The 56263-nt window shown below is 69.0% G+C and carries 58 protein-coding genes and 1 tRNA gene (1 of these 59 cut by a window edge); 10 read left to right on the forward strand and 49 right to left on the reverse strand.

The features are described from left to right. Positions 1-143 precede the first annotated feature (143 nt). From ACFVH5_RS05335 to ACFVH5_RS05350, 4 genes are all read right to left on the reverse strand, one after another. On the reverse strand, positions 144-2792 hold the full coding sequence (locus ACFVH5_RS05335) for an ATP-binding protein (RefSeq protein WP_385832228.1): 2649 nt from the start codon (positions 2790-2792) through the stop codon (positions 144-146). Between the two features lie 261 nt (positions 2793-3053). Then, on the reverse strand, positions 3054-3377 hold the full coding sequence (locus ACFVH5_RS05340) for an STAS domain-containing protein (RefSeq protein ID WP_107021287.1): 324 nt from the start codon (positions 3375-3377) through the stop codon (positions 3054-3056). Between the two features lie 184 nt (positions 3378-3561). Continuing rightward, the gene (locus ACFVH5_RS05345) at positions 3562-4410 is read right to left on the reverse strand and encodes a 3-hydroxyacyl-CoA dehydrogenase family protein (protein ID WP_384803118.1); all 849 of its coding nucleotides are present in this window, start codon (positions 4408-4410) and stop codon (positions 3562-3564) included. Between the two features lie 239 nt (positions 4411-4649). Then, a complete protein-coding gene (locus tag ACFVH5_RS05350; RefSeq protein WP_385832231.1) occupies positions 4650-5291 on the reverse strand; it encodes a TetR/AcrR family transcriptional regulator in 642 nt (213 codons plus the stop codon). 90 nt (positions 5292-5381) lie between these two features. On the opposite strand from ACFVH5_RS05350, the gene ACFVH5_RS05355 reads away from it, so the two are divergent. Genes ACFVH5_RS05355 through ACFVH5_RS05365 form a run of 3 tightly spaced genes read left to right on the forward strand, consistent with a single transcriptional unit; the run spans position 5382 to position 7537 of the window. Beyond that, a complete protein-coding gene (locus ACFVH5_RS05355; protein WP_385832232.1) occupies positions 5382-6164 on the forward strand; it encodes an ABC transporter ATP-binding protein in 783 nt (260 codons plus the stop codon). 37 nt (positions 6165-6201) lie between these two features. Then, on the forward strand, positions 6202-6951 hold the full coding sequence (locus tag ACFVH5_RS05360) for an ABC transporter permease (protein WP_385832233.1): 750 nt from the start codon (positions 6202-6204) through the stop codon (positions 6949-6951). 13 nt (positions 6952-6964) lie between these two features. Next, positions 6965-7537, forward strand: coding sequence for a cob(I)yrinic acid a,c-diamide adenosyltransferase (locus ACFVH5_RS05365; RefSeq protein ID WP_385832234.1), 573 nt, complete (start codon positions 6965-6967; stop codon positions 7535-7537). A gap of 281 nt (positions 7538-7818) precedes the next feature. On the opposite strand, the gene ACFVH5_RS05370 is transcribed toward ACFVH5_RS05365, so the two are convergent. Further along, on the reverse strand, positions 7819-8382 hold the full coding sequence (locus ACFVH5_RS05370; RefSeq protein WP_385832236.1) for a hypothetical protein: 564 nt from the start codon (positions 8380-8382) through the stop codon (positions 7819-7821). A 152-nt stretch (positions 8383-8534) separates the two neighbouring features. Here ACFVH5_RS05370 and ACFVH5_RS05375 point away from each other — a divergent pair, with 152 nt between their 5' ends. From ACFVH5_RS05375 to ACFVH5_RS05385, 3 genes are all read left to right on the forward strand, one after another. Further along, positions 8535-9752: a sensor histidine kinase gene (locus ACFVH5_RS05375; protein ID WP_385832238.1), complete on the forward strand. Its 1218-nt coding sequence runs from the start codon at positions 8535-8537 to the stop codon at positions 9750-9752. Further along, on the forward strand, positions 9749-10390 hold the full coding sequence (locus tag ACFVH5_RS05380; RefSeq protein WP_385832239.1) for a response regulator: 642 nt from the start codon (positions 9749-9751) through the stop codon (positions 10388-10390). The genes ACFVH5_RS05375 and ACFVH5_RS05380 overlap by 4 nt, the downstream gene beginning before the upstream one ends. Positions 10391-10495: 105 nt before the next feature. After that, the gene (locus ACFVH5_RS05385; protein ID WP_385832240.1) at positions 10496-12334 is read left to right on the forward strand and encodes a glycosyl hydrolase family 18 protein; all 1839 of its coding nucleotides are present in this window, start codon (positions 10496-10498) and stop codon (positions 12332-12334) included. Between the two features lie 123 nt (positions 12335-12457). On the opposite strand, the gene ACFVH5_RS05390 is transcribed toward ACFVH5_RS05385, so the two are convergent. The 25 genes from ACFVH5_RS05390 to ACFVH5_RS05510 form a co-directional block, all read right to left on the reverse strand. Further along, on the reverse strand, positions 12458-12904 hold the full coding sequence (locus ACFVH5_RS05390) for a DUF2550 domain-containing protein (RefSeq protein WP_189773465.1): 447 nt from the start codon (positions 12902-12904) through the stop codon (positions 12458-12460). A 128-nt stretch (positions 12905-13032) separates the two neighbouring features. Then, on the reverse strand, positions 13033-13407 hold the full coding sequence (locus ACFVH5_RS05395) for a F0F1 ATP synthase subunit epsilon (protein ID WP_107021294.1): 375 nt from the start codon (positions 13405-13407) through the stop codon (positions 13033-13035). Positions 13408-13536: 129 nt separating this feature from the next. Beyond that, entirely contained in the window at positions 13537-14973 is a 1437-nt protein-coding gene (gene atpD / locus ACFVH5_RS05400; RefSeq protein ID WP_107021295.1) for a F0F1 ATP synthase subunit beta, read from the reverse strand. Then, entirely contained in the window at positions 14973-15890 is a 918-nt protein-coding gene (locus ACFVH5_RS05405; protein ID WP_385832241.1) for a F0F1 ATP synthase subunit gamma, read from the reverse strand. The genes atpD and ACFVH5_RS05405 overlap by 1 nt, the downstream gene beginning before the upstream one ends. Before the next feature lie 20 nt (positions 15891-15910). Next, positions 15911-17503: a F0F1 ATP synthase subunit alpha gene (atpA, locus tag ACFVH5_RS05410; protein WP_107021297.1), complete on the reverse strand. Its 1593-nt coding sequence runs from the start codon at positions 17501-17503 to the stop codon at positions 15911-15913. 176 nt (positions 17504-17679) lie between these two features. Further along, positions 17680-18495: a F0F1 ATP synthase subunit delta gene (locus tag ACFVH5_RS05415; protein ID WP_385832242.1), complete on the reverse strand. Its 816-nt coding sequence runs from the start codon at positions 18493-18495 to the stop codon at positions 17680-17682. Further along, positions 18492-19046 carry a F0F1 ATP synthase subunit B gene (locus tag ACFVH5_RS05420; protein ID WP_107021299.1) on the reverse strand — a complete coding sequence of 185 codons (555 nt, stop codon included), beginning with the start codon at positions 19044-19046 and terminating at the stop codon, positions 18492-18494. The genes ACFVH5_RS05415 and ACFVH5_RS05420 overlap by 4 nt, the downstream gene beginning before the upstream one ends. Before the next feature lie 44 nt (positions 19047-19090). After that, a complete protein-coding gene (locus tag ACFVH5_RS05425; RefSeq protein ID WP_067273352.1) occupies positions 19091-19327 on the reverse strand; it encodes a F0F1 ATP synthase subunit C in 237 nt (78 codons plus the stop codon). A gap of 74 nt (positions 19328-19401) precedes the next feature. Then, positions 19402-20223 carry a F0F1 ATP synthase subunit A gene (atpB, locus tag ACFVH5_RS05430; protein ID WP_210889789.1) on the reverse strand — a complete coding sequence of 274 codons (822 nt, stop codon included), beginning with the start codon at positions 20221-20223 and terminating at the stop codon, positions 19402-19404. Between the two features lie 225 nt (positions 20224-20448). Further along, positions 20449-20886, reverse strand: coding sequence for a hypothetical protein (locus ACFVH5_RS05435; RefSeq protein WP_384803448.1), 438 nt, complete (start codon positions 20884-20886; stop codon positions 20449-20451). A 297-nt stretch (positions 20887-21183) separates the two neighbouring features. Then, on the reverse strand, positions 21184-22569 hold the full coding sequence (locus ACFVH5_RS05440) for an MraY family glycosyltransferase (RefSeq protein ID WP_385832244.1): 1386 nt from the start codon (positions 22567-22569) through the stop codon (positions 21184-21186). Between the two features lie 130 nt (positions 22570-22699). Next, positions 22700-23950 carry a serine hydroxymethyltransferase gene (gene glyA / locus ACFVH5_RS05445; RefSeq protein ID WP_385832245.1) on the reverse strand — a complete coding sequence of 417 codons (1251 nt, stop codon included), beginning with the start codon at positions 23948-23950 and terminating at the stop codon, positions 22700-22702. Positions 23951-24268: 318 nt separating this feature from the next. Beyond that, on the reverse strand, positions 24269-24949 hold the full coding sequence (locus ACFVH5_RS05450; RefSeq protein ID WP_282566196.1) for a protein-tyrosine-phosphatase: 681 nt from the start codon (positions 24947-24949) through the stop codon (positions 24269-24271). Then, on the reverse strand, positions 24946-25593 hold the full coding sequence (locus ACFVH5_RS05455) for an L-threonylcarbamoyladenylate synthase (protein ID WP_385832247.1): 648 nt from the start codon (positions 25591-25593) through the stop codon (positions 24946-24948). The genes ACFVH5_RS05450 and ACFVH5_RS05455 overlap by 4 nt, the downstream gene beginning before the upstream one ends. 82 nt (positions 25594-25675) lie before the next feature. Continuing rightward, a complete protein-coding gene (gene prmC / locus ACFVH5_RS05460) occupies positions 25676-26521 on the reverse strand; it encodes a peptide chain release factor N(5)-glutamine methyltransferase (RefSeq protein ID WP_384803155.1) in 846 nt (281 codons plus the stop codon). 78 nt (positions 26522-26599) lie between these two features. Further along, positions 26600-27676, reverse strand: coding sequence for a peptide chain release factor 1 (gene prfA / locus ACFVH5_RS05465; RefSeq protein ID WP_384803158.1), 1077 nt, complete (start codon positions 27674-27676; stop codon positions 26600-26602). Positions 27677-27882: 206 nt separating this feature from the next. Continuing rightward, on the reverse strand, positions 27883-28110 hold the full coding sequence (rpmE, locus tag ACFVH5_RS05470; RefSeq protein WP_189837654.1) for a 50S ribosomal protein L31: 228 nt from the start codon (positions 28108-28110) through the stop codon (positions 27883-27885). A 240-nt stretch (positions 28111-28350) separates the two neighbouring features. After that, entirely contained in the window at positions 28351-29436 is a 1086-nt protein-coding gene (locus tag ACFVH5_RS05475; protein ID WP_385832249.1) for an LCP family protein, read from the reverse strand. Positions 29437-29794: 358 nt separating this feature from the next. Next, positions 29795-31906: a transcription termination factor Rho gene (gene rho, locus ACFVH5_RS05480; protein WP_385832250.1), complete on the reverse strand. Its 2112-nt coding sequence runs from the start codon at positions 31904-31906 to the stop codon at positions 29795-29797. A gap of 385 nt (positions 31907-32291) precedes the next feature. Further along, the gene (thrB, locus tag ACFVH5_RS05485) at positions 32292-33209 is read right to left on the reverse strand and encodes a homoserine kinase (RefSeq protein ID WP_385832252.1); all 918 of its coding nucleotides are present in this window, start codon (positions 33207-33209) and stop codon (positions 32292-32294) included. Positions 33210-33476: 267 nt separating this feature from the next. Continuing rightward, positions 33477-34535: a threonine synthase gene (thrC, locus tag ACFVH5_RS05490; protein WP_107021309.1), complete on the reverse strand. Its 1059-nt coding sequence runs from the start codon at positions 34533-34535 to the stop codon at positions 33477-33479. 6 nt (positions 34536-34541) lie between these two features. Continuing rightward, positions 34542-35840 carry a homoserine dehydrogenase gene (locus ACFVH5_RS05495; RefSeq protein WP_384803451.1) on the reverse strand — a complete coding sequence of 433 codons (1299 nt, stop codon included), beginning with the start codon at positions 35838-35840 and terminating at the stop codon, positions 34542-34544. Between the two features lie 166 nt (positions 35841-36006). Continuing rightward, positions 36007-37398 (reverse strand): diaminopimelate decarboxylase, encoded by a 1392-nt coding sequence (gene lysA / locus ACFVH5_RS05500; protein ID WP_384803171.1) that lies wholly within the window; start codon positions 37396-37398, stop codon positions 36007-36009. A gap of 116 nt (positions 37399-37514) precedes the next feature. Continuing rightward, positions 37515-38609, reverse strand: coding sequence for an ArgS-related anticodon-binding protein NrtL (gene nrtL, locus ACFVH5_RS05505; protein WP_385832254.1), 1095 nt, complete (start codon positions 38607-38609; stop codon positions 37515-37517). 90 nt (positions 38610-38699) lie between these two features. Continuing rightward, the gene (locus ACFVH5_RS05510) at positions 38700-39179 is read right to left on the reverse strand and encodes a response regulator (protein ID WP_385832256.1); all 480 of its coding nucleotides are present in this window, start codon (positions 39177-39179) and stop codon (positions 38700-38702) included. A gap of 242 nt (positions 39180-39421) precedes the next feature. Here ACFVH5_RS05510 and ACFVH5_RS05515 point away from each other — a divergent pair. Beyond that, a tRNA-Arg gene (locus ACFVH5_RS05515) sits at positions 39422-39493 on the forward strand. A 322-nt stretch (positions 39494-39815) separates the two neighbouring features. Here the strand turns inward: ACFVH5_RS05515 and ACFVH5_RS05520 are convergent. The 17 genes from ACFVH5_RS05520 to ACFVH5_RS05600 all read right to left on the reverse strand — a co-directional run bounded on the left by ACFVH5_RS05520 (position 39816) and on the right by ACFVH5_RS05600 (position 52961). Continuing rightward, complete coding sequence (locus ACFVH5_RS05520) at positions 39816-40892, reverse strand: IS110 family transposase (RefSeq protein WP_385832258.1); 1077 nt, start codon at positions 40890-40892, stop codon at positions 39816-39818. 326 nt (positions 40893-41218) lie between these two features. Next, positions 41219-42679, reverse strand: a complete 1461-nt coding sequence (locus ACFVH5_RS05525) for a tyrosine-type recombinase/integrase (RefSeq protein ID WP_385832260.1) — start codon at positions 42677-42679, stop codon at positions 41219-41221. Next, positions 42676-42870, reverse strand: a complete 195-nt coding sequence (locus ACFVH5_RS05530) for a helix-turn-helix transcriptional regulator (protein WP_385731842.1) — start codon at positions 42868-42870, stop codon at positions 42676-42678. The genes ACFVH5_RS05525 and ACFVH5_RS05530 overlap by 4 nt, the downstream gene beginning before the upstream one ends. Next, positions 42867-44024, reverse strand: coding sequence for an AAA family ATPase (locus ACFVH5_RS05535; protein ID WP_385832261.1), 1158 nt, complete (start codon positions 44022-44024; stop codon positions 42867-42869). Before ACFVH5_RS05535 ends, ACFVH5_RS05530 begins: the two co-directional genes overlap by 4 nt. Further along, positions 44021-44842: a bifunctional DNA primase/polymerase gene (locus ACFVH5_RS05540; protein ID WP_385832263.1), complete on the reverse strand. Its 822-nt coding sequence runs from the start codon at positions 44840-44842 to the stop codon at positions 44021-44023. The genes ACFVH5_RS05535 and ACFVH5_RS05540 overlap by 4 nt, the downstream gene beginning before the upstream one ends. 167 nt (positions 44843-45009) lie before the next feature. After that, positions 45010-45696 (reverse strand): hypothetical protein, encoded by a 687-nt coding sequence (locus ACFVH5_RS05545; RefSeq protein WP_385832264.1) that lies wholly within the window; start codon positions 45694-45696, stop codon positions 45010-45012. After that, positions 45693-46019, reverse strand: a complete 327-nt coding sequence (locus ACFVH5_RS05550; protein WP_385832265.1) for a hypothetical protein — start codon at positions 46017-46019, stop codon at positions 45693-45695. The genes ACFVH5_RS05545 and ACFVH5_RS05550 overlap by 4 nt, the downstream gene beginning before the upstream one ends. Further along, positions 46016-46618, reverse strand: coding sequence for a hypothetical protein (locus tag ACFVH5_RS05555; protein WP_385832267.1), 603 nt, complete (start codon positions 46616-46618; stop codon positions 46016-46018). The genes ACFVH5_RS05550 and ACFVH5_RS05555 overlap by 4 nt, the downstream gene beginning before the upstream one ends. Before the next feature lie 9 nt (positions 46619-46627). After that, positions 46628-46816: a hypothetical protein gene (locus tag ACFVH5_RS05560; RefSeq protein WP_385731854.1), complete on the reverse strand. Its 189-nt coding sequence runs from the start codon at positions 46814-46816 to the stop codon at positions 46628-46630. Positions 46817-46836: 20 nt separating this feature from the next. Then, complete coding sequence (locus tag ACFVH5_RS05565; RefSeq protein WP_385832269.1) at positions 46837-47088, reverse strand: hypothetical protein; 252 nt, start codon at positions 47086-47088, stop codon at positions 46837-46839. Between the two features lie 140 nt (positions 47089-47228). Further along, on the reverse strand, positions 47229-49469 hold the full coding sequence (locus ACFVH5_RS05570; RefSeq protein WP_385832270.1) for a cell division protein FtsK: 2241 nt from the start codon (positions 49467-49469) through the stop codon (positions 47229-47231). 149 nt (positions 49470-49618) lie between these two features. Beyond that, positions 49619-50002, reverse strand: coding sequence for an RRQRL motif-containing zinc-binding protein (locus ACFVH5_RS05575; protein WP_385832272.1), 384 nt, complete (start codon positions 50000-50002; stop codon positions 49619-49621). Continuing rightward, positions 50002-50652: a GGDEF domain-containing protein gene (locus tag ACFVH5_RS05580; RefSeq protein WP_385832274.1), complete on the reverse strand. Its 651-nt coding sequence runs from the start codon at positions 50650-50652 to the stop codon at positions 50002-50004. Before ACFVH5_RS05580 ends, ACFVH5_RS05575 begins: the two co-directional genes overlap by 1 nt. Continuing rightward, entirely contained in the window at positions 50649-51635 is a 987-nt protein-coding gene (locus ACFVH5_RS05585; protein WP_385832276.1) for a DUF2637 domain-containing protein, read from the reverse strand. The genes ACFVH5_RS05580 and ACFVH5_RS05585 overlap by 4 nt, the downstream gene beginning before the upstream one ends. After that, positions 51632-52081: a Pycsar system effector family protein gene (locus ACFVH5_RS05590; RefSeq protein ID WP_385832277.1), complete on the reverse strand. Its 450-nt coding sequence runs from the start codon at positions 52079-52081 to the stop codon at positions 51632-51634. The genes ACFVH5_RS05585 and ACFVH5_RS05590 overlap by 4 nt, the downstream gene beginning before the upstream one ends. Continuing rightward, entirely contained in the window at positions 52078-52677 is a 600-nt protein-coding gene (locus ACFVH5_RS05595; RefSeq protein WP_385832279.1) for a hypothetical protein, read from the reverse strand. The genes ACFVH5_RS05590 and ACFVH5_RS05595 overlap by 4 nt, the downstream gene beginning before the upstream one ends. Then, complete coding sequence (locus tag ACFVH5_RS05600; protein ID WP_385832280.1) at positions 52674-52961, reverse strand: hypothetical protein; 288 nt, start codon at positions 52959-52961, stop codon at positions 52674-52676. The genes ACFVH5_RS05595 and ACFVH5_RS05600 overlap by 4 nt, the downstream gene beginning before the upstream one ends. Before the next feature lie 343 nt (positions 52962-53304). On the opposite strand from ACFVH5_RS05600, the gene ACFVH5_RS05605 reads away from it, so the two are divergent. Both ACFVH5_RS05605 and ACFVH5_RS05610 read left to right on the forward strand, forming a co-directional pair. Further along, positions 53305-54072, forward strand: coding sequence for a helix-turn-helix domain-containing protein (locus tag ACFVH5_RS05605; RefSeq protein WP_385832281.1), 768 nt, complete (start codon positions 53305-53307; stop codon positions 54070-54072). After that, a complete protein-coding gene (locus tag ACFVH5_RS05610) occupies positions 54072-54545 on the forward strand; it encodes an NUDIX domain-containing protein (RefSeq protein WP_385832282.1) in 474 nt (157 codons plus the stop codon). Before ACFVH5_RS05605 ends, ACFVH5_RS05610 begins: the two co-directional genes overlap by 1 nt. Here the strand turns inward: ACFVH5_RS05610 and ACFVH5_RS05615 are convergent. Together ACFVH5_RS05615 and ACFVH5_RS05620 are read right to left on the reverse strand one after the other, a co-directional pair. Next, a complete protein-coding gene (locus ACFVH5_RS05615) occupies positions 54542-55102 on the reverse strand; it encodes an HD domain-containing protein (protein WP_385832284.1) in 561 nt (186 codons plus the stop codon). The genes ACFVH5_RS05610 and ACFVH5_RS05615 overlap by 4 nt on opposite strands. A gap of 11 nt (positions 55103-55113) precedes the next feature. Then, complete coding sequence (locus ACFVH5_RS05620; RefSeq protein WP_385832286.1) at positions 55114-55560, reverse strand: GntR family transcriptional regulator; 447 nt, start codon at positions 55558-55560, stop codon at positions 55114-55116. A 428-nt stretch (positions 55561-55988) separates the two neighbouring features. On the opposite strand from ACFVH5_RS05620, the gene ACFVH5_RS05625 reads away from it, so the two are divergent. Beyond that, on the forward strand, positions 55989-56263 hold the beginning of the coding sequence (locus tag ACFVH5_RS05625) for a hypothetical protein (RefSeq protein WP_385832287.1). It continues 1162 nt past the right edge of the window; the window shows 275 of its 1437 coding nt (coding positions 1-275); the start codon lies at positions 55989-55991; its stop codon lies off the right edge, out of view.

The following is a 56263-nucleotide window of genomic DNA, read 5'->3' on the forward strand; positions in this document are numbered from 1 at the left end:
TGGCGGGTCTTCTCGTACTATTCGCTGGGGTTGTTCTGCCCGTGGCCGTAATCTTTTTACCGGAATTCGGGGGCGGCGGTACCTGTGATGGGTCCCGGCCCACCGTCATGCCGTGGCGCCGTCGTACGCGCTCGTGCGGCGCCTCAGATCACCGTCGGCGACCCGGGGGTGCCGCTGCCCGCCGGGTCGCTCGCGGAGCTGCTGGTGGCGGGGGAGGACGCGGGACCGCTGGCCGAGTCGGAGGTCGACGGGGTGGACGGCGGATCCGAGGGCTCGCCACTGGGGTCCGGCGACCCGCTGGGCGGGTCGGTCGAGGGATCGGTGGGCGGATCGGTCGGCGGCTTCGTCGTGTCCGACGGCTTCGGCGAAGTCGGCGGCTTCGTGGACGACGGCGGCTTCGTCGTGGACTTCGTCGGGCTCGGTTCCTTCGACCCGCTCGGGTCGTCCGACGGCTCGCCGGTCGACGTCGGTGTCGGGTCGTCCGAGGTCCCGAGGACGCCGTCCTCGCCCGGGTCGGTCGGCCGGGCGGTCGAGTCGACGTCGCTGCTGCCCTTCTTCGGCCGGTCCGCTCCGAGCCCCTCGCCCTCGTCGTCCGCGCTGGCCGACGGGGTCACGCCGACCTTCTCCGACGGGGTGTTGTCGTCGGGGTTGGAGGTCGCGCCGAGCGTCACCACCGTGCCGAGCACGGCGGCGAGCAGGGCGCCCGCACCGGCGGCCACCAGATTGCGCCGGGTGCCGTTGACCAGGCCCTTCACCCCGCCCGCCTTCACCCCGCCCGCCTTCACTCCGCCGGCCTTCGCCGAGGAGGTGGACCCGGTGCGGTGCGTGATCAGCGTGGCGGGCTCGCCGGGCCCCTGCAGCGAGGGGACCGCCGCGAGCGCGGCCGGTACGCCGCCGGGCGGGGACGCCGACTCCTCGTACCGCGCGTCGGGCACCTCCTCGCCGGACGTCGAGCCGGCCCCCGCGGGCAGCGCCAGGAGTCCCTGTCCCGGCGGAACCGGCAGGCCGGAGAAGCCCGAGCGGTCCGCGACCAGGGCCAGGGCGCGCCGGCCCGCGACGGTGCCGCGCTTGTCGGCGAGGGCGCCGCGCAGGCCTACGGAGGCCTCCAGTTCGGCGCGGGCCCGGTCGAGCTGTCCGCCGCAGAGCGCGAGGATGCCCAACTCGTGGTGGAAATAGGCTTGATCCGAGACCTCGCCGGCGAGCCGGGCGGCCTCGCTCCCGGAGCGCAGCGCGCGCTCCCAGGCGCTCCAGTGCAGTCCCGCGGCGAAGGCGGGCGCGGCCGTCCGGGCCAGCTCCACCGCCGGGGCGTTCTCCTCGTCCTCGGCCGGTGGCACGGTCAGCGGCACCAGGGCGGCCAGGGCGGCGAGCACAGCGTCCGCCTCGGCGCTGACCCGCTCCGGGGTGACGGACGGGTGCCCGGCCCACCAGGCGTAGTGCCGGGCGGCGGCGCGGGCCGTCTCCTCGGCGTCCGCGGCGTAGCCGGCGCTCTCCAGCTGGGTCTGCACACCGGGCGCGAGCCGGTAGTGCGAGCCGACCGGGGTGACGAGCGCGCAGCCGACGAGTTCCGCGAGCGCGGCGTCCGCGTGCGTGTGGCCCACGATGGCGGGCAGATGCGCCTGGTGCGGCACCTCGCCGCTCAGGGCGACGGCGAAGCGCAGGGTGGCGCGGGCCGACTCGCTGAGCCGGGAGGCGAGCAGCGCGGCGGGCGCGGCACCCTCGGCGAGCGAGGGCAGCGGTACCTCGTGGCGGTCCTCGGTGCCGGACGCGTCGGTGGGCACGTCGGTGGACGCGTCCGCGGGTGCGTCCGGGTGGGCGTCCGCGGGCGCGTCGTCGTATTCGCCGGAGTAGCGGCCGAAGTCGTCGAAGGCCTCCGGGTCGGTGCTCAGCTGGTCGCGCTGCCGCAGCAGGGCGCCGGCCTGGACGAAGCGCAGCGGGAGGCCCTCGGACTCGAACCAGAGGTCGCCCGCCCAGTTGGACTCCTCCTCGGTGAGGACGCGGCCGACGGCACGCTCCAGCAGTTCGAGGCCGCCGGCGCGGCCGAGGCCGCCGAGGAAGACCTCTTCGAGGAGCGAGTCGGCGACCGGCGCGGCGATCTCGGGCGTCGCGGAGACGAGGAAGGCGCACTCGGGTGTGGCGTCGAGCAGGTCTTCGAGCGCGTTGCCGCCGAACTCGACGTCGTCCAGGACGACGACCGCGCCGATCTCGTGGACGAGTGCGAGCAGTTCGTCCTGTTCCGGCCGGTGGAGCGGGGCGTCGTAGACGGTGGCGAAGAGTTCGTGCAGCAGATCGTCGGCCGTGCGGCGATGGCCGCTGAGGCGGATCACGCCGTCGGGCGCGAGGTCCGCGCAGTCGTCGGCGACGGCGTCCAGCAGAACGGTGCGGCCCGAGCCCGGGGGCCCGGTGAGCCGTACGGAACGGCCGCGCGCGAGCAGCCGTACGAGCCGCTCACGCTCCTCCTGGCGCTCCAGGAGCGGCAGTCCGGGCCCCGGCGCCCCGGGCGGGACGGGCGGCCGTGCGGCGCGGGTGTGCTCGGTCCGCTCGGCGGCGCTGAACTTCGTGGGCCGCGGCGGCCGCTCGCCCGGCGGGCAGAGCTCGATCTCGCTGCCGTCGACGGGATTGACGGTGAGCAGATGGTCGCCCGCGACGAGCTGGACGGTGCGGGCCGGTGCGGGTGTGTGCTGGACGCCACCCTGCCCCAGCGCGTGCGTCAAAGGCTCGCGCGGTGGGCGCTGTCGTGGCGCCGAGTCGTCGTCGTGACCGTGGTCTTCGGGTCCCCGGTTGGTCGGGTCCATAGGTCCAAGCCCCCCAAAAGCGTCGTGTGCGAGCCCCCTCCGGCCTGCCGCACACTGCGCTGTCGCTTCTGGTCCGGTGCCCACTGACGGGTTCATCAACACGCGGGCACGCGAACCCTAAACCTTCGCACAGTATCTACGAACACACGGGGTACCGCGCCGTCCGAGACGTCACAGCTTCGTGAGGATTGTTCGCGAGGTACGGGTTTCGTACGCCGCTTCCGATCCGATCTTCGCCGTTTGCGGCAGTGACGCGAAGCCTCACACCCGGGGCAGTGATTCGACCCCGATACCGCCCTCGATCGCCAGGATGCGGTGGAGGCGGGTGGCCACCAGCAGGCGCTGCATCTGCGGCTTGACGCCGCGCAGCACAAGCCTCCGGCCGCACCGCCCCGCCCGCCGGTGGGCCCCCATGATGACACCGAGTCCGGTGGCGTCCCAGGAGTCCAGCTCTGACAGGTCGAGCACCAGGTCGCCGACGCCGTCGTCGATGGCCGTGTGCAGGACCGTACGGGCGTCCGCCGCGCTGCGGACGTCGAGGCGGCCCCCGACGACCAGCTCGGCGTGGTCGCCCCTGATGTGCATATGCGCTCCCCGAGAGTGCGTTTTTCGTACTCGGCGTCTTCGTCTGTCCTGTGGTGCGAGGTGTTGCCAGGACTGACTGCCGTACCGGGGCAGAAGTTGCCGTCCGTGAGCGAACCGATACCCAAATCACCCTGACGAGTGACGGTGTGACGGGTCGTGGTCCACCACGGAACCGGTACGTGTGTCAGTACGTGTAGAAGCCCTGCCCGCTCTTGCGTCCGATGTCACCGGCGTCAACCATCCGGCGCATCAGTTCCGGCGGGGCGAACTTCTCGTCCTGGGACTCGGTGTAGATGTTGCCCGCCGCGTGCAGCAGGATGTCGACACCCGTGAGGTCGGCGGTGGCGAGCGGTCCCATGGCGTGACCGAAGCCCAGCTTGCAGGCCAGGTCGATGTCCTCGGCGGTGGCCACGCCCGACTCGTACAGCTTGGCCGCCTCGACGACGAGTGCCGAGATGAGCCGGGTGGTGACGAAGCCGGCCACGTCGCGGTTGACGACGATGCAGGTCTTGCCGACCGACTCGGCGAACTCCCGGGCGGTGGCGAGCGCTTCGTCGCTGGTCTTGTAGCCGCGGACCAGCTCGCAGAGCTGCATCATCGGCACCGGCGAGAAGAAGTGGACGCCGACGACCCGCTCCGGGCGCCCGGTGGCCGCCGCGATCTTGGTGATCGGGATGGCGGAGGTGTTGGAGGCGAGTACGGTCTCGTCCTTCACCAGTTTGTCGAGCGTACGGAAGATCTCGTGCTTGACTTCCAGCTTCTCGAACACGGCCTCGACGACGAGGTCGACGTCGGCGACCGCGTCCAGGTCGGTGGTCGTGGTGATGCGGCCCAGTGCCTCTTCGGCCGCGCCCGCGTCCAGCTTCCCCTTGCTCACGAACTTGTCGTACGAGGCCTTGATGCCGTCGGTGCCACGGGTCAGCGCCGCGTCGGTGACATCCCGCAGGACGACGTCCCAGCCTGCCTGTGCGGCGACCTGGGCGATACCGGACCCCATGAGTCCGGCCCCGATGACGGCGAGCTTCCCTGCCACTGTCCGACTCCCCTGCTGCTTCTTCCCCGGGGCCGCGTCGATGTGCGGCGACCGCCGCGCGACCCCGGACTCCGGCCGGCGAGAGGCCGACCGGGACGACTGGTGCTGACAACGCGAGACAGCCCCGAACAACGCGCCTTCGAGTTGCCTCTCCGGCGGACCATAGCGCTCGTGAGGTGCCGTGTGACCGCTAAGTAATGCGCGTCACGTCTCATCTGACGGACATCACACCGGGCGGCTCATTCCGCCGCTCGTACGGCGTAGTTGAGGACCTTCTCACTCAAAAGGTCCTCCATGCCGTCCAGGAGCGTCAGCACCTCGCGGGAGACCTCGGCCGGATCGCGCCCGGCGATCATCTCGCGGCCGACGGTGCTCATGACCGTCTGGTGGAGCCAGCCGATCTGGCCCGCCATCAGGCCGGGCATCGGATCGCCGGGCGCGGCGCCCGTCTCCTCGCGCAGGGTGTCCGCCAGGTGGTCGTGCACCTCCTGCTGAAGACTCCACAGCCGGGAGCGCAGGGCCGGCGCGTCGTGGATGACGCGCATGAACCGGTCGTACCCGTCCATCAGGCCGACCCGCGGCGAGACCGCCTCGACCTCCTCGCGCAGTTCGCGCAGGACGGCGGCGGCGGCCGACTCGCCGGGGTCCCGGCCGCGCACCCAGCGCGAGAGCCGGTCGATCACGCCCTTGCTGCGGTCGAAGAAGAGGTCTTCCTTGGCGGGGAAGTAGTTGTACACGGTGTTCACGGACACATCGGCGGCGTCCGCGACGTCGACCATCGTCACGGTGACGAATCCGTGCTCCAGGAACAGTCCCGTGGCGATGTCCGAGATGCGCTGCCTGGTCTCGCGCTTCTTCCGCTCCCTGAGCCCCTCTGCCATGGCCTCATCGTAGGCCGGACCGGGATTTTCTGGGCTCCCTCAAATTTTGGTGGCATTGCAAAATTGGAGTGCCTCTGTTTTTCTTGGCGCATGCCCATCATCAGCACGGCCGGCCTGGCCCGGACGTTCCAGACCAAGCGCGGCCCCGTCGAGGCGGTCCGCGGCATCGATCTCACCGTGGCGCCGGGCGAGATCCTCGGCCTCCTCGGCCCGAACGGCGCCGGCAAGACGACCACGCTCCGGATGCTCACGACCCTGCTGGCCCCCACCGGCGGCGCCGCCACCGTGGCGGGCCACGACCTGGCCGGCGACCCGGCGGGCGTGCGCCGCGCGTGCGGGTACGTGGCGCAGTCGGGCGGGGTCGACCCCCAGGTCTCCGTACGGGAGGAACTGGTCACGCAGGGCCGCCTCTACCGTCTGACGAAGCGGCAGGCGGTCGAGCGCGCCGACGAACTGGCCCTGGACCTGGGCCTGACCGGCCTCCTCGACCGGAAGACGTCGGCGCTCTCCGGCGGCCAGCGACGCCGGCTCGACATCGCGCTCGGCCTCGTCCACCGCCCGAAGGTGCTGTTCCTCGACGAGCCGACCACCGGCCTCGACCCGGCGAGCCGCGCCGACCTCTGGGACCTCGTCCGCCGCCTCCGTACCGAACACGGCACCACCGTCGTCCTCACCACGCACTACCTCGACGAGGCGGACGCGCTCGCCGACCGGCTCGTGATCGTCGACGGCGGTGTCGTGGTCGCGGAGGGCACACCGAGCGCGCTCAAGCTCCGGTACGGGGGGTCGATCGACGCGACGCTCCAGGACACGTTCCTGGCGATCACCGGCCGCACCCCGGAGCCGACGGCTCCCGCCCCCGCAACCGTCTAGCCGTCCGGCCGCCCGCCATCGAGGAAGTGACCTGCCCATGCTTCTCCACGACACCGCGCTGATCTTCGGGCGCTATCTCCGCCAGACCCTGCGCTCCAGATTCGCGATGCTCTTCGGCGTGCTGATGCCGCTGCTGTACCTGCTCTTCTTCGGCCCCCTGCTCACCGATCTGCCGCTGGGCGGCGGCGGGAGTTCCTGGCAGATCCTGGTCCCGGGACTGCTGCTCCAGCTCGGCCTGTTCGGCGCCGCGTTCGCCGGATTCATGATCATCGTCGAGAAGAACCACGGGGTCGTGGAGCGGATGCGCGTCACCCCGGTCAGCCGGCTCGCGCTCCTGCTCGGCCGGGTGCTGCGCGACACGGCCGTCTTCGTCCTCCAAGCGGTCCTGCTGGTCCTGGCCGCCGTGGTGATGGGCCTGCGCACGCCCGTGGCGGGCATCCTGATCGGCTTCGCCTTCGTCGCCCTCCTGACGGTCTCGCTGGCCTCGCTCTCCTACGCGCTGGCCATGCGGATCAGCTCGCCCCACGCGTTCGGCCCGACGATCAACGCCCTGACCATGCCCTCCATGCTCCTGTCCGGCCTGATGCTGCCCATGTCGCTGGCCCCGGGCTGGCTGGACACCCTCTCGCACGTCATGCCGCTGCGCTATCTCGTGGACGCGATGCGGGACGCGTACACCGGCTCGTACGCGACCGCCTCCATGGCGTACGGGGTCCTCGTGGCCGTCGGCCTCGCGGGACTCGCCGTGACAGTGGGCACACGCGTGTTCCGAACGGCCGGGGCGTAACTACGCTGGCCGCATGGTCAATCTGACGCGCATCTACACCAGGACCGGCGACCAGGGCACCACCGCCCTCGGCGACATGAGCCGCACCGCCAAGACGGATCCGCGGATCTCGGCGTACGCCGACGCCAACGAGGCGAACGCGGCCCTCGGCACGGCGATCGCCCTCGGCAACCTCGACGAGGAGATCGTGAAGGTCCTCTCCCGCGTCCAGAACGACCTGTTCGACGTGGGGGCGGACCTGTCGACGCCCGTCGTGGAGAACCCCGAGTTCCCGCCGCTGCGCGTCGAGCAGTTCTACATCGACAAGCTGGAGGCGGACTGCGACCGCTTCAACGAACATCTGGAGAAGCTCCGCTCCTTCATCCTCCCCGGCGGCACGCCCGGAGCGGCCCTGCTCCACCAGGCCTGCACGGTGGTCCGCCGGGCGGAACGCTCGACCTGGACGGCCCTGGAATCCCACGCGGAGGTGATGAACCCCCTCACAGCGACCTACCTGAACCGCCTCTCGGACCTCCTCTTCATCCTGGCAAGGACAGCGAACAAGGAGGTGGGCGACGTCCTGTGGGTCCCGGGCGGCGAACGCTGACGCTTGTCCCCTGGGGGCGCGGGGAACGGCGCGGCCTTGTCGCCTTTCGCCTCCAGGGGCCGCGGGGAACGCCGCAATCCCGTTGCCTCCAACTCCCAGGGCCGCGGGGAACGGCGCAATCCTTTCGCCCTTGAGGGGCGCGGGGAACGGCGCGGTCTTGTCGCCCTCAAGGGGCGCGGGGAACTGCGCAGTCTTGTCGCTTTTGAGGGGCGCGGGGAACTGCGCGACCGGCCCCCACCGGGCCCGCACCCAAGAACCGCCCCCCGCCCCGCTCAGAAAAGTCACCGCTTCGTCAAACTCCCCGCCACAGACTCCGGCGCCTTCTTCGGAAACACCAGATACGTCAACGCCACCACCCCGTGAATCCCGGCAGCCCGCCACGCCACATACCGCCAGCTCTCCAGCGAGGACACCCGCGCAGGGTCACCGACGTACCAGATCGCGATCTGAAGCAGAGCCGTGGCGACGGCAGCCCCCACCACGGTCCCGACCCACACCCGCCCCTCATGCCGCGCCCGAGCCATCCCGTATCGCGGCGGCCCCGCCGGCCGAGGCGCACCGCCGAGCCGGTGCGCCGCATGCCCGTCGAGCCACGACACGGTCCGGTGCCCGTGCCCGACGGTGTACCCGATGTACAGCGCGGCCAGCCCGTGCGTCCAGTCCGGCTCGGCCCCGGCCTTGAGATCCAGCGCGGTGACCACCAGCAGCACGACCTCCAGCAGCGGCTCGCACAGCAACAGCGCCAGCCCGGTGCGGGGCATCCGAAGCAGGTAGCGGAAGGCGAGCCCCCCGGCCAGCAGCACCCAGAAGCCGACCTCGCACACGACGATCAGCGTGACGACCACGACGAACTCCTCTCGGTCACCCTTCAAGGCTTCCGCGGGCCGCGCCCCCGATCGTCGTCGGCAGTGACGAAGTCGTACTGCATCCTTCGATGTACCGGCAGACCGTCCTGCGGCATCAGGCGACGAGCGGACCCGCCGTGTTGGATGGAGTCATGGCCCTCCGACACCCGCGCCCGCACCGCGACGACGTACGCATCGCGCTGGCGGGACTGCTCGGCGGCCTCCTCCTCTGGGCCGTCGGCCTCGGCACCCGCCCGGCCGCCGACCCGATCGTGCTCTGGCCGGGCCGCTGGCCGATCCTGCTGCCGCTCGCCGTGACGGCGGGCTGCGAGCTGCTGCGCCGGACCCGTCCGCGTACGGGCCTGCTGGTCGGCGTCGCCGCGCTGACCGCCGACACGATCACGCAGGGCAGCCTGGCCACGGTCGTGATGTTCACTGACCTCGTGTACGCGGCCGTCCTGTACGGCCCGCCCGCCGCCGCCCGCCGCGTCCTGTGGATCAGCGGGGTGCTCACGGTGCTCGGCACGGTGGTGCCGTTCGCCGTCTGGCGGGTCCCGGAAGCGCTGCTGATCGGTGTGGTCGTCGGCATCGTGGCGTTCACGCCCGGCGCGACCGGCTGGGTGGTACGCAACCACCGCGACGCCGCGGAGGCCGCCCGGCTGCGCGCCGAACAGACCGCCCTGCTCGCCGAGATCGACCGCGTCCAGGCCGTCACCGCCGAACGCGCCCGGATGGCGAGGGAGTTGCACGACATGGTGGCCAACCACCTGTCGGCGATCGCCATCCACTCCACGGCCGCGCTCTCGCTCGACGACCCGGACACCTCGAAACAGGCGCTCGGGGTGATCCGCGAGAACAGTGTCGAGGGGCTCGCCGAGATGCGCCGTCTCATCGGCATCCTGCGCGACAGCAGCGGGGACACCGAGCCGGCCGCCGCGCCCACCCTGGACGGACTCGCCTCCCTGGTGGAACACGCCCGCGGCAACGGCCTGGACGTCACCCTCGACCGCGCCCACACCGTGCTCCCGGCCCCGGTCGAACTCGCCGCCTACCGCATCGTGCAGGAGTCCCTGACCAACGCCCTCAAGCACGCCTCCCCCGGCCGGGTCACCGTCTCCCTGGTCCAGCGCGAACACGCCCTGGACGTACGGGTGACCAGCCCTTTCGGCGAGGTCCGGCACGACGGCCCCCGCGCACCCGGTTCGGGCGCGGGCCTGATCGGCATGCGCGAACGGGTCGCCCTGCTGCAGGGCACCTTCGAGGCGGGACCCGGGCCCGAGGGAACGGCGACCGCCCCGCGGAACACACCGGGCGGCAGAACCTGGACGGTCCGCGCGACCCTCCCGATCACCGAAGGAGAAACCGCATGATCCGTGTGCTCGTCGCCGAGGACCAGTCCGCCGTACGGGCCGGACTCGTCCTCATCCTGGGCAGCGCCCCCGACATCGAGGTGATCGGCGAGGCCGCGGACGGCGAGCAGGCGGTGGCCATGGCCCGGGAACTACGCCCCGACCTGGTCCTGATGGACATCCAGATGCCCCGCCTGGACGGCGTCGCCGCCACCCGCCAGGTCGTCGGGGAGAACCTCGCCGACGTCCTCGTACTGACCACGTTCGACCTCGACGAGTACGTGTTCGGCGCGCTGCGCGCGGGCGCCGCCGGCTTTCTGCTGAAGAACACCGAGGCCCGCCGACTCATCGAGGCGGTCCGCACGGTGGCGGGCGGCGAGGGCCTGATCTCCCCCGCGGTCACCCGCCGGCTGATCGCCGAGTTCGCCGCACGCCCCGTCCGCGCACCGTCGGCGGACCCCTCGGTCCTGGACGCGCTGACCCGGCGCGAACGGGAGGTCCTCTCCCGCCTGGGCGAGGGCCTGTCCAACGCGGAGATCGGACTGCGCCTCGACATGGCGGAGGCGACGGTGAAGACACACGTCAGCCGCCTGCTGGGGAAGCTGGGACTGCGCAGCCGGGTGCAGGCGGCCGTGCTGGCCCAGGAGTTGGGCGTGTAACAACTAGTCGCACCACACCCCAACAGTGGTCTGGACCTATTGACCTATGGTCCAGACCTTTCTATTGTCCTGCGCACCTCATAAAACTCCCCCAAGGAGACGCGGATGCGCCTCAGACGCAGACTCGGTCACAGAGCCATAGCGGGGTTCACCACCCTGCTGCTGCCGTTCGCCGCCCTGGTCGGGCTCGCGAGCCCCGCCTCCGCCGCCACGTCGGCGACCGCCACCTACGCCAAGACCCAGGACTGGGGAACGGGCTTCGAGGGCAAGTGGACCGTCAAGAACACGGGTACCACGGCCCTCAGCTCCTGGACCGTCGAGTGGGACTTCCCCTCGGGCACCTCGGTCACCTCCGCCTGGGACGCCGACGTCACCAGCTCCGGCACCCACTGGACCGCCAAGAACAAGTCCTGGAACGGCACCCTCGCTCCGGGCGCCTCCCTCTCCTTCGGCTTCAACGGCGCGGGAGCCGGTTCCCCCGCCAACTGCAAGCTCAACGGCGGCAGTTGTGACGGCGGACCCACGGTCCCCGGCGACAACGCGCCCTCCGCCCCGGGCAAGCCGACCGCCTCCGACATCACCAACACCTCGGTGAAGCTCGCCTGGAGCGCGGCCACCGACGACAAGGGCATCAAGAACTACGACGTCCTGCGCGACGGCGCCAAGGTCGCCACGGTGACCGGGACCTCGTACAGCGACACCGGTCTGACCGCAGGCACCGACTACTCGTACACCGTGCAGGCGCGTGACACGGCCGACCAGACCGGTCCGGTCAGCGGCGCGACCGCCGTGCACACCACGGGCGGCACCACCGACCCGCCGCCCACCGGCGACAAGGTCAAGCTCGGCTACTTCACCGAGTGGGGCGTCTACGGGCGCAACTACCACGTGAAGAACCTGGTCAGCTCCGGCTCCGCGTCGAAGATCACCCACATCAACTACGCGTTCGGCAACGTCAAGGGCGGCAAGTGCACCCTCGACGACTCCTACGCGGCCACCGACAAGGCGTACACCGCCGACCAGTCCGTCAGCGGCACCGCCGACACCTGGGACCAGCCCCTGCGCGGCAACTTCAACCAGCTGCGCCAGCTGAAGGCCAAGTACCCGAACATCAAGGTGCTGTGGTCGTTCGGCGGCTGGACCTACTCGGGCGGCTTCGGTGAGACCGCCGCCAACCCGGCCGCCTTCGCCGCGTCCTGCAAGGCCCTCGTCGAGGACCCGCGCTGGGCCGACGTCTTCGACGGCATCGACATCGACTGGGAGTACCCGAACGCCTGCGGCCTGAGCTGCGACGCGTCCGGCTTCAGCTCCTTCAAGACCCTCACCCAGGCGCTGCGGACCGAGTTCGGCTCCAACTACCTGGTCACCGCCGCCATCACGGCGGACGGCTCCTCCGGCGGCAAGATCGACGCGGCCGACTACGGCGGCGCCAGCACGTACCTCGACTGGTACAACGTGATGACGTACGACTACTTCGGCGCCTTCAACGCGCAGGGCCCGACCGCCCCGCACTCGCCGCTGACCTCGTACAGCGGCATCCCGACGGCCGGCTTCAACTCGGCCGACGCCATCGCCAAGCTCAAGAGCAAGGGCGTGGCGTCGAAGAAGCTGCTGCTCGGCATCGGCTTCTACGGACGCGGCTGGACCGGCGTCACCCAGGCCGCCCCCGGCGGTTCGGCGACCGGCGCGGCACCCGGCACGTACGAGGCGGGCATCGAGGACTACAAGATCCTCAAGAACTCCTGCCCCGCCACCGGCACGATCGCCGGCACGGCGTACGCCTACTGCGGCAACAACTGGTGGAGCTACGACACCCCGGCCACCATCGGCTCCAAGATGACCTGGGCCAAGAACCAGGGCCTGGGCGGCGCGTTCTTCTGGGAGTTCAGCGGCGACACGACCAACGGCGAACTGGTGACGGCCATCAACAACGGCCTGAACTAGCACCCTTCAGGGGCACGGCCCCGTAAGGGGCACGGGGAACTGCGCGACCAGCCACGACGGACCCGCAGACACCCACCGGACCCCGCGGCGTAAGCCAAAACCGCCCGGGCAGCGAGTGAATGGTTAAGCCACATTCACCCGCTGCCCGGGCGGCGCGGCTTCCAGCCAAGCCAAAAACCCGGTCAGCGCATCCTCGCTCATCGCGAGTTCAAGCCGCGTCCCCCGATGAACGCACGTCAAGATGATCGCGTCGGAGAGCAGCGCAAGCTCTTCCTCACCCTCCGGCGCCCGCCGCCCCGCGACCTCGATCGCCGAGCGTTCGAGAACCCGCCGCGGCCGAAGCGCGTACGAGAAGACGCGGAACCACTCGATCCGGTCACCGCTGTAGCGGGCGATGCCATAGCCCCAGCCCTTGCCGCTCGTGTCGGTCTTCTCCGGGACGTCCCACCGGAGGCTGCAGTCGAAGGTGCCGCCCGAACGCTGGATCACTCTGCGACGCAGGCCGAAGACGAAGAGTCCGAGGGCCACCAGTAGTACTACCGACCCGACCACAGTCAGAGCGAGGACCATCGACACCGACCTCCTCGTCTCCTAGGTAACGGAAAGGAAAAAAGCACCCGCATCGCCTCAGCCGCGACCCGGTCCGGAAAAGCTCCGGTCCTGGCCGCGGCTGAGTCACTTCCTTCTGCGCGCTGGTTTCAGTGCGCAGACACCGCCCGCAGTCGTACGTCCGCGCGACGCTCGGCGGACGCGTCGGCGTCCGACTTCGCACGCTCGAACGCCCGCTCCGCACGCTGGACGTCGATCTCGTCCGACAGCTCGGCGATCTCGGCCAGCAGGGACAGCTTGTTGTCCGCGAAAGAGATGAAACCGCCGTGCACCGCGGCGACGACCGTTCCACCATCACTCGTACGGATGGTCACCGGGCCCGACTCCAGCACACCGAGCAGCGGCTGGTGACCGGGCATGACGCCGATGTCGCCGGACGTGGTACGCGCGACGACCAGGGTGGCCTCGCCGGACCAGACACTGCGGTCCGCGGCGACGAGCTCGACATGCAGCTCAGCAGCCAAGGTGGGCTCCTCGGGTCACCACCCGGCGTTCGCTGCCGGGTGTTGGGTCAAAGTCTAATGGGCGTAGTGAGAGGGGCGGGACCCGCCCCGCGAGGCACGGCCCCGCCCCTCTCACTCAGAACGCGAGGTTCAGGAAACGCCGAGTTCCTTGGCGTTGGCCTTGAGGTCCTCGATGCCACCGCACATGAAGAACGCCTGCTCCGGGAAGTGGTCGTACTCCCCGTCGATGATCGAGTTGAACGCCGCGATGGACTCCTCCAGCGGAACGTCCGACCCGTCCACACCGGTGAACTGCTTGGCGGCGTGGGTGTTCTGGGACAGGAAGCGCTCCACACGACGGGCACGGTGGACGACGAGCTTGTCCTCCTCGCCCAGTTCGTCGATACCGAGGATCGCGATGATGTCCTGGAGGTCCTTGTACTTCTGCAGGACCGTCTTGACGCGCATGGCGGCGTCGTAGTGGTCCTGCGCGATGTAGCGCGGGTCCAGGATGCGGGACGTGGAGTCCAGCGGGTCCACGGCCGGGTAGATGCCCTTCTCGGAGATCGGACGGGAGAGCACCGTCGTCGCGTCGAGGTGGGCGAACGTGGTCGCCGGGGCCGGGTCGGTCAGGTCGTCCGCGGGAACGTAGATCGCCTGCATCGACGTGATCGAGTGACCACGCGTCGAGGTGATGCGCTCCTGAAGCTGACCCATCTCGTCGGCCAGGTTCGGCTGGTAACCCACCGCGGACGGCATACGGCCGAGCAGGGTGGAGACCTCGGAACCGGCCTGCGTGAAGCGGAAGATGTTGTCGATGAAGAACAGCACGTCCTGCTTCTGCACATCGCGGAAGTACTCCGCCATGGTCAGACCGGCCAGGGCCACGCGCAGACGGGTGCCCGGGGGCTCGTCCATCTGGCCGAAGACGAGAGCGGTCTTGTCGAGAACACCGCTCTCTTCCATCTCCGCGATGAGGTCGTTGCCCTCACGGGTGCGCTCACCGACGCCCGCGAAGACGGAGACGCCCTCGTGGAGGTTGGCGACACGCATGATCATTTCCTGGATCAGCACGGTCTTGCCGACACCGGCACCACCGAACAGACCGATCTTGCCGCCCTTGACGTACGGGGTCAGCAGGTCGACGACCTTCAGGCCCGTCTCGAACATCTCGGTCTTCGACTCGAGCTGGTCGAACGCGGGGGCCTTGCGGTGGATGGTCCACCGGTCGCCCTCGTAGGCCTCGTCGGAGTTCAGAACCTCGCCGAGGGTGTTGAACACCTTGCCCTTGGTGAAGTCACCGACGGGGACGGAGATGCCCGTGCCCGTGTCGGTCACCGCGGCCTGGCGGACCAGACCGTCGGTGGGCTGCATGGAGATGGTGCGGACCAGACCGTCACCCAGGTGCTGGGCGACCTCAAGGGTCAGCGTCTTCTTCTCGCCGGCGTTGGCCGGGTCGGCCACCTCGACGTGAAGGGCGTTGTAGATCTCCGGCATGGCGTCGACGGGGAATTCCACGTCGACGACCGGGCCGATGACCCGGGCGACGCGGCCCGTGGCAACGGCCGTCTCAACTGTCGTCGTCATTACCTGTCACTCCCCGCGGTCGCGTCGGCCAGCGCTGCGGTGCCACCGACGATCTCGCTGATTTCCTGGGTGATTTCGGCCTGGCGGGCCGCGTTGGCAAGTCGGGAGAGTGAAGTGATCAGGTCTCCCGCGTTGTCGGTCGCCGACTTCATCGCGCGGCGGGTGGCGGCGTGCTTGGAAGCAGCCGACTGGAGCAGCGCGTTGTAGATACGGCTCTCGACGTACCGCGGCAGAAGGGCGTCCAGGACGTCCTCCGCCGACGGTTCGAAGTCGTAGAGCGGGAGGATCTCGTCCTTGCTGGACGACTCCTCCGCGACCTCTTCGAGGCTGAGCGGCAGCAGACGGCTGTCCACCGCCGTCTGCGTCATCATCGAGACGAACTCGGTGTAGACGATGTGGATCTCGTCCACGCCGCCCTCCGCCGTCTCCTTCTCGATGGCCTCGATCAGCGGAACGGCAACCTTCTTGGCGTCCGCGTACGAGGGCTCGTCGGTGAAGCCCGACCACGATTCCGAGACCTTGCGCTCACGGAAGTTGTAGTGGGCGAGACCACGGCGGCCGACGATGTACGTGTCGACCTCCTTGCCCTCGGCCACCAGACGGGCGGTCAGCTTCTCCGCCGCCTTGATGGCGTTGGAGTTGAAGGCGCCGGCCAGTCCGCGGTCGCTCGTGAGGAGCAGCACCGCGGCACGGGTCGCCGTCTCAGCCTCCGTGGTCAGCGGGTGCTTGGTGTTCGAACCGGTCCCGACCGCCGTGACCGCGCGGGTGAGCTCGGTCGCGTACGGCGTGGAGGCCCGTACCTTGCGCTGCGCCTTGACGACACGCGAGGCGGCGATCATCTCCATCGCCTTGGTGATCTTCTTGGTCGCGGTGACGGATTTGATGCGACGCTTGTAGACCCGGAGCTGGGCTCCCATGAGTCAGGTCCCTTCCGTCGTCACTTGCCCGCAGCGGCAGGGGTGTCCTCGCCGAGCAGCTTGCCGTCCGACGTCTCGAACTGCTTCTTGAAGTCCGCGATCGCGTCGGCGATGGCCTGCAGGGTGTCGTCCGACATCTTGCCGCCCTCCTTGATGGAGGTCATGAGGCCCTGCTCCTTGCGGTGCAGGTACTCCAGGAGCTCCTTCTCGAAGCGGCGGATGTCGGCGACCGGAACCTCGTCCATCTTGCCGGTGGTGCCTGCCCACACGGAGACGACCTGGTCCTCGGTGGCCATCGGCTGGTACTGAGCCTGCTTGAGCAGCTCGACCATCCGCTGACCGCGGTCCAGCTGCGACTTCGACGCGGCGTCCAGGTCGGAACCGAAGGCGGCGAACGCCTCCAGCTCACGGAACTGGGCGAGGTCCACGCGCAGTCGGCCGGAGACCTGCTTCATCGCCTTGTGCTGCGCGGAACCACCGACTCGGGAGACGGAGATACCGACGTTCAGCGCGGGGCGCTGACCGGCGTTGAAGAGGTCCGACTCCAGGAAGCACTGGCCGTCGGTGATGGAGATGACGTTGGTCGGGATGAACGCCGAGACGTCGTTGGCCTTCGTCTCGACGATCGGCAGACCGGTCATCGAGCCCGCGCCCAGCTCGTCCGAGAGCTTCGCGCAACGCTCGAGGAGACGGGAGTGCAGGTAGAAGACGTCACCGGGGTAGGCCTCACGCCCCGGCGGACGGCGGAGCAGCAGGGACACGGCGCGGTAGGCGTCGGCCTGCTTCGAGAGGTCGTCGAAGATGATGAGGACGTGCTTGCCCTCGTACATCCACTGCTGGCCGATGGCCGAGCCGGTGTACGGCGCCAGGTACTTGAAGCCGGCCGGGTCGGACGCCGGGGCGGCGACGATGGTCGTGTACTCCAGCGCGCCGGCCTCTTCGAGGGCGCCACGCACGGAGGCGATGGTCGAGCCCTTCTGACCGATGGCGACGTAGACGCAGCGGACCTGCTTCTTCGGGTCGCCGGTGCGCCAGTTGTCACGCTGGTTGATGATCGTGTCGACGGCCAGCGCGGTCTTGCCGGTCTGACGGTCGCCGATGACCAGCTGACGCTGGCCACGGCCGATCGGGGTCATCGCGTCGACGGCCTTGTAGCCGGTCTCCATCGGCTCGTGGACCGACTTACGGGCCATGACGCCCGGTGCCTGCAGTTCGAGCGCGCGGCGTCCGGACGTCTCGATCTCGCCGAGACCGTCGATCGGGGCGCCGAGCGGGTCGACAACGCGGCCGAGGTAGCCCTCGCCGACGGCCACGGACAGGACCTCGCCGGTACGCGTGACCGGCTGTCCCTCCTCGATACCGCTGAACTCGCCGAGGACGACCGCACCGATCTCGCGCTCTTCCAGGTTCAGCGCGAGACCGAGGGTGCCGTTCTCGAACTTCAGCAGTTCGTTGGCCATGGCCGAGGGCAGGCCCTCGACCTTCGCGATGCCGTCGCCGGCAAGGGTGACCGTACCGACCTCCTCGCGCGAGGCCGCGTCCGGCTTGTACGACTGGACAAAGTTCTCCAGCGCATCCCGGATCTCCTCCGGCCGGATCGTGAGCTCCGCCATCTGGGTTCCCTGCTCTCCTTGTTGGGCCCGAAGTTTTCTTGGGGGGTCTGGGGCTTTTTCCCTCAGCGGCTGCGCCGCGGGCCCCCAGGAATCCTCTGCACGGCCCAACCAGGGCCGTAAGTACTGCGGTGTACTGAACTTCCGGGTACTTCTGGTGTACGCGTATGGAATTGCTGCTAGCTCGCCATGCGGCGGCTGACTGCTTCCAGCCGGTCCGCGATGGAGCCGTTGATGATCTCGTCTCCGACCTGCACCCGGATCCCGCCGAGGACCTCGGGGTCCACGTCGAGGTTGAGGTGCATGGGGTGGCCGTAGAGCTTCGAGAGGGCGGCGCCGAGGCGCTGCTTCTGCACGTCGCTCAGCGGAACCGCCGAGGTGACGACGGCGACCATGCGGCTTCGGCGGTCGGCCGCGAGCTTGGACAGGGATTCGAGTCCCGACTCCAGGCTACGTCCCCGGGGCGCGGTCACAAGGCGCGTGACCAGCCGCTCGGTGACGGCGTCGGCCCGGCCGCCGAGCAGGCTGCGCAGCAGCTCGCTCTTGGCCGCGGCGGAGGCGCCGCGGTCGGTCAGCGCGGCACGCAGCCCGGTGTCCGAGGCGACGATCCGGCCGAACCGGAACAGTTCGTCCTCGACGTCGTCGAGCCTGCCCAGCCGCTGCGCCGCCGTGAGGTCGGCGGTGTCGGCCAGCTCCTCGACGGAGTCGACCAGGTCACGCGAACGCGACCAGCGGGAGCGCACCAGACCGGCCACCAGGTCGGCGGTGGTGCCGCTGACCTGACCGCCGAGGAGACGCCCGGCCAGTTCGGCCTTCGCCTCGCCGGCCTGCGCAGGGTCGGTGAGGACCCGGCGCAGGGACACCTCACGGTCGAGCAGCGCGGTGACGGAGGCCAGCTCGTCGGCGAGCTGCGCCGCGTCGACGGACGTGGAGTCCGTCAGCGCGTCGAGACGCTCACGTGCGGTGGCCAGCGCGTCGCGGCTCGCTCCGTTCATCGCGTGGCCTCGGCCTTCGAAGCGGTCTCGTCGAGACCGTCGAGGAACCGGTCGATCGTGCGGCTCTGCCGGGCGTGGTCCTCAAGGGACTCGCCGACGAGCTTGCCGGCCAGTTCGGTGGCCAGCTGGCCCACGTCCTGGCGCAGCGCGGACGCGGCGGCCTTGCGGTCGGCGGCGAGCTGCGAGTGACCGGCGGCGATGATTTCCTCACGCTGCCGCTGGCCTTCCGCGCGCATCTCGGCGATGAGCGTGGCACCCTGCTCCTGCGCCTCCTGGCGCAGACGCGCGGCCTCGTGCCGGGCCTCGGCGAGCTGGGCCTTGTACTGCTCCAGCACGCTCTGGGCTTCGGTCTGAGCGGCCTCGGCCTTCTCGATACCGCCCTCGATGGCCTCGCGGCGCTGCTCCAGAACCTTGTTGATGTTCGGGAGCAGCTTCTTGGCGAGGAAGCCGAAGACGATGACGAAGGCGATCAGGCCGATGACCAGCTCGGGGATCGGCGGGATGAGGGGATTTTCCATCTCCTCGGCCGCGACAGTGAGCAGCTGGCTCATATCAGTGCCTTTCGTCTAGTGGGCGGTCTGTCGTGAATCCGACGTCAGACGCCGTAGACGAACGGCATGACCAGACCGATGAGGGCGAGCGCCTCACAGAAGGCGAAGCCGAGAATCTGGTTGGCACGGATCAGGCCGGCAGCCTCGGGCTGACGGGCAAGGGCCTGGGTGCCGTTACCGAAGATGATGCCGACGCCGACGCCGGGGCCGATCGCGGCAAGGCCGTAGCCGATGGAGCCGAGGGAGCCGGAGACAGCGGCGAGGGTCTCAGTGGCAGCCATGCTGATTCTTCCTTCTCTGTACGGACCGGCGGGGGTTGACCACCGGACGTTTAGGGGGTTTTACCGGGGGTGGCTCAGTGGTGCTCGGCGAGCGCGCCCTGGATGAAGGTGCAGGTCAGAAGCACGAAGACATAAGCCTGCAGGGCCTGGATGAACAGCTCGAACGCCGTCATGACGATCACCATGATGAACGAGACGCCGGCGTAGGCGATCCCGATGCCGTTGAGCAGGTACCAGCTGGCGATCGTGAACAGCAGCAGCAGGGTGTGGCCCGCGAACATGTTCGCGAACAGTCGCACCGCGTGCGTGAACGGCCGGACGATCAGGTTCGAGAGGAGCTCGATGCCCATGGCCAGCGGAAGAACCGGGCCCAGCGACTTGTCGTAGCCGGAGAAGTTCTTGAACGCACCGACGAATCCGTGCCGCTTGAAGGTCAGCGAGACCCACAGGACGTACACGATCCCGGCGAGGACCGCGGGGTACGAGATGATCGACGTGACCGGGAACTGGGCGACCGGGACGATCGACCAGATGTTCATCATCCAGATGAAGAAGAACAGCGAGACGACCAGCGGTACGTACTTCTCGCCCTCCTTCTTTCCGATCGTCTCGTAGACGACGCCGCGCCGGACGAAGTCGTATCCGGCCTCGGCGACCATCTGCAGCTTGCCCGGGACGACCTTCGGCTTACGGAAGGCGGCCCAGAAGAAGCCGATGACGATGACGGAGCCGAGCAGCGCCAGGAGCATCGTCTTGTTGAAATAGACGCTGCTGTCCGCATCGCCCACGAGGGGCTCGAACAGGAACGAGTGCAGGCCGGGAGCCGGGAATCCACAGCCGTCGAAGATGTGGCAGTCGGTCTCGAAGGCGAGCACCTGCGTCGGGTCAGCACTCACCGCGGGCTCCTTCAGCGTGGCGCATAGGTACGGCAACCTCGTTGTGTCGGCGCGGCGCGCAGCCGCGGTTCGGCACTGGACTGGTGTAACGGATGTGAGGGCGGCTGGGGGGCATCAAGCCTCGCGATTGAGCAGGCGTCAGCTCAGATGCCCGCGCCCGCGATGCCGCAGTTGGCACCGGACGATAGCAGGGTCTTCTACGAGCACTTATCCCGGCCCTACCCCTCACGACGAGTGCCCTGTCTTTTCGGGCCTGTCGCCCTTCGAGGACTCGGGTTCGACGTAGAGGATCTTGGCTTTCATCTGGGCACGCGCCTGTGCACCGATCCACGCGAGCGTGGCGGCGACGATCGAGATCGCGAAGGCCTTCGGGTTGAACAGCGTCGTGTTCTTGAACGCGGCGACAAAGATGAACAGCAGAAGAATCTGTGCCGTGTAGAGCATCAGACCCATCGCCTGGAACAAGTGCGGAAGCGATTTGGCGGTGCGCTGCAGAACGTACAGCCCGACACCCATGAAGAGGATCACGACCAGCGTCGCCACGAGCGCCCCGACCGCCCCCTTGCCCCCCGCGACCACACCACTGACGACGGCGGCGATCGCGCCGACGGCAGCTGTGGGCACAGCGGCCTGGAGAAGGATCCGGACGTCATTGGAGGGCATGGCGGCAACTCCGCTTTGCTCAAGGGGGCAGGTGTCGTCATGGACGAGCGTAGTCCCGGACAGCGAGAGAACCTCACCGCCGGTGAACCGTCGCACTGCGGTCCTTCGGCTCTGTCCTGGGTTCTCGTGAACCGTATCACAAACTATTTGATGAGGTCTTTACCTGGTTGGTGTGCTCGGTGTCACACATGAGGGTGAACATGCACGTCTGTGCACTCGGGCGACCAACTTGTCTGGTATTGGGGCGCTTTCGGAGAGCCGCCCACCGGACGGCTCTTGCACAACTCTTACCCGGCGTCAGCGCGACGACCCGGCCCCTCGCTCGTCCAGCAGACGCGAACGGGCGCCGACGGCGGTCGCCCCGTTGACTCCTGAGACACCGACAGCGACCGGGGTACGGCGTTCCCCGTCCTCCTCGCCGCCGTGCTCCCCGCCGTGTTCTCCGTGCGCGAGGTCCTCGCCGGCTTCGTCGTACGCGACCGCCGGGCCGCCCTCCGCGGGCACGTCCACGGCCCTGCGGCGGCGGTAGCGCGGCGGCACGAAGTTCTCGGCCCAGCGCGGGGCACGCGGCGTGAACCGCGGCAGCAGGAGCAGCAGCAGGCCCACCGCGCTGAGCGCCATGATGCCGAGCACGATCCACATGGCGCCCGAGTTCACCGAGTAGGCGAGCGCTCCGAAGGCGATCAGCGCCGACCAGAAGTACATGATGAGCACGGCCCTGCTGTGCGAGTGCCCGATCTCCAGCAGCCGGTGGTGCAGGTGCCCGCGGTCGGCCGCGAACGGGGACTGGCCCCGCCAGGTGCGCCGCACGATGGCGAGCACCAGGTCGGCCGCCGGGACGGCGATGATCGTCAGCGGCAGCAGCAGCGGGATGTAGACGGGCACCGTCTGGTGCACGGCCTCCTTCTCCGACCCCGCGAACAGGTTCATCGCGTCCGGGTCGACCTGCCCGGTGATGGAGATGGCGCCGGCCGCCAGCACGAGCCCGATGAGCATCGAGCCCGAGTCGCCCATGAAGATCCGCGCGGGGTGCATGTTGTGCGGCAGGAAGCCGAGGCACATGCCCATCAGGAGCGCGGAGAACAGCGTGGCGGGGGCGGCGGACTCCAGCCCGTACCCGTACCAGATGCGGTAGCCGTACATGAAGAACGCGGCGGCGGCGATGCACACCATGCCCGCGGCGAGGCCGTCGAGGCCGTCGGCGAAGTTCACGGCGTTGATGGTGATCACGACGAGCGCGACCGTCAGCAGGGTGCCCTGCCACTGCGTCAGCGAGACCGAGCCGACGCCGGGGATGGGCAGCCACAGGATCGTCAGACCCTGCATGACCATGACGCCGGCGGCGATCATCTGACCGCCGAGCTTGATGAGGGCGTCGATCTCGAACTTGTCGTCCAGGACGCCGATCAGCCAGATCAGGGCGGCGCCGGACAGCAGGGCCCGCGGCTCGTTCGAGTTCTCGAAGACCTCGCTGAGGTTCGTCAGATGGTCCGCGACCAGCAGGCCCGCGCACAGTCCGAAGAACATCGCGATGCCGCCGAGGCGCGGTGTGGGTTCTCGGTGCACGTCACGTGCCCGGATCTCCGGCATCGCTCCGGCCACGATCGCGAACTTCCGCACCGGCCCGGTCAGCAGGTACGTCACCGCGGCCGTGATGCAGAGCGTCAGGAGGTATTCACGCACGGGCATTCCCCACAGGTCTCGCTGGCCATCTCAGCCCCACACCATAGCTTCGTGCGCATACGGTTGAGGACTTCCGGGTAGAGCCGATGGTTGCACGAGTGGCTGTAGCTCCACGCCCACCCACCCCACGCTAGCCGGGATAGGGGGGAAATCTCCCGGTCAGATCCCGCACTTCTTCACGTACGCGCCGGCCTGCGGACTCGTCCCGCAGGGCCGCGCCGAACAGCACCGCGATCCGGGCCGCCTCCGCCTCGCCCATGCCCTGGGTGGTGAGGGCGGCCGTGCCCAGGCGCAGACCCCGTACGTCGGGACGGGGCAGCGCGCAGGTGTCGAGGACCATTCCGGCGGCGGCGAGCCGGCCGCGGGCGGTTCGGCCGTCGACGCCGAGCGGGGCCGGGTCGACGGTCAGCAGATGGGTGTCGGTACCGCCCGTGACGACCGTGAGCCCCTCGGCGGCCAGGCCCTGCGCCAGCACCCGCGCGTTCGCGACCACCTGATGGGCGTACGCCGTGAACGCCGGTGTTGCCGCCTCGCCGAACGCGACGGCCTTCGCGGCGACGGTGTGCATCTGCGCGCCGCCCTGCGTGAAGGGGAAGACGGCCCGGTCGACGCGGTCGGCCAGCTCGCCGCCGCACAGCAGCATGCCGCCGCGCGGCCCGCGCAGCACCTTGTGCGTGGTCGCGCACACGACGTCGGCGTACGGGACCGGGCTGGGCGCCGCTCCCCCGGCGACGAGGCCGATGGGGTGGGCGGCGTCGGCGATGAGGTACGCGCCGACCTCGTCCGCCACCTCTCGGAAGGCCGCGTAGTCGATGTGACGGGGGTACGAGATGGACCCGCACACGATGGCCTTCGGCCGGTGGGCGCGGGCCAGCGCCCGGACCTGCTCGTGGTCGATGAGCCCGCTCTCCGGATCGACGCCGTAGCCGACGAAGTCGAACCAGCGGCCCGAGAAGTTCGCGGGCGACCCGTGCGTGAGGTGCCCGCCGTGCGGCAGGCCCATCGCCAGGACGGTGTCCCCGGGGCGCAGCAGGGCGGCGTACGCGGCCAGCACGGCCGAACTCCCGGAGTGGGACTGCACGTTGGCGTGTTCGGCGCCGAAGAGGGCCGTGGCGCGCTGTACGGCGATCCGCTCGGCGACGTCGACCAGCTCGCAGCCGCCGTGGTGCCGGGCGCCGGGGTATCCCTCGGCGTACTTGTTGGCGAGCGGCGAGCCCAGCGCTGCCAGCACGGCGGGCGAGGTGAAGTTCTCGGCGGCGATCAACTGCAGCGTCGTGGCCTGCCGTGTCCGCTCCGCGAGGAGGATCTCGGCCAGCTCCGGATCCTGCCGGCCCAGCACATCGACGGACGGCGGGCCTTCGAGCGTGGGTGTGACCGGCATGGCGGACTCCGGACCTCGGCGGGGGCATCGCTATGTCCAATGTAGGACCGAGTCCCCTGCCGCGCCCGGCGTTACGCCCGACCACCCCCACACACCGCCCTAGCGGCCCACTCCACCCGGGCCCCGCACAGGGGCACACACCCCGCCCCGCTCAGGCCCGCGCAGGCGCCCCCGTCAGGGCCGTGACCATCGGGTCCAGGGCCTGGTTGATCTCGACCGATCCCCCACGCGCCCCTCGCACCGCTCGGCCCCGGAGGGCCTCCCAGGCTTCGAGCCGCTGCGCCGGACGCCGTCCGTCGGAGATGGTGACCACCCCGCTCAGGCCCGCGCAGGCGCCCCCGTCAAGGCCGTGACCACCGGATCCAGGGCTTGGTTGATCTCGTCGCCCACCGAGCGGAAGAACGGGAGGGGGGCGCCGTACGGGTCGTAGACCTCGTCCGCTTCCGCCGTGGGGGCCAGGAGCCACCCGCGTAGAGCCGCCGCGGCGCGGACCAGGGCACGGGCGCGTTCGACCATGCCGTCGTCCAGCGGGGGCAGGGTGGCCGGGTCTATGGCGCGGACCAGGCGGGTGAACTCCTTCAGCGTGAAGGTGCGCAGGCCCGCCGAGTGGCCCATGGAAATGACCTGGGCACGGTGGTCACGGGTCGCGGTGAGGACCAGGTCCGCCCGGATGACGTGCTCGTCCAGCAGTTCGCGGCCCACGAAGCCGGAGGCGTCCGCGCCGAAGTCCGCGAGGACCGCCTCCGCGTTGGCCTCCATGGGCGCGCCCTCGTGCCCCCAGGTACCGGCGCTCTCCACGATCAGGCCGCCCCACAGGGGGTCGCCGAGCCGGTCCGCCAGGGCATGCCTGGTCAGCCGCTCGGTGATCGGCGAGCGGCACACGTTGCCGGTGCTGACGTGGAGGATGCGAAAAGAGGAGTCGCCCGAGGCCCCGTCGCCGTAAGCCCCCGCGTACCCCGTCCCCGTACCTATGCCACGCCCCGCGTCAGGGGCTGTCAATTCGCCACCTCAAGGTCGGGTACGACCTTTCGCAGCTCCTCGGCCGACAGCGCGCCGGCCCGCAGCAGCACCGGCACCTTGCCCGTCACGTCGACGATCGACGACGGGACGATGCCGGGGGTGGGACCGCCGTCCAGGTACACGGAGACGGAGTCGCCGAGCATCTCCTGCGCGGCGTCGCAGTCCTCGGGGGACGCGTGGCCGGTGAGGTTGGCGGACGAGACGGCCATCGGGCCGGTCTCGGTCAGCAGCTCGATGGCGACCGGGTGCAGCGGCATGCGCACGGCGACGGTCCCGCGGGTGTCCCCGAGGTCCCACTGCAGGGACGGCTGGTGCCTGGCGACCAGGGTCAGCGCGCCCGGCCAGAAGGCGTCGACGAGTTCCCAGGCCATCTCGGAGAAGTCCGTGACCAGGCCGTGCAGCGTGTTCGGGGAACCGATGAGGACGGGCGTGGGCATGTTCCGGCCGCGGCCCTTGGCCTCCAGCAGGTCCGCCACGGCCTCCGAGCTGAACGCGTCGGCGCCGACCCCGTACACGGTGTCGGTCGGCAGCACGACGAGCTCGCCCCGGCGCACGGCGGACGCGGCCTCGCGCAGACCCGTCGAGCGGTCGGTCGCGTCGTTGGTGTCGTATCGCCGTGCCATCAGCAAGCCTCCTCGCACACGCGGACCCCGGTGGCCGCGCACTTAACGGTTTCCACGTCGTCCACACGGGACATCGCCGTGGTCATGGCGTCGCCCTGCGGGCGGTCGCGAACCGCGGCCGGTTGTTGAGGTCCGGGTGGTCGGCCGCGTCGGCCCAGCCCCGCTCCTCGGTGAAGATCCACGGCACCTGTCCGCCCTGGGTGTCGGCGTGCTCGACGACGACGACACCGCCCGGCCGCAGCAGCCGGTGCGCGGTGCGCTCCAGACCGCGGATCAGGTCGAGGCCGTCCTCCCCCGAGAACAGGGAGAGTTCGGGATCGTAGTCCCGGGCCTCCGGAGCGACGTACTCCCATTCCGTGAGCGGGATGTACGGCGGGTTGGTGATGACGAGGTCGACCTGGCCGTCGAGGTCGGGGAAGGCGTCCAGGGCGTTCCCCTGGCGCAGGTCGACCCTGGACCCCTCGACGTTCTTACGGGTCCACCGGAGGGCGTCCTCGGACAGCTCGACGGCGTGTACGCGCGAGCGCGGCACCTCCTGTGCGAGGGCGAGCGCGATGGCGCCCGAACCGGTGCACAGGTCCACGATGAGCGGCTCCACGACGTCCATCGCGCGGACGGCGTCTATGGCCCAGCCGACCACGGACTCGGTCTCGGGCCGGGGCACGAACACGCCCGGCCCGACCTGGAGTTCCAGATAGCGGAAGTAGGCCCGCCCGGTGATGTGCTGGAGCGGTTCGCGGGCCTCGCGGCGCGCGATCACCTCCCAGTACCGGGCGTCGAAGTCCGTGTCCTTGACGGTGTGCAGCTCGCCCCGCTTCACACCGTGCACGAACGCGGCGAGCTCCTCGGCGTCGTTGCGCGGCGAGGGCACGCCGGCGTCGGCCAGCCGCTGGGTGGCCTGGGCCACTTCCGCGAGCAGCAGGTTCACGCGTCCTCCGGGCTGAGCTGTTGTCCGTCGTGCGGATGTGTACTGCGACTGTCCACTGCGGCCGTGCGGGTACGCGTCCTAGGCCGCGGCGAGCTTGGCCGCCGAGTCGGCGTCCACGCAGGCCTGGATCATCGCGTCGAGGTCACCGTCGAGGACCTGGTCCAAGTTGTACGCCTTGAAGCCGACGCGGTGGTCCGAGATGCGGTTCTCCGGGAAGTTGTACGTACGGATCTTCTCGGAGCGGTCCACGGTGCGCACCTGGCTGCGGCGGACGTCCGCCGCGTTGCGCTCCGCCTCCTCCTGGGCCGCGGCGAGGAGCCTGGAGCGCAGGATACGCATCGCCTGCTCCTTGTTCTGCAGCTGGCTCTTCTCGTTCTGGCAGGAGGCGACGACTCCGGTGGGAATGTGCGTGATGCGCACCGCGGAGTCGGTGGTGTTGACGGACTGGCCGCCGGGCCCGGAGGAGCGGTAGACGTCGATCCGCAGGTCGTTCGCGTGGATCTCGACGTCGACCTCCTCGGCCTCGGGCGTGACGAGCACACCGGCGGCGGAGGTGTGGATACGGCCCTGGGACTCGGTCGAGGGCACGCGCTGCACGCGGTGCACCCCGCCCTCGTACTTCATCCGCGCCCAGACGCCCTGGCCGGGCTCGGTGGCGCCGTTGCCGCCCTTGGTCTTCACGGCGACCTGGACGTCCTTGTAGCCGCCCAGCTCGGACTCGGTGGAGTCGATGATCTCGGTCTTCCAGCCGACGCGCTCCGCGTACCGCAGGTACATGCGCAGCAGGTCGCCGGCGAACAGGGCCGACTCGTCGCCGCCCGCGCCCGCCTTGATCTCCAGGATGACGTCCTTGTCGTCGCTGGGGTCGCGCGGGACCAGCAGCAGCCGGAGCTTCTCGGTGAGCTCCTCGCGCTGCTTCTCCAGGTCCTTGACCTCGGCGGCGAAGTCGGGGTCGTCGGCGGCGAACTCCTTCGCCGTCTCGATGTCGTCCCCGGTCTGCTTCCAGGAGCGGTACGTCGCGATGATCGGGGTCAGCTCGGCGTAGCGCTTGTTGAGCTTGCGCGCGTTGGCCTGATCGGCGTGGACCGACGGGTCAGCGAGCTTCTTCTCAAGATCGGCGTGCTCGCCGATGAGTTCCTCGACCGCCTCGAACATCTCCGGCTCCAATGGACTGCCCCCGGCACCATCACGGACTCGGGGACGTAGGTACGGCATGGGGGTTCGTACGGGGTTCCCTGCTCGATCGAACTGCGCGATCGATCTGCTCGATCGCGTTCGAGAGCGAGGGGTGGGGCTGCACCGCAAAGCGCCGGTCCCAGCGCCCCCGGACGGAGGCACCGAAGACCGGCGCTGTGAGCTCGCTACTTGCTGTCGGCCGCAGCCTTGGCCTTGCCGAAGCGGGCCTCGAAGCGGGCCACGCGGCCACCGGTGTCGAGGATCTTCTGCTTGCCCGTGTAGAACGGGTGGCACTCGGAGCAGACCTCGGCGCGAACGGTGCCGCTGGAGATCGTGCTGCGGGTGGTGAACGACGCGCCACAGGTGCAGCTGACCTGCGTCTCGACGTACTCGGGGTGGATGTCGCGCTTCAAGGTGTCTCCTAGTTTCGGGAGGGCGCCGGGTCGCTGCCGCGGATTGCGGGGGCGTGAACCGGGGCCGACTGTCCAGTCTGCCAGGACTGGTGCCATCTCCCCAAACCGGGGGACGGCCGGGGGTATTCCCCAGGGCCTCTGCGGGGGTGCCAGGAGCTCGCCGCGGGCGGGTGCGGGACCGTCGTGGCCGGGCGCGCAGTTCCCCGCGCCCCTTGCGGGGCCGGGGCGGAGCACGATCAATTACCGGACGACGCCCTTGGCGTCCCCACTCGCCGTACCCTCCGTCGCCGACTTCGGGATCGCGCGATCGTTCTTCAGCGCGTCCCAGACCACCGCGGCCTTGTCCTTCTCGACGAGAACACGGTTGCCGTCAGCCGGGTCGTACTGCACCGGCAGCGTGACCATGTTCATCTTCGACGAGCTGATGCCCTTGAGCCCGTTGGCGAAGGACGCCAGGTCCTTGACCGAGGCCAGGTCGGAGTCGGTGGTGACCGTCTTCGTCGCGGTGTCGGCGAGGTCGTACAGCTTCTTCGGGCTGGTCAGTACGCCGACGCTCTTGACCTGCTCGACCAGCGCCTTGATGAACGCCTGCTGGAGCTGGATCCGGCCGAGGTCGGAGCCGTCGCCCACCCCGTGCCGCGTACGCACCAGGCCGAGGGACTGCTTGCCGGTCAGCCGGTGCGTGCCGGCCTTGAGGTCGAGGTGGCTCTCCTTGTCGGTGATGTCCTTGGTCGTGGTGACCTCGACACCGCCGAGTTCGTCGATGAGCTTCTGGAAGCCGCTGAAGTCGACCTCGACGTAGTGGTCCATGCGGATACCGGTCATCGACTCGACGGTCTTGACCGCGCAGGCGGCGCCGCCCGTCGAGTACGCCGAGTTGAACATCGCCAGGGACGCGGCGTCGTGCTCGACGCCCTCGCTGTCGGTGCACGCGGGCCGGGGGACGAGCGTGTCGCGCGGTATGGAGACCACGCTGGCCTTCTTGTGGCCCTCGTAGACGTGCACGACCATCGCGGTGTCGGAGCGGGCGCTGCCGTCGTCGGTGCCGCCGCCCAGGTCCTTGTTGGTGCCGGAGCGGGTGTCGGAGCCGAGTACGAGGATGTCCTGCGAGCCGTTGTCGACGTCGAGGGGCCGGTCGGAGCCGAGTGCCTGGTCGATGTCGACGCTCTTGATGTTGTCGTTCAGGTTGAAGTACACGTACCCCAGGCCCGTGCCGCCCAGAACGAAGACACCCGCCGCGGACCAGGCCGCGATGACGAGCGCCTTGTGACGCGTGCTCCGCGGTTTACGGCGATGGCCGGATTGAGGTGTGCTCTCGGCAGGCATGTGCTCCTCAGTTCTCGCTGGTCGGCTCGGCTACCCCCTGCGGTCAGGGTCAGGCGTGGTCATGTGCCGTGACGTCTCTGTCAGGACCCGTCTGTTCAGACGTTGAAACCGAAAAAAGGGTTGCACAACGCACTGTGACCGTACTGTGCGAACACGGACACAACGGGTGACCTATGGGGTGCGCCGTCGGCGGCTCACCTGCGCTTACGTGGGCGGAAGCCCCGCCTCCGCGCCACCGTGTCGACCTTCACAGCTGTGGCGAAGATCTCCGGAGACGCGGTACGGGGACAACGCGGAGGGCCGCCCCCCGATGGCACGGGGACGGCCCTCCGCGGTACCGGCTGCGCCGGCTGAGACCTCAGTCGTTGCCGTTGCCCGGCATCGGCGTCGTCTTCTGGATCTGCAGCAGGAACTCGGCGTTCGACTTCGTCTGCTTCATTTTGTCGAGCAGCAGCTCGATCGCCTGCTGCTGGTCGAGCGCGTGCAGCACGCGACGCAGCTTCCAGGTGATGGCGAGCTCGTCGCTGCCGAGCAGGATCTCTTCCTTACGCGTACCGGACGCGTCGACGTCCACCGCCGGGAAGATGCGCTTGTCGGCGAGCTTGCGGTCGAGCTTCAGCTCCGCGTTGCCCGTGCCCTTGAACTCCTCGAAGATGACCTCGTCCATGCGCGAGCCGGTGTCGACCAGCGCGGTGGCCAGGATCGTCAGCGAGCCGCCGTCCTCGATGTTGCGCGCAGCACCGAAGAAGCGCTTCGGCGGGTACAGCGCGGTCGAGTCGACACCACCGGACAGGATGCGGCCGGAGGCCGGGGCGGCGAGGTTGTACGCACGGCCCAGACGCGTGATCGAGTCGAGCAGCACGACGACGTCGTGGCCCAGCTCCACCAGCCGCTTGGCACGCTCGATGGCGAGCTCGGCGACCGTGGTGTGGTCCTCGGCGGGACGGTCGAAGGTCGAGGAGATGACCTCGCCCTTCACCGACCGCTGCATGTCGGTGACTTCTTCCGGACGCTCGTCGACGAGGACGACCATCAGGTGGCACTCGGGGTTGTTGACGGTGATCGCGTTGGCGATCGCCTGCAGGATCATGGTCTTGCCGGTCTTCGGCGGAGCCACGATCAGACCGCGCTGGCCCTTGCCGATGGGCGCGACGAGGTCGATGATGCGGGTCGTCAGCACACCCGGGTCGGTCTCCAGACGGAGCCGGTCCTGCGGGTACAGCGGCGTCAGCTTGTTGAACTCCGGGCGTCCGCGCCCCGATTCGGGCGCCATGCCGTTCTGCGAGTCCAGGCGGACGAGCGCGTTGAACTTCTCGCGGCGCTCGCCGTCCTTGGGCTGGCGGACGGCGCCGGTGACGTGGTCACCCTTGCGCAGACCGTTCTTGCGGACCTGGGCGAGGGAGACGTACACGTCGTTCGGACCGGGAAGGTAGCCCGAGGTACGGATGAACGCGTAGTTGTCGAGGATGTCCAGGATGCCCGCGACGGGGATCAGGACGTCGTCGTCGGCGACCTGCGGCTCGTTCGGGCCGAACTCGTCGCGGCCACGGCGGCCACGGCGGTCGCGGTAACGACCGCGGCGGCCACGGCGGCCACCCTCGAAGTCGTCGTCGTCCTGCGGGCCGTTGTCACGCTGCCGGTCCTGGCGGTCCTGACGGCCGCCGCCCTGCCGGTCCTGGCGCTGCTGGTTGCCGCCGCCCTGGCCCTGGCCACCCTGGTTGCCCTGGCCGCCCTGCTGCTCGTCGCCCTTGCCACCACGGCGGTCGCGGTCGCGGCCCCCGCGGTCACGGTCGCCGCGCTCACCGCGGTCGCCACGGTCGGCGCGGTCACGACGGTCGCGGCGGCCCTGACGGCCGTCGGTCCCGCCGTCCGAGCCGTCGCCCTTGGCCTCGCCCTGGGACTGCGCGGACTCGTCGGTCCTGACCTCGGTCTTCGCCTCGGCGGTGATCGTCTCGGGGCTGCCCGCCTCGGCGGTGGCGCGACGCCGGCGGCGCTCGGCCGGAGCGTCGTCCCCACCGCGCTCGCCGCCCTCGCTCGCCCGGGCGGGGCCACCGGCCGGCTGGCCGGGGATCTCGATCTGCTGCTGAGCCACGGCCTTCTCGGCCTTGGCCTCCGCCTTCTTGTCGGCGGGAGAGACGGCCTCGTCCCCCGTACGAGCCTTCGAGGTGGCCCGGCGCTTGGGCTTCGTCTCGGTGGCGTCCCCGGCGGAGGGCGCGGCCTTGGCCGAAGCACCCCCGCCGCCCTGCGCCTCCTTGATGACCTCGATCAGCTGGCTCTTGCGCATCCGCGCCGTGCCCCTGATGCCGAGGCCGGATGCGACCTGCTGCAGCTCGGCCAGCACCATGCCCTCGAGGCCGGTACCGCGGCGCCGACGGGAGCCGGCACCGGTGGCAGGCGCGGAGGCGTCCGTGGCGGGCGCGGCAGCGGTCTCCTCGACACGTGCGCCCATCAGATCGGTGGTGTCGCTCACGAAGGGTCCTTCCCTGGAGCGGACGTCGGCCTGTCTGGCTCGGCGACCGGTTGTGCTGTCCGACAGTGGTCCGTCATGTGTGGACCGTGCCGGGGCGGTGGTCCGCCAAAAGGCGGAGGGAATTTCTGGGATGACGTTTCCCGGGGCCGCGGACTTGAGGTTCTGTGTCCATCGGCTCGTTCACGCCGGTTCCGGAGCGTACTCAGCACCGCTCAGCGCCTAGCACCCAATGCATGGCACAAAGCGATTTGGGGGGCTCCCGGAAGAATGATTGTCCCGGACGGGGACGTGAAGCACCTCGCCATGGTGGGGTCGGGTGCAGACTTGAGGTTAACACTACCGGATCCAACAAACATTCCCCCTCTCGAAATCCGGCAACCGAGTGTCACGGAGCAAGCGGCAGCACGCTCGCTCCGGTGGCGTCGAGGCCCAGCCGGTTGGCCGCCCAGCCCTCTCCCGCCAGTTGTGCGACCTTGTCGGCCGCGGCCTCGTCGGCGAGCGCGAGCACGGTGGGCCCGGCACCCGAGATGACCGCGGGAATCCCGTCCGCCCGCAGCCGCTCCACCAGCGCGGCGCTCTCCGGCATGGCCGGCGCGCGGTACTCCTGGTGCAGTCGGTCCTCGGTGGCGGGCAGCAGCAGCTCGGGGCGCCTGGTGAGGGCCTCGACGAGCAGTGCGGCGCGGCCCGCGTTGGCGGCGGCGTCGACGTGCGGGACCGTACGCGGAAGGAGTCCGCGGGCGGTCTCCGTCAGTACTGCCTTGCCGGGTACGAAAACCACCGGAACGATGGAATCGGCGGGTTCCATCCTGATGGCGCGCGCCGCCCCGTTCTCCAGCCAGGACAAGGTGAATCCGCCGAGCAGACAGGCCGCGACGTTGTCGGGATGACCCTCGATCTCGGTGGCGAGCTCAAGGAGCGCGGTGTCGTCGAGCTTGCTGTCGCCGCCTATGGTCACCGCGCGTGCGGCGACGATGCCGGCGCAGATCGCGGCGGACGAGGAGCCGAGGCCCCGGCCGTGCGGGATGCGGTTGGCGCACACGATCTCAAGACCGCGGGGCTGTCCGCCCAGCAGGTCGAAGGCGGTGCGCAGGGACCGTACGAGGAGGTGGCGCTCGTCGCGCGGCAGCGTCTCGCTTCCCTCACCCGCGATGTCGATGTGCAGGCCGGAATCGGCCACGCGGACGACCACGTCGTCGTACAGCCCCAGTGACAGGCCGAGGGCGTCGAAGCCCGGGCCGAGGTTGGCACTGGTGGCGGGGACGCGCACCCGGACGGCGGCGGCGCGGAACGCTGGACCGGCCATCGCTCGATGACTCTCCTTGAGCTTGAGCTGCGAGATTTTCGAAATCCTGCGAGACGTACGGAGAATGCGGAAGACCCGGAGGCCGCAGGGGCGGCGCGGCACCGCGGCATATGCGGCGGGCGGGTTCGGTACAGCTTATCGAAGGAAGGTTCAGTGGCGACATAGGGCGCACAGGAGGCGCACGATGCGTGTCGTAAGCCCGCATGCGCACCCCCTGACGGATGCCTCTTCCCGTGCCCTGTCGGGCAGGTGTGCCGTGTGGTGCGGCTACGCCAGGCCCAGACGCTCGGCGGCCGTGGCCGCGTCGACCGGGACGGTGACGGGCTGCGGGGCTCCCGCGACGGCCCAGTCCGGGTCCTTGAGGCCGTTCCCGGTCACCGTGCAGACGATGCGCTGTCCCGGGTCGACCTTGCCCTGCTCGGCCGCCTTGAGCAGACCGGCGACGGAAGCCGCCGAGGCCGGCTCGACGAAGACACCCTCCTGCGCGGCCAACAGCCGGTAGGCGCGCAGGATCTCACGGTCCGTCACCTCGTCGATGAAGCCTCCCGACTCGTCCCGCGCGGCGAGCGCGTACTGCCACGAGGCCGGGTTGCCGATGCGGATCGCGGTGGCGATCGTCGAGGGGTCCTTGACGATCTCGCCGCGCACGATGGGCGCGGACCCGGACGCCTGGAAGCCCCACATGCGCGGGGTCCGTGCGGCGATCTTGTCGGCGGCGTACTCGGTGTACCCCTTCCAGTACGCGGTGATGTTGCCCGCGTTGCCCACCGGGAGGACGTGGATGTCGGGGGCGTCGCCGAGCATGTCCACGATCTCGAACGCCGCGGTCTTCTGCCCCTCGATACGCACCGGGTTCACGGAATTGACCAGTGCCACCGGGTAGTTGTCGGAGAGGTTGCGCGCCAGGGTGAGGCAGTCGTCGAAGTTGCCGTCGACCTGGAGGATCTTCGCGCCGTGCACGAGGGCCTGGCCCATCTTGCCGAGCGCGATCTTGCCCTGCGGCACGAGGACGGCGCACACCATCCCGGCGCGTACCGCGTAGGCGGCCGCCGAGGCAGACGTGTTGCCCGTGGAGGCACAGATGACGGCCTTCGCGCCTTCCTCCTTGGCCCGGGTGATGGCCATGGTCATGCCGCGGTCCTTGAAGGACCCGGTGGGGTTGGCACCCTCGACCTTGAGGTGGACCTCGCAGCCCGTGCGCTCGGAGAGCACCTGCGCGGGCACGAGCGGCGTACCGCCCTCACGCAGGGAGACAACCTGCGTGGTGTCGGACACCGGCAGCCGGTCCCGGTACTCCTCGATGATTCCGCGCCACTGGTGGGTCATTGCTCGTTACTCTCCTTCAACCCGCATGATGCTGGCGACACCACGCACGGTGTCGAGGTTGCGCAGCGCCTCCACGGTCCCGGTGAGGGACGCGTCGGACGCGCGATGGGTGACGACCACGAGGGAGGCATCGCCGCCTCCGTCCTGCCGCCCCTGCTGGCGAACCGTATCGATCGACACTCCGTGTTCGGCGAACACGGTCGCCACCTGGGCGAGAACGCCCGGTTTGTCGGCCACATCGAGACTGATGTGGTAGCGCGTCACGACCTCACCCATGGGCGACACCGGCAGCTGGGTGTACGCCGAGTCGCCGGGCCCGGTCGCGCCGCTGAGCTTGTTGCGGCAGACGGCGACGAGGTCCCCGAGGACGGCGGACGCGGTCGGCGCACCACCGGCGCCCGGCCCGTAGAACATGAGCTGCCCGGCGGCGTCGGACTCGACGAACACGGCGTTGTAGGCGCCGCGCACGGAGGCCAGCGGGTGGCTCAGCGGGATCATGGCGGGGTGCACCCGCGCGGTGACCGATCCCCCGTCGGCGGCCCGCTCGCAGATGGCGAGCAGCTTGATGGTGCAGCCCATCGCCTTCGCGGAGGCGAAGTCGGCGGCGGTGACCTCGATCATGCCCTCGCGGTACACGTCGTCGAGGCGTACGCGCGTGTGGAAGGCGATCCCGGCGAGGATGGCGGCCTTGGCGGCGGCGTCGAAGCCCTCGACGTCGGCGGTGGGGTCGGCTTCCGCGTACCCGAGGGCGGTGGCCTCGTCGAGTGCTTCCTGGTAGCCCGCGCCCGTCGAGTCCATCTTGTCGAGGATGAAGTTGGTGGTGCCGTTGACGATGCCGAGGACACGGTTGACCTTGTCGCCTGCGAGGGACTCGCGCAGCGGCCGGATCAGCGGGATGGCACCGGCGACGGCGGCCTCGTAATAGAGGTCCGCGTCGTGGTCGTCGGCCGCCGCGTGCAGTGCGGCGCCGTCCTGCGCGAGGAGCGCCTTGTTTGCGGAGACCACGGACGCGCCGTGCTCGAAGGCGGTGGTGATGAGGGTGCGGGCCGGTTCGATACCGCCGATGACCTCGACGACCACGTCGATGTCACCCCGTTTGACCAGGGCGGTCGCGTCGGTGGTGACCAGGGCGGGGTCGATGCCCTCACGCACCTTGGAGGGCCGGCGCACGGCCACGCCCGCCAGCTCGACGGGGGCTCCGATGCGCGCGGCGAGGTCGTCGGCGTGCGTCGTCATGATGCGCGCCACCTCTGAGCCGACTACCCCGCAGCCCAGCAGCGCCACCTTCAGCGGACGCGTACGCATCATCCGACCTCGTTTCCTCATACCGTCACGGTGGGACCAGTCTCACTCACCGGACGGGGGTTTCTACCCTTCGTCCGGATCGTGAGATGTCGATTTCATTTATGCGAGGCCGGAAAACAGGAGATCCTCCGTCCTCGCTCGTCCGTCCATGTCAGCGGACATCGAGTCAGCCGACATCGAGACGCAGTAGATCCTCCTCGGTCTCGCGGCGGACGACGACCCTGGCCTCGCCGTCGCGGACCGCGACGACGGGCGGGCGCAGGGCGTGGTTGTAGTTGCTCGCCATCGAGCGGCAGTACGCACCGGTGGCCGGCACCGCGATGAGATCGCCCGGCGCGAGGTCGGACGGCAGGAAGGCGTCCTTGACCACGATGTCCCCGCTCTCGCAGTGCTTGCCGACCACACGGACGAGCATGGGCTCGGCATCGCTCGTACGGGAGACGAGGGCGACGCTGTACTCGGCGTCGTACAACGCGGTACGGATGTTGTCGGACATGCCGCCGTCGACGGAGACGTACGTACGCAGTCCTTCGAGGGGCTTGACGGTGCCGACCTCGTAGAGGGTGAAGGCGGTCGGCCCGACGATGGCGCGGCCGGGCTCGACGGAGATCCGGGGGGTCCGCAGCTTCGCGGCCTCGCACTCCCGGGTCACGATCTCACCGAGCGCCTTGGCGATCTCATGGGGCTCGCGGGGGTCGTCGTCGCTGGTGTAGGCGATGCCGAGGCCGCCGCCGAGGTCGATCTCGGGCAGTTCGACACCGTGCTCGTCACGGACCTGGGCGAGCAGCGACACGACACGGCGGGCGGCCACCTCGAACCCGGCCATGTCGAAGATCTGCGACCCGATGTGCGAGTGGATGCCGATCAGTTCGAGCCCGTCGAGGGTGAGCGCACGCCGGACGGCCTCGGCGGCCTGTCCGTCCGCGAGCGCGATCCCGAACTTCTGGTCCTCGTGCGCGGTGGCGATGAACTCGTGCGTGTGGGCCTCGACGCCGACCGTGACGCGGATCTGCACGCGCTGTCGCTTGCCGAGGCTCTGCGCGATGTGCGCGACGCGCACGATCTCCTGGAAGGAGTCGAGGACGATACGCCCGACGCCGACCTCGATGGCCTTGGTGATCTCCGCCACGGACTTGTTGTTGCCGTGGAAGGCGATGCGGTCGGCGGGCATCCCGGCGGACAGGGCGGTGGTCAGCTCGCCCCCGGAGCACACGTCGAGGTTGAGGCCCTCCTCGTGCAGCCAGCGCACGACGGCACGCGAGAGGAACGCCTTCCCGGCGTAGAACACGTCGGCGTCGTGCCCGAAGGCGGTGCGCCAGGCGCGCGCCCGCGCCCGGAAGTCGGTCTCGTCGACGAAGTAGGCGGGCGTGCCGAACTCCTCGGCGAGCGTCGCCACATCGATCCCGCCGACACTGACCGAACCGCTCGCGGTACGCGTCACGGTCTGCGCCCAGACCTTGGGGTCGAGGACGTTGAGGTCGGCCGCCGGGGCGGTGTAGTGACCCTCGGGCAGGACATCGGCGTGACGGGGCCCGGCGGGGTGTGCGGATCGGCTCATGTCTTTTTGGGCTTCCTAGAAGATCTCAGTTCGCTTCTCAGTTCACTTCACATCAGACAGGATCAAATCAATCAGATCGGATCAGGTCTGTTCGGCTCAGGTCTGTTCAGCTCGGCTCAGAGATGGGTCGGTGCGTCGATGCCGAGCAGGGACAGGCCGCCGGCCAGCACCGTCCCGGCGGCTTCGGCGAGCGCGAGCCGGGAACGGTGGGCGGCCGAGGGTTTCTCGTCCCCCAGCGGGAGCACGGTGTGCTGGAAGGCGAGCAGCGCGTCGGCGACGGTGACGAGATGCCGCGCGACCCGGTCGGGCGCGCGGTGGCGCGCTGCGGCGGCGAGGGCGTGGGGATAGCTGTCGAGGGCGTCGAGGAGCGGGCCGGAGCCGCTCGCGCACTCCCCGGGAACGGCGGCGAATCCGAGTGCGGCGGCGTTGCGGCCGAGGGCCGTCGTGCGGGCGTACGCGTACTGGACGCGGAAGAGGGGGTTGCCCTCCCGCTGGGCGAGGTGCTCGTCGGTGATGCGGGGGTGGTCGTGGGCCGCGGGGTGGAGGAGTGCCCAGCGCGCGGCGTCGCGACCGAGGGGGGTGGGGTCCTGACCGGCGGGGACGGGCCGGAGGTCGACTTCGAGGGGCGCGGACGCAGACGCTGGCGTGGGCGTTTCGGGCGGGCCTTGGGCGGCGTCGACGGTGACGCCGAGGGGGCCGGCCCAGGCGGGTTCGAGCGCGGCCTCCGCGCCCTCGGAGGGGGCAGGGACGGCATGGCCGTTACGGACGAGGACGCCCTGGGAGCGCAGAATCCGGGTGAGGACCTGCCCGATGACGGCGGCGCGCACTTCGCGGGGGTGACGCAGCTGGACGACCTGCCCGGTCGGCCCGTCGGCGTACCCGTACCGCTCGCGGCGCCGCAGGATCTCCGCGACGAGGGCGGACCCGCGGCCGGCGAGGGTGATGTTGAGGAACCCGGGCCCGGAGATGTCGACGCGCTCAACGCCCGTCACTCCACTGAGGTGGGGCCGCAGGATCTCGGCGACCTCCTTCGGCGGCCGACCGGCGGGACGGGCCAGCTGGAGGGCGACGTTGGTGGCGTAGTCCCCGCGCCCGCCGGGCCCGGGCGGCACGACCTGCGCACGCTCCGGCACGGCCACGACCAGCTCGCCCTCGTCCACGGCACGGCGCACGGCGCGCAGAACGGTGCTGGAGAGCTCGACTGGGGTCACGGGACAAGCGTAGGGGAGGAGGGGGGTGGGTAGGCGAATGGGTTTGGGCGATGGTCCGGCATATGGACGCTTGCCTTCTTCGCGTGCTGCTCAGCTACCGGTACGGCCGGCGCGCTCGGGTCCGCCGGGCCCGTACAGACTCTCGGCACTGTCGAACGACGAACCGGAGCCGCCGCCGCTCCCGGAGGCACCGCCGACACCGGTGTCGGCGGTCTCCCGCCGCTCCCGCAACTGGCGTACGAGCCGGACCAGGTCCGCGGGCTCGAAGGGCTTGGAGAGGAAGGCGTCGACGCCGACGCCGAGCCCGCTCTCGACCTCGTACTGCGTACAGGCGCTGATGATGGCGAGAGGGAGGTTGCGGGTGCGCGGATCGGCCCGGAGCCGGGCGGCGGTCCGCAGCCCGTCGAGCCGGGGCATGACCACGTCGAGGGTGACGACATCGGGGCGCACCTGGTGGATGACGTCCAGGCACTCGACACCGTCAGCCGCGGTCACGACCTCGAAACCCTCCAGTTCGAGGTTGACCCTGATCAGTTGCCGGATGACCTTGTTGTCGTCCACAACAAGCACCCGACCCGACGCGCCTGGCACAACTTGAGAGTAGGTCGGCGCGCGGGTTCGCGTCCGGCTTTTCCCTACTTCCACCCCACGCGGGGGATGCCGGCCCGTGCCCCGGGATGAGCCCTGCCCCAGCCCCAACCAAGATCCAACGAACCCCGGACACCCCTTCCCCACCCCTCCAAATCCGTTCATGAACACCCGGAGAGAGCTGGTAGTGTTCAACCCGTCGCCGCAACCACAGCGTCCGACACGCCCCCGTAGCTCAGGGGATAGAGCAACGGCCTCCGGAGCCGTGTGCGCAGGTTCGAATCCTGCCGGGGGCACTCGCCAGTCAGCCAGCCAAATTAGGCGCTGAGCTGGGCGGATGCCTAGATGAGAGAGCGGGAGTCAGTCTCACTGACTCCCGCTCTCTCTCGTTGTCTCTCAGTGTTCGCGCACTATCTGCGATACGTGCGACACACCTCCGAGGCACCAAGCGTCTCAACCAAGTACACCCTGACCGATCCTGCCCAAATGATGCTGCGATGGATGAGGGCAAGCAAAGCTGCTTGCCTCGGTGCGCGGCAGGGTGTCGAGGCAGCAACAGCGCAAGTGACCGTCTCGGCGGTCAGCCTACTTAGCTTGAAGCGAATCTGCCTGAACTGCCTACGTATCAATCATGCGGGGCGGGTGCAGGAGGGCGAAGATTTCCCGAGCCACATATCGCTTGAGGCTCCGTATGATCTCACGTCGCGTCTTTCCCTCTCGTTGACGTCGCTCTAGGTACGCCTTACTGCGCGGATCGTAACGGAGACGTGTTTGAACGATACGGTAAAGAGCAGCGTTGGCCTGCCGATTGCCACCTCTATTGAGACGATGACCCTGTTTGCTACCAGATGAGTACTCGATCGGGCTGACCCCACACATGGCAGCAAAGGATGATTCACCATTAATGCGATGAGAATTGTCACCCATGACAATCAACAAGGTGGCGCCAGTATCTAGCCCGACCCCAATCGTCGCCATTAGCTCTGAAAAGTGCTCTTTCAGCAACCGAGACAGGCGGCACTTCAGTTGCCGAATTTGCTCCGTCAGATACTTTATTCGTTCAGCTAGAAGCTTCAGAGTGAAACAGGTGGCCCCCATGAGGGGGTCACCTGACCTAGTATGGTCAAGTTTCGAACAAGCCTGGATGAGCGACGGAATACTTAGGCCAGACAGTTTCTCGCGTAACTGAGGCTCGACTGTAACGATAATACTTCTGAGCTGATTTACGGTCTGGGTTCGCGACTTGACGGCACCGTCTTTGGCAACCTTATAAATTCGGGCGATTTGCGCTGGCCCATCGCCTGTCTTGGCGTGCGCAACGGCTCGTCCGCCAAGCACAGCTTGGGCAGCAGCCTGCGCGTCGATCCAGTCGTTCTTATCCTGTCGCTTCCGTTTCGATCGAGATACGCCGGGGACCTCGATCACCTCGACCCCCGCCGTCAGCAGCTGCCTGCTCAGGGCGGCGCCGTAACTTCCAGTTCCCTCTACACCCGCCTTACGCAAATCTCCGAATGTACGCGCCCAGTCGCAGAGTTGTTTGTAGCCGAGAGCGGAAGCCGCAAATCGTTTTCTGGCGATCAGTGATCCGTTCATCGTGATCAATGCAGCTACATGAAAATCTCGATGCGTATCAACACCTAGAATTATCTCACGCGCATCAGAATCAGGGCGAACGGCTACTCGCTTTTCAGACACAACCTCTCCTTGGTTTCCGCGTGCCCTCGGTCCGCAATTTTGGTCAGCAGGCGATTAGCGCATTCATAGCGTACATATCACTTCAGACACACATTGCGGACCGAGTCTCACGCACGGCGCTTCGCGCGGGCAGCGACATCAAGTGAGAAAGACACTGCGGTCCAATTCAGGCGAAAGTCAGCGCCTTTACAGGATGCACCGCAGCGAGATCCCTTCCCACTGCTAGCCATCGGTAATCTCGAATACTTGCTCAGCCGGGCGCAGTTGAAGCCAGACCGCGCGCCGCTCGTCAGGCCCAATGCGCCCCGGGGCCGGGTGCCTCTGGACTAGAGGGTGTCTCCCTCATCCTCCAGCGCTTTAGTGATCTTCGCGTTGGCTGCTTCCTCGTGGCCGTCGATACAGCCGTGGTACCTGCGGTGGATCACCTCTGGGGAGTTGCCTACTCGCCGTGCCACCTCCGCGATCGGCACGCCCGCGTTCAGCCACCGCGTGATGCACGCGTGCCGTAGGTCGTACGGGCGCCCCGCCAACGGCGAGTCGACACGGTCCGGTGGGAGGGCGAACAGTCGCGCTTCCTCCCACACGCGCCAGTACGTCGATGAGCCGACCGCTCCCCCACGCTCATTCCCGAACACACGGCTCTCTTTGGCGGTCCCGAACTCCTTCAGATGGGCCCGAAGGATGGCGACCAGGACGGGCGGGATGGGGACCGGACGGTCCGAGTCCACCTCTCGCGCTTTCAGGCCCCGGCGGTCGTGCCGTTCACCTGAGTCGGTCCACTGCTTACCGGAGATAGGACGTGTCTCCCGTAGCGTCAGCGTGCCCCAACCCGCGTCCGGCAAGTGACAGTCGGACAGCCGCAGTCCGACCGCCTCAGCGGGTCTGAGACCCGCGTAATAGAGCACCGCGTAGAACGCGACCAGGCGCCTCCCGCGGTTTCGGTCCCACGATCCGACGTAGGAAACAGCTGTGAGCAACTGGCGGCCCTGTACGGCGTTTACGAGGACGCGCCGGTCCACCACGGCGCCGGAGCCTACGCGCTTCTTGTGGGCCCCTTGGAGGCGGTTCTCTGGAAGTTCCTTGGCGGCCACCGCGTATTCAAGGGCCGTGTTCAGGACGCGGCGACGTCGCTTGTGCGTCTCGCCTGCCGCGGGGGTGCCGTCCAGTCGATAGCTGATCCGGTACACCACGTCCTCGAACACCTCAGCGTCGACCAGGTCGGCGACCGGCCGGTCCTGCATCGTGAGCCATTCGTACGCGGCTTTCAGTTCGGCCGGCGGTTCCTGCCCCGCGTTCGCGGGGACGATCCCCCACCGAAAGGCCAGCCGCAGATCCGTGTCGTCAGGGGTGTTCTCCCCGCGCTTCACCATGGCGAGCGCCACGGCCGCGAGTCCGTCCGCTATGCCCTCGCGCGTCTTGGCCGCGCTCATCCGCCACCGTCCGGCGAGGTACCTCCGGCAGAACTCGAACCACCGCAACGACGGCTTGACCTCAGCCACGGTTGCCGCCGCCTCCGCCGCACGGACTTCGGACTCAGGTTGTCCGCTTGCGATCTCGAACGCTTCCCCCCGCCGCATGGCCTGCCGGAGCTCCGATCGGCGGCTGTCGGCAAGTGCCGAAGTGGCGAACGTCGCGCTGCTCACCTTCCCGCCTACGACCCAGCGGAGTTGATACGGACGCGCCTTCCGGTTGACCGTCGTGACCTTCCACAGTCGGACATCGAGGGAGTATCCCGGCCGCGCCTCCCCGTGCGGACGGAGAGGCGAGGCGTCATCGGTCGTGCTCACGCGGCGTCCTCCCGCTCCGCAAGCCAACGCTCGTATTCGGACCGGCGGATGCGGACGTCTCCGTTCGGCAGCTTGATCGAGCGCGGGCCCTTCCCGAGTTGGCGCCACCGGTAGAACGTCGACGGAGCCACCTTCAGATCAGTGATGACCTCCGCGACGGTCAACTTCTCCTCCAGCGCGCGGGAACTCATACCGCCGTCCCTTCGGCCTCGGTCGACCCGGACAGCCCGGACAGCTCCAATTCCGACTGTCCGGGTTTTTCGTGCTGGTCAGATGGGGTAACCGGACAGTCGGACAGTCCGGACACCTCCGGTACGCCCTGTGTCCGGGTCTCGGTGTCCGGGTAGTACCGGCCGCTGCCGTCCCTGGTGAGCTGTCCCGCTTCGGCCATGCGGGAGCACGTCCGGCGGATCGTGTCGATGTCGACCTGCGACAGCTCGCCCGCCATGTCCTTGGGCTTCGCTCCGGGGTGAGCGCGGACGTAGCGCAGGATCGCGGCTCGGGTGTCCCCGACGGTGTGGTCAGTCGCAGGGCCGTCCAGCAAGTGCCAGGCTCCGGAGGCGGATTGGAACTGAAGCGCGTACTCGGCTTCGTCCACGTCCCTGCCGGTGACGTGCAGGATGCCGTCTGCCTGTCCGCGGGCCCGCTTCAGTACGAGCGTGGCATCTGCGGCGCCCGCGATGCCGTTGGTTCCCGAGACCTCCGTCAGGAAGTCCTCGGAGGCGGCCTTGCGCACGTGGTGGACGAGGACGACAGCCACGCTGTAGTGATCGGCGAGTCGTTTCGCGTAGCTGACGGACACATAGTCGGCGTCGTACGCCGACACGCCTTGCGGGGCCTGTCCTCGCATTTTGGCGAACACGTCGATGACGACCATGCGCGCATCGGGGTTGCGGTCCAGCCACTGTGCGATGGCCTCTGTGCCGCCCTGGGGGAAGGGTGGGCATTCGGTGACCAGGGTCAGACCGGCAGGCGCCGGCTGTCCTCCCAGGAGCTTGCCCATGCGACTCTGAAGGCGGCGCGGGGTGTCCTCCAAGGCGAGGTAGAGGACCGGTCCGCCCTGGACGGGCACGGAGTCGAACGCCTGTCCTCCGGCCGCGACCGCGAGGGCGAGCCCGAGGGACAGCCACGACTTGCCGACCTTGGGCGGTCCGGCGAGCAGGCTCACGCCTTCGGCGAGGATGCCGGGCACGGCCCATTTCGGCTCGGGGAACTCCGTGGCCATGAGCTGATCCGCTGTCCACGCGGTCCGCGGGCGCTCCCGCTTCGGCGGTGTCGCTGCTGAAGGCTGAGGGTCGCTGGGCACGGAATAGAGGTGCAGGGGCGGGATCGGGTTGGCGCTCATGCCGCGACCGTCCTGGGGCGCCGCGCCCCGGCCCTGAGGCCGGAGGCGATGGTGCGGTGTGCCTCGCGCTCGCCCTGGCCTACTTGGAGAGCGGCGGTCAGCAGCCAGCCGGTCACGTCGGCTTCGCTCAGCTCTCCCCCGGCAACGAGCTGTCCGAGGGCGACCGAAGCGATGTACAGCGCGTTGTTGTGCTGGTCCTCTCCGGACTCGGCGACCCGCGCCACTTCCCCGTTGACCGCGGACCGCAGGAAGGCCGCACGTCGTCCGCGACCGGTGAGAGCGACCCTGATGGGCGTCTGTGGCGGCAGCGGGGCGGGCCGAAGGAGATCGGCTAGCCAGCCCGGCAAGGGCGCCACAGGGGCGTGGTCGGCCACCTCGTACGGGCGTCCGGCGAAGGTGCTGCCCGCGGCGACAACGAGTCCGCCCACGGCGCGGGTGTCGACCTTCCAGCCGAGTCCCCGGGCGCTGTCCCCGGCGGTGTTTCGCAGAGGCTCGCCCTCGGGCGCGGCGAAGTAGAGGTGAGTGCCGCCGCTCCAGGTGCGGACCGTGTACGTGTCGGCGGGGAAAGGCTGGCCGTGGCGCTCGCAGAGCACGGTGAGCACGTCGGCTCCGTCCGTGACCCCGTGCTCGCCCCAGTCGGCCGGCGGGGTGTCGGCGGCATGCTTGGGCCGGTCCAAGTCGATGATGACCAGTCCGGAAGGTCCGGCGGCGATACCGACGTTGTACGCGGCGCGTGACCAGCATCGGGTGATGCGCTCGCGGTCGGTGGTGGCGTGCTGTTCCCATGCGGAGATGGCGGGGCGCTTGTCACCAGGCACGAGAGGGAAGACGTGCCAGTCTCGCGACGCTGCGTCAAGCGCTGAGGCGAGCTGGGCAGGGCCGTCGGGGTACGGCATCCTGGGGTTCTCCTGTTCTGTCTTCGGATAGGCAGGGAGAACCGCGGCGGCGGGCGACCTTGCTGGGGAGTCCCGCCGCCGCGGCGTTGCTACTGGTTATTGGCCCAACGGGCGTATTCCTGCCGGACGTAGCCGCGCGGGTGGGCGATGCTGGCCGGGTCGTCGGGCCCATACGGGTCGCCGTAGTAGTCGCCGTGGCCTTCCCGGTCGGCCGCGATGAGCTGCCGGGCGGCATTGGCTGCGATGTCGTCGCTGCCGTTGGGGACTCCGTCGGCCTCGTAGCTCAAGACGATGCGGTCCAGCACTGCGGCCTTGCGCAGCCAGTACTCACGGCTCATGTCGTCGTCTTGTGAGTGTGTGATCACTGTCCTGGCCGCTGCTGTGGTCCATCCGATCTCTTCGGTGATGTCGGGGGCGGTGGCGTAGACGCTCTTAGGTGTCGGCCAGGCCGTCAGCCACACCTCGGTCTCGTGGAGGCGTCGCGTTGCGGCATGCAGCTTGGCGTCCAGCACGGCGGGGGCAACGTCGGTGAAGGAGTGGAGGGCGACCGTGGCGGCGATGATGACGTCGCAGAGTTCGTCGGCCACGTCCGCGCGGCTGTGCGTAATGCCCTTGCGGGGGTTCTGGCCCGTCATCCCGATGTACGCGGCAGCGGCCTCTCCTGCTTCCTCCGTCACCTTCAGCAGGCGCGTAGAGATCTCTTTGTCGTCGGTGCCGTTGGCCTCGTTGAGAGTGGTGGCGATGCGGTGGGTCGCGGGCCACAGAGCGGTACTCATGCGGACTTCCTTTCAGCGGCGGTGAGTTGAAGGGGCAGGGAGGCGGGCGCGGTCCGCCCGGGCAGGTGCCGCACGTTGGTCTTGCTGGGGGTGGGGGCGTCGTCGTGGAAGCGGTGGGTGCCGAGATCACGACTTCCGGCGTGGTGGCGGGGTGCGTCGGGGTGGGTGTGGTTCCACCGCTCTGCACACACCTTGTGGACGGGCTCGTCGGCGTGCGAGCGCATCGGCGTGGGCTTGCGGCACAGGGCGCAGGGCAGGTCTTCGAACCGGTCGAAGTGCAGGGCCTCACGCCAGATCAGCAGGCGTATCGCGCCTGCGTTCATGCGGCGCGGTGGTGCGTCGGTAGCTCCGGCAGGCCTGCCGCATCCAGCGCGGTGGGGTCGAAGCCGGGCAGCATCGCGCGGGCGGTGAGCGCGGCGGCGAGCTGTTCGGCGTAGGCGGCGCCGGTGCGGGCCACTTCGATCCGTGTCGTTCCGCGGATGGTCTCGACACGCTCGATGTGGGCGTGTTCCTCGCGCCGGTCGCTCACGTGCCGCTCGAACGCCACGCTTGTGCGACGGTCGTCGCGCCAGTACCGGGCGGCGAGCCCGTAGGTGACGGCGGTTGCCAGCACCCACAGCAGCAGGGGCAGCGAGAGCCCGTCGGTGTATCCGGCAACTCCGGCGAGGGCGAGCCCGCCGGAGGTGGCGAACGCGGTTCCGGCGATGACGGGGTCTCCGGCGCGGCCGACGCTCGCGCAGGCGCCGGCCGCCGCGGCGGCGAGGGACAGCGCGGTCATCAACACGGCATTGCCGAGGGAGTGTTCAGCGCCGTTGGCGTTCCAGATCCGGGCCAGGATCAGCACGGTGGACGTGGCCAGCACCGGTGCGGTTTTGGGGGCGATGAGGGCGAGCCAGTGGCGCGCCACGATCTGTTCGTTCACCGGGTGCTCCTACAGGTCCGGGAGCGCGGTGACCACGGCGCTCATGAGTTCGTTGACGGTGGTGGCGGCGCCGCTGTCGGCGAGGTAGAAGCCGAACATCACGGCGACGAACGCGGAGCCCGCTCCGAGGGTCTTGGAGCGCAGCAGCATGAACAGCACGAAGCCGAAGAGCAGGGCGAGGGAGATGGTCACGGCCATGCCGGTGACCTCCTTTCGGGTCAGTGGGTGCCTTCGCGGTAGATCCGCTGGGCGCGGTTGAAGAGCCAGCGGCCGATGCGGACGCGCTTGCCGCGGCCCTTGCAGCGGCGGCAGCGCTTGCCGCGCTTCGGGCGTCCCTTGCGGTCGGTGGTGGTGGCGAAGCCGAAGCCGTTGCACTTACGGCAGGTGCCGAACGGGCTCCCCGCGCACACAGCTGCGTAACACAGTGTGATGATGAGCAGGAAGACGGTAGCAAGGGCTATGGGGGTCATCAGGGTTCCTCCGGGCCGGTTTCCGGGGTTTCCGCAGATGGGGTGCTATCCGCTAGATCGCAGATGGGGTGCTGTTTGGGGTGCTAGCGGGGGTGCTACCGGTAGCAGGTGAGCCCGCTACCGGTAGCAGCCGTCCGGGGCTAGGCGGCGCCCCGGTTTCCGTCACGCTCCGCAATCGCGGCGGTGAGGTCGTCGCGGGCGATGCCGCGGCGGGTGGTGCGCTCTCCGTCGTCGGTGGTCCCGGCCACGCCGGTGGTCTTGATGCCGTGCGGCTTGAGCGCGGAGGTGACGTTCTCGCCCTTCCAGCCGCCGTAGACCTCCGGGCGCAGCTCCGCGAGCCGGGCGGCGATCCGCTCGTTCCACACCCGGTTCTCCGAGGGCGGTACGACAGCGGCGACATCGGCGAGCAGGTCGTACGACGGGCCCGTAGTGGTCTCGGCGTCCTCCCCCAGCGCGTGCCCGGACAGCGTGCCCTCGGCCTTGCGCAGCGCATGCGCGCGCTGAGCGATGGCGTGGGTGGCGTTGTCGTCCAGGTAGGCGGTGCGCACCACGACCGGCAGCGCGGTCGCGCCGGCGAGGTAGCCGTTACCGGCGTCGATCTCCGGGCGGAAGGAGGTGGCGCGCACGCCGTTCTTGTACGCCGACGTGCCCAGGATCATGTCGTTCTCGGTCTGGCCCGCGACCTTAAGCGCGAAGCGGATGGACACGTTGCCGCTGATCCCCGTGGGCAGCGAGTCCTTGTCGGGACGCTGCGTGGCCAGTACGAGGATGACCCCGAGCGCGCGACCGAGCTTGATGATGAACTCGGCGTCGTCACCTGCCCCTTTGCCGTACTTGGGGTGGGCGAACAGGTTCTGGCATTCGTCGAACACGCCGACCAGCGGCCAGAGCTTCAACGAGCGCTTGTCGGCGATCGCGCGGGTGATGCGCTTGTCCGGGCACAGGTCCCGCGGCAGCTTCTTGATCACACCCGCACGCCGCATGACCTCGGCACGCAGCAGCTTCAGCGAATCCGCCGCGTACTTGATCGAGTCGTCGTCGATGCCGGACACGAACCGGTGGCTGACGCATTCGAGCGAGTCCAGGTCGCCGGTGCCCTTGTTCTCGTGCAACCACAGTTCCACCGACGGATCCAGGGCGGCGCCGCAGGCCAGCACGCGCACGGAGGCGGTCTTGCCCTGGCCGGGCAGCGAGCCGACCAGGATGTTGTGCTGGATCATCGGCACCGACTGAGCACGTCCCCGCGGGTCGATGCCGAACGGGTTCCGCTTGAAGATGTCGTGCCGACGGGCGCCTGCGAGCTGCCACTTGACGATGCCGGTCTTGGACAGGTCCCTATCCCCCACCCACAGGATGAGCCGCCCCTCGTGTTCGTCGGGGTCGGCGTCCGGCCACACGCACCCCAGCGGGCGGCGCAGGCCGGAGGCGAGCCGGGAGCGCCGGTCGGCCACGTCCGCCACGGTGACACCGAGCGGCAGGTCGATGTCCGCGCGCCAGCCCGGACCCTCACGGGTGATGGGTGAGACGAACTTGATGCCGTCCTGACCCTTGGCCACGGCACTGGCGATTTGGCCGATGCCGATGGAGGCCATGGCCTTGACCACGATGTCGCTGGTCAGCTTCTGCACCTCGGTCTTGATGACCGCCCGGGTGGCGAGCGGCGCGTCCGCCGGCGCCCCGGCCCACCCGCAGCCGAGCACGGCCAGCGTGGCGGCGATGGCCTGCGTCATCGACTCCGCGCCGAACACCAGGAAAAGGCCCACCACCAGGGCGAAGATGCTGCCGAGGATGGTGAGGATCATCCGCAGCCGGACGCGCCGGTCCCGCTGCCGGGAGAGCTTCAGGTACTCATCCACCTGCTCATTGGTGGCGGTGTACTGGCGCAGTGCCTCGCCCTCGGCATCCACGGCCCAACGGCCGATCCGGCCCATGATGTTGAGCGCGCCGCGCGGGGCGCGCCAGACGAGTTTGGGCAGGTAGACGACCGGGACGCGGACCGCGTGGAAGGCGACCGTGTGCCAGGCGTGTCCGGCGAGCCAGCCGAGCGCTTCCTTGAACTCAGTGCGCGACTTCAGCCACGCCGGGAAGACGTCCAGCCGCTTGGAGTTCTTGATGCGGTCGATGACGCCGGGGCCGGACACGGTCGGCACCGCACTGTCGACCAGAGTCGACCGTGCGTCGGGCGACTCGGTCGGCTCCGGGTCGGCCGACTTCGACGGCCGGGAGGCGGCCGACGGGTCGGCTGTCGAGTCGGGCGACCCGTCGCGCGCGGTGCGGGCCTTGCCGAGGTCGACCACCTCGCCCCCGGCAGGGGCGGGCGGGTCGGTCATTTCGGCTTCCAGTCGGTTGAACAGTTCGTTGTCGTCGTCGGGGTGCTTCACTGAGACTTCCTTCCGGATCTGCGGGAGGTGGGCCCGGCCGAACGCTGTGGAGGTGAGCGGTCGGGCCCGTGTGGTGCGGTTCGTGCGTGCCCCGGGCCGGATTCGATCCGGCGCCCTCACGGCCGTGAATGCCGGGGCCCTCTGCCTGGTCAGGCGGCGCGCTGTTCCTCGGTGGCGATGCACAGGCCACAGATGCCGTGCGAGGTGGGGATGCAGTAGCCGACATCGATCCGGCAGCGGGGGCAGGTGCGCCGCGCGAGCATCGCCAGCGCGAGCGCCCCCCACTTCCGGGACGTCATCGGCCGGACCGGCTTGGCGCGGTCGACGCGGTAGAGGTACGCGACTCGTACGCCTCCGGCCCGTCGCTTGGCCCGCATCACCTGAGCCGCGATCGGTTGACCCACTGGCCGCAGTCCCCGGGCCCGGAGCTGTCGGCGGGTCGACAGGCCGTCGGGGGCCAGGCGCCACGGGTAGGTGGGAATGCCGTGCAGGGCGCCGGCCGGGTCGTAGCACTTACCGAACACCGCGGACATCAGACCGCCACCCCCACGCTCGGGGCCGCCGTGCGGGCACCGCTGCGGCCGGAGCGGCGTCCGGTGACGGTCGCGAACAGCCGCCCCAGACCCGCGCGGCGCAGTCCGGCACGAGCTTGCTTGGCCGCGTACATCGCCTCATCCGCCCGCCGCATCAGCCCGGACAGGTCATCGGCGGGGAAGTCCGTGGCGCGGACCCAGCCGAGCGAGACCGTGGTGTGCACTGCCGGGTCCTCGCCTTCGACCGGCCGGGCGAGTACGCCGTGCAGCACGGCGAACAGGTCGGCCACGGCTCCGTGTTCATCGAGCAGTACAGCGGCGAACTCATCGCCCCCGAGCCTGCCCACCACTCCGAACCGGCCGATGTGATGAACGAGCCGATCGGCGGTCGCCTTCAGCAGCACGTCACCGGCGGCATGCCCGTGGGTGTCGTTGATCTGTTTGAACTTGTCGACGTCGGCCAGCACCACCACCGCGCGGGGGTCCTTCAGCAGCACCGTGGCGCAGCGGGTGAAACTGTCGCGGGTGCGTAGGCCAGTGAGCGGGTCCCGCCGGGCGGTGTGCAGGCGGGCGCGCAGCCACCACACGTGGACCGCCCATCCCGCCGCCCCGGGCGCGCCGGAGAGCAAGGCTGTGGTCAAGGTGCTCATGCCGCCGCCCCCTCGCCGGTGTCGGTGTCGTCGATCGGGTGCAGGCGCCGGCCGTCCGCGCGCTCGCCCAACAGCAGGTCCCGCAGGACACGGGAGTTCGCTGCCGAGCAGTGCAGCGTGGTGCGGATCGCTTCGGCGTTGATCGCGTCGTCCGTCCAGTCCGCGGTCTTCTCGCGCGCTTCGGCGAGCAGTTCCGCAGGGGTCCGCGTCACCTTGGCGGTCTTGGCCTTTGCCTTGGTGGTGGTGCGCTTGCGGGGCGGCTTGGGCGCATCCGGCTTCGACGGCTCCGCGGCCTGCGGCGGTGCGGGTGGTGTGCCCTCGCTCTGCGGGGCGAGTTCACCCAGTTTCAACAGCACACGCTCGGGGTGGGGCGTCTTGGAGCGCCACCGGCGACCGTGCCGCTCCCGGAGCTCCGCGCGGGCCAGCTGCCGCTCACGCTCCCTGCCGAGCGCGTCCGCGTAGGAGGTGACCTCCCACAGCGTCATCCGGCGCCACAGGGCGAACGTGGACAGCGGGGCGAGCAGCCAACGGGAGCGGCGGATCTTCTCCATCCGGCGTCCGGTCACCGCACCGATCCGGGAGGCGTAGACGTGCGCGGCCACCTCGGACAGCACTACCCACAGCAGCGGCATCGTGCCGTGCGCCAGCTTCGCGGACAGCGACTGTCCGGCCGCGACGTTGAGCCAGCACGTGACACCGGTGAGGAACCAGGGCACAAAGCGCACCCAGCTCAGAGGCATGTCCATCCGGATCAACAGCAGATTCACCAAGGTGAAAGCCGGAATGGCCGCGTCGATGCCGATCGGCAGCATCTCCGGAGTGGCGAAGCCCCAACGGGCTCCGGCTGCGGAGACCGTGTCGAAGGATGCGATCAACCCCATCCCGCCGACGCCGACCCCCAGGACCACGGCAAGACCGAGGAGAACCTTCTCCTTGCCCGCGAGACGCGGCACCGCCGGACGCTCAATGGCCTGCGTCGTCATGCCGCACCCCCCGCCGTGATCAGGGCCGCGGCGATGAGCAGCGCGCCGCCCGCACAGGTCAGGTCGACTGCGCGCTTCAGGCCGGTGAACTTGGCCACCGCGATACGAGACAGGCCCGCGATGTGCGCGGCACGGTCGCTTGACAGAGTGGCGGTGATCTCATCCGCGGTGAGCGTGGCCCACAGCGGGAAGCCGTGCCGGCCACCACCCAGGTTCGGGCGCACCGACCGCAGCAGCAGACCGGCCGCGCCAACCAGCAGCGCCATGCCGAGACCGCCCACGATGCAGGCGGGGAGCGTCATCGGCATGTCCTTGGCGACCGTCCACGATCCGGCGAGGACCGCACCGACGAACGCGAGCAGCAGACCGGTCTTGGTGTCGGTCCGCGTGATCTCCGCCTTCACCTCCGCGTGAGCGGCGGCAAGCATGCTGTCCGGGGTGCTCATGCGGTGCCTCCCCGCATCGACGGGTTGACCAGGCCGGTCAGGGCTGCGATCTCGTCGCCGGTGAGGATGTCGCGCTCGTTCATGGCGTGGGCCACAGTGCGGATCTCGCGCCACAGGTGGGTCACCTTGCGGCGGGCCATGCCGCGCACCATTCCCCAGGACTTTCCGCCCTCGGGCACGTAGTCGCGGCCGAGCCGGAACCCGTGGCGGGCGAGCGTGTCGACGGCCAACTCACGGTCGTGATCGGCCTCGCACGCGGCAGCACGCTCAGGGGTCCACAAGCCGTAGACCATGAGGTACTGCACGTGCGCCAGCGGTCCGGCCGCACACTGTGCGGCGAACTGCCAGACATCGGTGTCCCGCCCCTGCCAGGCAGTGTTGCCGGTGACCGCCCACCCGCCGGTAGGCGACTCCCAGGCGATGACCTCGCTCGTAAAGACGCGCATGCCGTAGGCCAGGGACAGCACGGCGTGACCGGCTTCGTGGAACGCCATGCCCAATCGGGCCTGGTCGTAGCTCAGCGGCATCTGGATGCACGGGCGCGGCTTGCCCGTGTGATCGGACAGTTCCTCAGCGGTGGGGGCCATCGTCCTCATGCCGCCACCCCCTTACGTGCCGTGCGACGACGGGCCGGGCGAGCCAGCGGGACCACGTCGAACAGGTCCGGGTTCTCCTCGATGACCTCCGCAGCCATACGGATCAAGTCGTCGGGAAGGCTCGGGTCGTCGGCGAGGATGTCGCGCGCCGCGTCCTCGCGCGCCGCTCGCTCTTCGTCCGTCTCGCCCTTGACTCCGAGCCACAGCTCAACCGGGGTACCGAGCGCCAGTTCCGCGAAGTCCTCGGCAGAGGCTGCCTGTTGATTGCCGATGTACGTACGCATAGACGTTCTCCTGCGTCGATGGGACAGGGAGAGGTCCGGCGACAGGCGACCTTGCTGGGGAGTCCCGCCGACGGACACACGCGTGCTCAGGACAGTGCGGACCCCGGGGACTGCGCTCCGTTGCACCACACTGAGGTACATGTATTACGTGTTCCTCATCTTGCAGAGAGAGGCTAGCCCCGTCAAGCCCGTCGGCTGTTCGAAGTTCTGCGAGCCCCTCCGCTCGACATGCCTAGAGACTGGCTTCTCCAACGGCGACACTCGACTTCGCGCCTGTACGACCTAGGTCGTCCTTAGCTAGCGTGAAGTCGTACCAAGTCGTCCCATCTGGCCGGAGGTTGGCGTGTCGAACGAGCGACTGCGCGGCGCGATAGTGGACTTGGGCTTGACTCTTGACGAGGTCGCTCAGCGGCTCGGGGTCGCGTCCAAGACGGTCGAACGCTGGATCAACGAGCCTGAACGCAAGCCCTATCGCCGCTTCCAGTACGCGACAGCCTCACTGCTGAAGTGCGAGGTGTCGTACCTATGGCCGGACGAACGCACATCAGCCGAGGTCACAGCCTCTGGCAACGCGGAATTGGTCAGGCTCTATCCACACCGGTCCGTCGTGATGCAAACCCTCTGGACGAACCTCTACTCCAAGGCGACTCGCCAGTTTGACCTGCTGGTGTACTCCGGGTTCTGGCTCACGGAAGACGCGACGTTCCACCGCATCGTGAAAGAGAAGTCAGCCGACGGAGTGCCGATTCGCCTCATCCTGGGAGAGCCCACGGCGCCAGCCGTTGCGGTCCGCGGCGAGGACGAAGGGATAGGCGCGGCGATGGGAGGCAAGATCCGAAACGCCCTCATCAACTACGGCCCGCTCTTCGGCCTCCCCAGGGTGGAGTTCCGGCTGCACGGTACGACCCTCTACAACTCGATCTATCGGGCCGATGATGAGATGCTGGCGAACGGGCACCTCTACGGCGTCGGCGCCTACATGGCCCCCGTGCTGCACCTGCGACGTGTGCCCGGCGGTGAGCTCTTCGACGCTTACGCTGAGAGCGTTGAGAAGGTCTGGGAATCGGCCCGCCCGATCTCTTCACCTGCCGATTGGAAAGGCACTGCCTGATGAGCCGCATCGACTACTTCCGCGACCCGAACGCTCCTCAAGCCAACTCGGTGGTGCCCTCGGTCACTGCGGTCGTACGAGACGACGCGGGGCGGTTGCTGCTCATCCACAAGACAGACAACGACCTGTGGGCACTGCCCGGCGGTGGCCACGACATCGGCGAGCGCATCGGAGACACTGTCGTCCGTGAGGTCGCGGAAGAGACCGGCATTGATGTTGAGGTAGATAGCATCGTGGGGATCTACACCGACCCTGAACACGTGCTGGCGTACGACGACGGAGAGGTCCGGCAACAGTTCTCCATCTGCTTCCGGGCCCGCCCCGTCGGTGGCTCTCTGCGTACGAGTAGCGAATCAAAAGAGGTCCGCTGGGTTGCCCCAACGGACCTCGATGGACTGGTCATTCACCCGTCGATGATGCTCCGCATCCGGCATGGTCTCGACGAATCACGGCACCATCCCTACATCGGCTAACCGTCGACAGAGACCTGTACCAACCGGTCCTCAATGCGCTTCGCCGCTGCGTGGATCTCAGGAGCCGCGCGCTGAATGAACCGCCCGACAATCGTGTCAGGGCCGTACCGCTGCACAATCTCGTCCAGCCTCTCGGCCGGCGTGGTCTGCCTACCGTCGGGCGTCGTCGTCATGTCGCAGTACAGCAGGGCGTCGACCAGGTCCGGGCGCTCCAACTCGAACTCCCCCTCAAGCTCTTGCCTCAGTCCGCGCTCCTCGGCTTCCAACAGGGCGCAAGAGTGGTGAGCCACGAGACGAACGACCCGCTCGTCTGTCCTCTCCCGGTCCCGGAGGAACCGCGCACCGTCCAGCGGGTGGAAGCCCGTGGTGGCGATGGCTGGCGAGTACCCGATGTCGTGAAGCACTGCGGCGGCTTCAAGCAACTCTGCATCGGCACCCAGGATCGGCCTAAGGGAGCGAGCGCGCTCGGCGACCCCCAGCGAATGAGCCCACCGACGCGGGAGCGGATCAGACAGCAGCGATTCGGAGAGCGAGTACGCCCACTCAGTCAGTCCCATGACGGCAAAGACTACGGCCGAACCGTGGGGGTCGGGAGAGCGCGCACCGTTCGCCCCTTGCCGTGGACCGTCGCGAGCAGGCCGTTTCCCTCCATCTGGGCAAGAACCCGCCGCACCGCAGTGCGGGAGTAACCGAACCGCTCACAGAGCTTTGCTTCGGACGGATACGTATCGCCCACCGACAAGCAGTCCTCTGTGATCACGTCGGTCATCCGTTCCGTGAGAGACCGACGGTCGCCGCCACGAGCGACCCGCCATCCAATGCCAGGAGCAGACTCAACAACACCGTCGGCTTCGAGAGCCTTCAGGGCGCGACGGATCGTGTTCCGGGCGACTCCATGCGAACGCATCAGATCAGCCTCTGACGGTAGAGCGCTGTCGCCTCTCCCCGCCTCGATCTGGTTTCGCAGCGCCTCAGCAATGACCAGGTAGGTCCCGCGCGGACTGGTCTCCGGCACTTCGGCTCCTCTCATTCCACCCGCTGCCCGCCGTCAAGAGCGTCACCGGGCGCACGGGCGGACAGCAGTGTCCCACGCGTCCGACTGCCTGTTGGGGCTCTCACCTGCGCAAACGGTCCGGACAGCGCACAGGACCGCTGTCCGGACTATCCAGATCGCAGACGTTGCCGCTCTCTGGGCGGTCAGGCCCATTAGCGAAGCAGATCTCCGTGAGGCCACAAGAGCCACTGCGGCTTCCGACCTGATCGACTCAGCCGATCTCGGTGGCGGCGGCACTCGCACTGCGCAAGATCGCCTTTCACAAACATCACCTGCCTGGGCGGTCAGCTAATGACCACATGACACCAAGGAAACGAATCTCCCCAAATCGCACGATCCGATCACAGTCTCACAGTACCATTACCGAGATCGACGACCATGGAGACCGCATGAACGAAATGGAACTTCCCGACAGAATTAACCGCGATTACCCCCTAACGGAAAAAGTAAATTCCGTACAATCGCCGACAGAATTTGATCATGACTACGATTCCGCCGTAGACAATCTAGAAGGGGCTCTACTCTCTGCCGCCGCTGAAGCAATGTCGCAACTTAACATCGATTCGGTGCTAGAAAATTTGACTGAAGCCAAACGGGTGCGCCGAAACTATCTGAATCTCCTGGATCGTTGCGCTGCCGATCCCGTACATCCCCTTACATCGGA

The organism is Streptomyces sp. NPDC127119 (assembly GCF_042677425.1).
Lineage (GTDB): Bacteria > Actinomycetota > Actinomycetes > Streptomycetales > Streptomycetaceae > Streptomyces.

Bases quoted from the DNA above. Each gene is read 5' to 3' on its own strand.
- ACFVH5_RS05335 (WP_385832228.1), bottom strand. From the start codon at position 2,792: ATGGACCCGACCAACCGGGGACCCGAAGACCACGGTCACGACGACGAC.
- ACFVH5_RS05340 (WP_107021287.1), bottom strand. From the start codon at position 3,377: ATGCACATCAGGGGCGACCACGCCGAGCTGGTCGTCGGGGGCCGCCTC.
- ACFVH5_RS05350 (WP_385832231.1), bottom strand. From the start codon at position 5,291: ATGGCAGAGGGGCTCAGGGAGCGGAAGAAGCGCGAGACCAGGCAGCGC.
- ACFVH5_RS05355 (WP_385832232.1), top strand. From the start codon at position 5,382: ATGCCCATCATCAGCACGGCCGGCCTGGCCCGGACGTTCCAGACCAAG.
- ACFVH5_RS05360 (WP_385832233.1), top strand. From the start codon at position 6,202: ATGCTTCTCCACGACACCGCGCTGATCTTCGGGCGCTATCTCCGCCAG.
- ACFVH5_RS05365 (WP_385832234.1), top strand. From the start codon at position 6,965: ATGGTCAATCTGACGCGCATCTACACCAGGACCGGCGACCAGGGCACC.
- ACFVH5_RS05375 (WP_385832238.1), top strand. From the start codon at position 8,535: ATGGCCCTCCGACACCCGCGCCCGCACCGCGACGACGTACGCATCGCG.
- ACFVH5_RS05380 (WP_385832239.1), top strand. From the start codon at position 9,749: ATGATCCGTGTGCTCGTCGCCGAGGACCAGTCCGCCGTACGGGCCGGA.
- ACFVH5_RS05385 (WP_385832240.1), top strand. From the start codon at position 10,496: ATGCGCCTCAGACGCAGACTCGGTCACAGAGCCATAGCGGGGTTCACC.
- ACFVH5_RS05390 (WP_189773465.1), bottom strand. From the start codon at position 12,904: ATGGTCCTCGCTCTGACTGTGGTCGGGTCGGTAGTACTACTGGTGGCC.
- atpD (WP_107021295.1), bottom strand. From the start codon at position 14,973: ATGACGACGACAGTTGAGACGGCCGTTGCCACGGGCCGCGTCGCCCGG.
- ACFVH5_RS05405 (WP_385832241.1), bottom strand. From the start codon at position 15,890: ATGGGAGCCCAGCTCCGGGTCTACAAGCGTCGCATCAAATCCGTCACC.
- atpA (WP_107021297.1), bottom strand. From the start codon at position 17,503: ATGGCGGAGCTCACGATCCGGCCGGAGGAGATCCGGGATGCGCTGGAG.
- ACFVH5_RS05415 (WP_385832242.1), bottom strand. From the start codon at position 18,495: ATGAACGGAGCGAGCCGCGACGCGCTGGCCACCGCACGTGAGCGTCTC.
- ACFVH5_RS05420 (WP_107021299.1), bottom strand. From the start codon at position 19,046: ATGAGCCAGCTGCTCACTGTCGCGGCCGAGGAGATGGAAAATCCCCTC.
- ACFVH5_RS05425 (WP_067273352.1), bottom strand. From the start codon at position 19,327: ATGGCTGCCACTGAGACCCTCGCCGCTGTCTCCGGCTCCCTCGGCTCC.
- ACFVH5_RS05435 (WP_384803448.1), bottom strand. From the start codon at position 20,886: ATGCCCTCCAATGACGTCCGGATCCTTCTCCAGGCCGCTGTGCCCACA.
- glyA (WP_385832245.1), bottom strand. From the start codon at position 23,950: ATGCCGGTCACACCCACGCTCGAAGGCCCGCCGTCCGTCGATGTGCTG.
- ACFVH5_RS05455 (WP_385832247.1), bottom strand. From the start codon at position 25,593: ATGGCACGGCGATACGACACCAACGACGCGACCGACCGCTCGACGGGT.
- prfA (WP_384803158.1), bottom strand. From the start codon at position 27,676: ATGTTCGAGGCGGTCGAGGAACTCATCGGCGAGCACGCCGATCTTGAG.
- ACFVH5_RS05475 (WP_385832249.1), bottom strand. From the start codon at position 29,436: ATGCCTGCCGAGAGCACACCTCAATCCGGCCATCGCCGTAAACCGCGG.
- thrB (WP_385832252.1), bottom strand. From the start codon at position 33,209: ATGGCCGGTCCAGCGTTCCGCGCCGCCGCCGTCCGGGTGCGCGTCCCC.
- thrC (WP_107021309.1), bottom strand. From the start codon at position 34,535: ATGACCCACCAGTGGCGCGGAATCATCGAGGAGTACCGGGACCGGCTG.
- ACFVH5_RS05495 (WP_384803451.1), bottom strand. From the start codon at position 35,840: ATGCGTACGCGTCCGCTGAAGGTGGCGCTGCTGGGCTGCGGGGTAGTC.
- lysA (WP_384803171.1), bottom strand. From the start codon at position 37,398: ATGAGCCGATCCGCACACCCCGCCGGGCCCCGTCACGCCGATGTCCTG.
- ACFVH5_RS05530 (WP_385731842.1), bottom strand. From the start codon at position 42,870: ATGAGTTCCCGCGCGCTGGAGGAGAAGTTGACCGTCGCGGAGGTCATC.
- ACFVH5_RS05535 (WP_385832261.1), bottom strand. From the start codon at position 44,024: ATGAGCGCCAACCCGATCCCGCCCCTGCACCTCTATTCCGTGCCCAGC.
- ACFVH5_RS05545 (WP_385832264.1), bottom strand. From the start codon at position 45,696: ATGAGTACCGCTCTGTGGCCCGCGACCCACCGCATCGCCACCACTCTC.
- ACFVH5_RS05550 (WP_385832265.1), bottom strand. From the start codon at position 46,019: ATGAACGCAGGCGCGATACGCCTGCTGATCTGGCGTGAGGCCCTGCAC.
- ACFVH5_RS05560 (WP_385731854.1), bottom strand. From the start codon at position 46,816: ATGGCCGTGACCATCTCCCTCGCCCTGCTCTTCGGCTTCGTGCTGTTC.
- ACFVH5_RS05565 (WP_385832269.1), bottom strand. From the start codon at position 47,088: ATGACCCCCATAGCCCTTGCTACCGTCTTCCTGCTCATCATCACACTG.
- ACFVH5_RS05575 (WP_385832272.1), bottom strand. From the start codon at position 50,002: ATGTCCGCGGTGTTCGGTAAGTGCTACGACCCGGCCGGCGCCCTGCAC.
- ACFVH5_RS05580 (WP_385832274.1), bottom strand. From the start codon at position 50,652: ATGAGCACCTTGACCACAGCCTTGCTCTCCGGCGCGCCCGGGGCGGCG.
- ACFVH5_RS05585 (WP_385832276.1), bottom strand. From the start codon at position 51,635: ATGACGACGCAGGCCATTGAGCGTCCGGCGGTGCCGCGTCTCGCGGGC.
- ACFVH5_RS05590 (WP_385832277.1), bottom strand. From the start codon at position 52,081: ATGAGCACCCCGGACAGCATGCTTGCCGCCGCTCACGCGGAGGTGAAG.
- ACFVH5_RS05595 (WP_385832279.1), bottom strand. From the start codon at position 52,677: ATGAGGACGATGGCCCCCACCGCTGAGGAACTGTCCGATCACACGGGC.
- ACFVH5_RS05600 (WP_385832280.1), bottom strand. From the start codon at position 52,961: ATGCGTACGTACATCGGCAATCAACAGGCAGCCTCTGCCGAGGACTTC.
- ACFVH5_RS05610 (WP_385832282.1), top strand. From the start codon at position 54,072: ATGAGCCGCATCGACTACTTCCGCGACCCGAACGCTCCTCAAGCCAAC.
- ACFVH5_RS05615 (WP_385832284.1), bottom strand. From the start codon at position 55,102: ATGGGACTGACTGAGTGGGCGTACTCGCTCTCCGAATCGCTGCTGTCT.